The 42317-nt window shown below is 44.2% G+C and carries 28 protein-coding genes; 11 read left to right on the top strand and 17 right to left on the bottom strand.

Features of this window, described 5'->3' with window-relative positions; genetic code table 11:
* The coding region (locus RH86_RS16770) for a VCBS domain-containing protein (protein WP_050798550.1) at positions 1–2131 on the top strand (2131 nt) is incomplete at its 5' end.
* Positions 2132–2201: 70 nt separating this feature from the next.
* Here the strand turns inward: RH86_RS16770 and RH86_RS16765 are convergent.
* Complete coding sequence (locus RH86_RS16765; protein WP_139047665.1) at positions 2202–2909, bottom strand: hypothetical protein; 708 nt, start codon at positions 2907–2909, stop codon at positions 2202–2204.
* Positions 2910–3057: 148 nt separating this feature from the next.
* Positions 3058–4476 carry a regulator of chromosome condensation RCC1 gene (locus tag RH86_RS16760; RefSeq protein WP_009387452.1) on the bottom strand — a complete coding sequence of 473 codons (1419 nt, stop codon included), beginning with the start codon at positions 4474–4476 and terminating at the stop codon, positions 3058–3060.
* Positions 4477–4749: 273 nt separating this feature from the next.
* Between RH86_RS16760 and RH86_RS16755 the strand changes: the two genes are divergently transcribed.
* A complete protein-coding gene (locus tag RH86_RS16755) occupies positions 4750–6408 on the top strand; it encodes an FAD-dependent oxidoreductase (RefSeq protein WP_009387450.1) in 1659 nt (552 codons plus the stop codon).
* A 105-nt stretch (positions 6409–6513) separates the two neighbouring features.
* On the opposite strand, the gene RH86_RS16750 is transcribed toward RH86_RS16755, so the two are convergent.
* From RH86_RS16750 to RH86_RS16715, 8 genes are all read right to left on the bottom strand, one after another.
* Positions 6514–7473 (bottom strand): LPP20 family lipoprotein, encoded by a 960-nt coding sequence (locus tag RH86_RS16750; protein ID WP_009387447.1) that lies wholly within the window; start codon positions 7471–7473, stop codon positions 6514–6516.
* Positions 7457–8581: a transglycosylase SLT domain-containing protein gene (locus RH86_RS16745; RefSeq protein ID WP_009387445.1), complete on the bottom strand. Its 1125-nt coding sequence runs from the start codon at positions 8579–8581 to the stop codon at positions 7457–7459. Before RH86_RS16745 ends, RH86_RS16750 begins: the two co-directional genes overlap by 17 nt.
* A gap of 18 nt (positions 8582–8599) precedes the next feature.
* Complete coding sequence (locus RH86_RS16740) at positions 8600–9193, bottom strand: hypothetical protein (RefSeq protein WP_223296361.1); 594 nt, start codon at positions 9191–9193, stop codon at positions 8600–8602.
* 9 nt (positions 9194–9202) lie between these two features.
* Positions 9203–10861 carry a hypothetical protein gene (locus RH86_RS16735; protein ID WP_009387438.1) on the bottom strand — a complete coding sequence of 553 codons (1659 nt, stop codon included), beginning with the start codon at positions 10859–10861 and terminating at the stop codon, positions 9203–9205.
* 3 nt (positions 10862–10864) lie between these two features.
* Positions 10865–12052, bottom strand: a complete 1188-nt coding sequence (locus RH86_RS16730; protein WP_009387435.1) for a hypothetical protein — start codon at positions 12050–12052, stop codon at positions 10865–10867.
* Between the two features lie 6 nt (positions 12053–12058).
* Positions 12059–13579, bottom strand: coding sequence for a flagellar assembly protein T N-terminal domain-containing protein (locus RH86_RS16725; protein WP_009387434.1), 1521 nt, complete (start codon positions 13577–13579; stop codon positions 12059–12061).
* Entirely contained in the window at positions 13579–14613 is a 1035-nt protein-coding gene (locus RH86_RS16720; protein WP_009387433.1) for a hypothetical protein, read from the bottom strand. The genes RH86_RS16725 and RH86_RS16720 overlap by 1 nt, the downstream gene beginning before the upstream one ends.
* Positions 14614–14721: 108 nt before the next feature.
* Positions 14722–15345 carry a hypothetical protein gene (locus tag RH86_RS16715; protein WP_005594949.1) on the bottom strand — a complete coding sequence of 208 codons (624 nt, stop codon included), beginning with the start codon at positions 15343–15345 and terminating at the stop codon, positions 14722–14724.
* 389 nt (positions 15346–15734) lie between these two features.
* On the opposite strand from RH86_RS16715, the gene RH86_RS16710 reads away from it, so the two are divergent.
* Entirely contained in the window at positions 15735–16652 is a 918-nt protein-coding gene (locus tag RH86_RS16710; protein WP_009387431.1) for a GGDEF domain-containing protein, read from the top strand.
* Positions 16653–16836: 184 nt separating this feature from the next.
* Here the strand turns inward: RH86_RS16710 and RH86_RS16705 are convergent, their stop codons facing one another.
* Entirely contained in the window at positions 16837–17043 is a 207-nt protein-coding gene (locus tag RH86_RS16705; protein ID WP_009387429.1) for a hypothetical protein, read from the bottom strand.
* 1143 nt (positions 17044–18186) lie between these two features.
* Here RH86_RS16705 and RH86_RS16700 point away from each other — a divergent pair.
* Positions 18187–19518 (top strand): MFS transporter, encoded by a 1332-nt coding sequence (locus RH86_RS16700; RefSeq protein ID WP_009387427.1) that lies wholly within the window; start codon positions 18187–18189, stop codon positions 19516–19518.
* 392 nt (positions 19519–19910) lie between these two features.
* On the top strand, positions 19911–20597 hold the full coding sequence (locus tag RH86_RS16695; RefSeq protein WP_009387425.1) for a hypothetical protein: 687 nt from the start codon (positions 19911–19913) through the stop codon (positions 20595–20597).
* 179 nt (positions 20598–20776) lie between these two features.
* Here RH86_RS16695 and RH86_RS16690 read toward each other — a convergent pair whose 3' ends face one another.
* Positions 20777–21562, bottom strand: a complete 786-nt coding sequence (locus RH86_RS16690) for a class I SAM-dependent DNA methyltransferase (RefSeq protein ID WP_005594940.1) — start codon at positions 21560–21562, stop codon at positions 20777–20779.
* 778 nt (positions 21563–22340) lie between these two features.
* On the opposite strand from RH86_RS16690, the gene RH86_RS16685 reads away from it, so the two are divergent.
* A complete protein-coding gene (locus RH86_RS16685; RefSeq protein ID WP_009387423.1) occupies positions 22341–25721 on the top strand; it encodes an Ig-like domain-containing protein in 3381 nt (1126 codons plus the stop codon).
* A gap of 201 nt (positions 25722–25922) precedes the next feature.
* Here the strand turns inward: RH86_RS16685 and RH86_RS16680 are convergent, their stop codons facing one another.
* The 4 genes from RH86_RS16680 to RH86_RS16665 all read right to left on the bottom strand — a co-directional run bounded on the left by RH86_RS16680 (position 25923) and on the right by RH86_RS16665 (position 30393).
* Positions 25923–26939 carry a helix-turn-helix transcriptional regulator gene (locus RH86_RS16680; RefSeq protein ID WP_009387417.1) on the bottom strand — a complete coding sequence of 339 codons (1017 nt, stop codon included), beginning with the start codon at positions 26937–26939 and terminating at the stop codon, positions 25923–25925.
* A 270-nt stretch (positions 26940–27209) separates the two neighbouring features.
* Complete coding sequence (locus RH86_RS16675; protein WP_038219843.1) at positions 27210–28208, bottom strand: DUF2860 domain-containing protein; 999 nt, start codon at positions 28206–28208, stop codon at positions 27210–27212.
* Between the two features lie 56 nt (positions 28209–28264).
* On the bottom strand, positions 28265–29872 hold the full coding sequence (locus RH86_RS16670) for an amidase (RefSeq protein ID WP_009387413.1): 1608 nt from the start codon (positions 29870–29872) through the stop codon (positions 28265–28267).
* A gap of 176 nt (positions 29873–30048) precedes the next feature.
* Positions 30049–30393, bottom strand: coding sequence for a hypothetical protein (locus RH86_RS16665; protein ID WP_009387412.1), 345 nt, complete (start codon positions 30391–30393; stop codon positions 30049–30051).
* Positions 30394–30620: 227 nt separating this feature from the next.
* Between RH86_RS16665 and RH86_RS16660 the strand changes: the two genes are divergently transcribed.
* The 4 genes from RH86_RS16660 to RH86_RS16645 all read left to right on the top strand — a co-directional run bounded on the left by RH86_RS16660 (position 30621) and on the right by RH86_RS16645 (position 38781).
* Entirely contained in the window at positions 30621–31466 is an 846-nt protein-coding gene (locus tag RH86_RS16660) for a helix-turn-helix domain-containing protein (protein ID WP_009387410.1), read from the top strand.
* 94 nt (positions 31467–31560) lie between these two features.
* Entirely contained in the window at positions 31561–32169 is a 609-nt protein-coding gene (locus RH86_RS16655) for a GNAT family N-acetyltransferase (protein WP_009387408.1), read from the top strand.
* Positions 32170–32464: 295 nt separating this feature from the next.
* On the top strand, positions 32465–36796 hold the full coding sequence (fdhF, locus tag RH86_RS16650; RefSeq protein WP_009387406.1) for a formate dehydrogenase subunit alpha: 4332 nt from the start codon (positions 32465–32467) through the stop codon (positions 36794–36796).
* Positions 36797–37023: 227 nt separating this feature from the next.
* Entirely contained in the window at positions 37024–38781 is a 1758-nt protein-coding gene (locus RH86_RS16645; RefSeq protein ID WP_009387405.1) for a hypothetical protein, read from the top strand.
* A 63-nt stretch (positions 38782–38844) separates the two neighbouring features.
* Here the strand turns inward: RH86_RS16645 and RH86_RS16640 are convergent, their stop codons facing one another.
* Positions 38845–39597, bottom strand: a complete 753-nt coding sequence (locus tag RH86_RS16640) for a 5'-methylthioadenosine/adenosylhomocysteine nucleosidase (protein WP_009387403.1) — start codon at positions 39595–39597, stop codon at positions 38845–38847.
* Between the two features lie 353 nt (positions 39598–39950).
* On the opposite strand from RH86_RS16640, the gene RH86_RS16635 reads away from it, so the two are divergent.
* The gene (locus tag RH86_RS16635) at positions 39951–42260 is read left to right on the top strand and encodes a toxin-antitoxin system YwqK family antitoxin (protein WP_009387401.1); all 2310 of its coding nucleotides are present in this window, start codon (positions 39951–39953) and stop codon (positions 42258–42260) included.
* Positions 42261–42317: the final 57 nt, after the last annotated feature.

Below are 42317 nucleotides of genomic sequence, written 5' to 3'. Positions count from 1 at the left end.
CATTCTAACCCTGACCGATGCTGATACCGGTGAAGCCAAGTTCGATCCGACCAGCGTCGTCACGCCAGCTGGCGCATTAGGCGCGCTCACCATCGATGCGGATGGTAACTGGGATTACCAAGTCGATAATGCCGACGTGCAATATCTCAAAGCCGGAGAGACCAAACAAGAAGTCTTCTCCGTCGCCTCGATTGACGGAACAACTCACGATATTACTGTCACTATTAACGGCATCAATGAAATCCCTGATGCAATGAATGACTCAAAAGTGACTCAAGATCCTCGAATTAGACTCGATGAGGCTCCAGATTACGGAACGATGCAATACAACGTGGATAACCAAGGTTGGCAAGACATGGTGGTGGGTGAAGAATATGATGCCAATGCCCAAGTTCGCTTCGTACCTGATGAAGCAACCATTCAAACCATGACCCGTGATATAAAAGTGGGTAGCTTTGATGCAAATCCCAATACGCCCGAGTTCAACGGCCCGATTTCGACGAGCCACTGGGGTACTGTATCGGGGAAAACCGCAGTCTTTGAAGAAAATGGAACTACGATCACCACTAAAAGCTCAAGCGGCCCACTTACCGCCTACAACACGTATGGTCACTTAGGCTCTGGGATTGGGGATAATGATAATAGTGGTTTGAGCCAGGGTGAAAAACTATCTATTACTATTGATGGGGAAGATATTAACGAAGTTACCTTCCGTCTCAGTGGCTTAGGTAGTTATTTTGATGAAACCTCGCCAAACGCGACCAAAGTAAAAATTACCGCCTTTGATGAAAATGGCGATCTGATTGATACCCAATCCGGCTATCGCCAGTCTGGTTCTTACGAAGATTACTATTCCTTTACCACCGATCGCCCTGTAAAAACATTTGAGTTAACGACCTCAGGCAGTAACGGTACATATGTGGTGCAAAACATGATTATTTCGAAAACCTTAGCTGATGCCTTTGTACTCACCACCATACAAGCCGATAACTCGGAAACACCCAATCATGTTGCGCTTGATTTAAACTACGACGACGCAGACGTAACGCTTGATATGAGCGACAAAAAACTGATCGATAACGACATTACCAAAGGTGAGCTTTACGTTGAAGAGAGCGAGACCCTGATAATTGCAGCATCTGCATTACTTGAAAATGATAGCGATATAGATGGTGGAACACTCTCCATTACATCTGTACAAAATGCAATTGGTGGGACCGTCGTTATTAATGGCTCTGGAGATATCGAGTTTACTGCAAGCTCGGGTTATGTAGGCAAGGCGACCTTTGAGTACACAATTTCAGACGCGCAAGGTGGCAGTGATACCGCTACGGTCAATATCAATGTTGGTGCGACAGACAACACTTATTCGTGGTCGAGTGATACGGTGGGAACAGACGATGATCCTGGTAGTGCTGTCATCGATACGTTCGACAGTAGCCAAGACATCATAGATTTGCGTGGTTTTGTCGCTGCAAGCTCAGTTTGGAGCTCAACCGATGTCGCTCAGAATGTGCAATTCACCGAAGTGGATGGCAATACGCAAATATCCTTGCTAGACAATAACGATGAGTTGGTTCAATCCATCACTCTAGACGGCATTGCTATCAATGACTTTACAGGAACGAACACGGCGGGAATGTCCGATGCCGAAGTGCTCAGTCATCTTGTTTCGGAAGAGAAGCTCCTTATTTCTGATACCTACGGTCATGAAGGTGATGATGTTCTTAGTGGTACACCCGGTGACGATGTATTTAGAAGCGGCATGGGCAACGACACCTTCCGCATTCTTGACGAAAATGCAGGCAGTAGTGCTAACCCAACCACTGATACCATCATGAATTTCAATGTAAATAATGATGTGATTGATCTATCGGATTTACTTCCTGACTCGCCGACAACTCAAGACTTACTTGATCACATAGAAGTTGAGATTAATGACGATATTAATGACCTAACTGATACCCCCACCACCACGCTAGCAGTTACTGATGAAAATGGTGGTGTGAGTAAAGTTGTGATGAATAATGTTGGCTGGAATGAGCTCGGTATTAATGATGTCGCAGCCAGCCAAGAAACCATCATCGTTAAGCTGGTTGATCAACTCAATGTTGTCAACGTTGATGGATAACCTTAAAACACAATAGACAAGCGCTGCTTAATAATGCGTTAAAGCCTAGCTAGCGCTTGTCTTTCTTTACTCACTTTTCAGCATAGTGATTCCAATATACCGGCAACAAGTAACCATCGCAGCCGCTACATTGATACTGATTATCACCTATCGGAGTAAAAATAAGCTTAACAGCATTATCACCTTCAATCGTTGTCTCTGGCTGGCAATAGTCACCATTATCGAAAAACTCACTCACCGCGTTAAAGACAATTTGTTCGCCTTGAAAGCAAACATTATAGTTATGGGCGATACGACTTTTATTGTTACGCAGCCACGCACGATATTTATCCATACTAAGGTATGAACTGCCGATCGTATCTCGGTATATCTCAGGATACTTCGCTTTAAAATCAAGACTATTATCGGCATCTAATACTTGGTCACGACCGAAAGCGCCTTGGTACGGGTTCTCTTTGACAACATAATCAAACACCAAGAACTCATAATAAACGTAAACATAAAAGCCAGTACCAGCACATAACGAAATCAATATCGCCACGCCTTTTTTAGACCATGATGTGCGCCAAAAACCCCATAAAATGAAAGCCAACCCAAAGAAACAGCTTGTTATTACCACAGCAAAGTAGCTTGATACATCATAAGCATTGCGACCAAGATAGGCGACAAAACGACTTATATCGCCATCAAAATCAGCAAACAAACCCAAAACTAATAAGACGGTAAAAACAAGCAAAGCAAATAACGCGGATAACTTGAAGATCTGTGTGTTTTTCATAACCAAATCACCTAAATACATAAACCGTTCATGGCGTAAAACTGAGTCAATATGCTTGGGCGATAACAACCACCAAACACAGGGGCTAAAATGCGTGATAGGCCGCTATCGACCTATCATGACGACGTAGTACGCCCAAAAAGAATATCTATCGAATCACTCGCACGAACTGATCGACACCGACTTCGTCTTTAGCTAATTTCTTATTATTTTTTAAGTTTAGAGAGCGAACATTATTATTACGAACAACAAGAACCATAAGGTTTATATTTTTACTCACATCGATTTCAGACAGTCGATTATCATTTACAAACAATTTCTTTAGCACCCTTAATTTTGAAACATCAATCTCAGTTAAGAAATTATCTCCTAGATAAACCGTTTCTAGCGAGTGTAAATTCTTAATATCGACATGCTTAAACTTATTTCCCCACATCACCATGTACTCAATATTTTCAACACCGCTAAAATCAATTTCTTCTAGAAGGTTTCCGGCAAGTTGTAGGGTTTTCAACTCAGGGTTCCAACCAAATTTAACATCACGAATAGCATTTCTCGTCGCAGTAAAATCAATCAATTTATTCGCTCTGAGATCAGCTTCCTGAATGTAATTCGCATAAACATTTATCTTTTTAAGATTCTGTAAATATTCAATGCCTGCAATCGATTTGATTTTCTTTGAGGTACAGGCTAACTCAACCACTTTCGCTACTTTCTCATGTCCACTATCTAGAATACACTGCTTAAAGTTTTCATCCTCAAATGGCACGTCTTTTACCCATTCATAGCGTTTTAACTTGAGCTCGGTAGGATGTGAAAACGTCACATTTTTGAGTTTTACATTACTATTTTCTAAGTCAAGCGACGCGATATCGTTACCTGTCGTTTGCAGGTTAACTAAATTTTTGTTCGCGGAAATATCGATGCTATTGAGATTATTATTTTCGATATCAAGAAATTCCAAATCAACCAATTTAGATACATCTAAATGGTTCAATTGGTTCCCTGCCACTTCAATCCTTGTTACTGGCAGGCTGGACAAGCCTTTTATTTCTTCGAGTCTATTATCATTCAGTTTTATTTGCGTCAATGCAGGACTATTAGAAAAATCAATACTATTCAACTGGCTGTTGGAGATCTCTACAGAGTCTAAACGTTTAAGCTTTGATATATCAACATCACTTAATTCACTATTATTGATCTCTAATGAATATAGATAGTTGTCTTCAGCAAAAATCAACTTCGCTAATTTCGTATTGGTTGCACTAAATCCATTAATATATTGGTTTTGCGAAAGATCAGCAACGGCCAACTCACTATCGTGTAATACCAATGTAGATAACTCTGTTAGATGCTCAATACCGACAAGAGAAGTAATATTATAGTCACAAGTTAAATGTTCAATTTCTTCGATTTCATTACCAGCTTCTAGCACACAGGCCTGAAATTTAGGATCTTCGAATGCGATGCTCATCACCAGCGTGTGATATTTCCAGTAAGCAACACACAGCAAACCAACCGCGACTCCTGCAACGACAATTCCCGTCGATTTTTTCAATGAACTCATAGAACGATACCAAACATAAAGGTTAAATGAACAAAAAGAACTCAAACAGGCGCATATTATCGTAAACACCATACTGCCGCAAAGCTATCGCTATGAAATATAATAAAAAACCATCCTCGTTACTTAGTCTTCAAATCATGCTCTTCAAATCATGCTTCTCGATTCACGAATACCTACATTAACATTAGACAAAGCTAATATATAAACATATAGTGCTAAATAACACAGGAAAAAACTTCCTCGTAATTTGGCAATCGAGTATTGGAGAAGTAAATGACTAAGATTGTAATCGTTGGTGGTGTTGCAGGTGGCGCTTCAGCCGCAGCACGTGCACGACGTTTAAGTGAAGACGCTCAGATCATCATGTTTGAACGCGGCCCATTCGTCTCATTCGCTAACTGTGGCTTGCCTTATCATATCGGTGGTGACATTCAAGAGCGCAGTAAATTGCTTCTCCAAACACCAGAAAGTTTCCTGGCTCGCTTTAACGTTGATGTGCGAGTAATGAATGAGGTCGTCGCAATTGATCGCCAAGCCAAACACGTCACCGTTCGTAACCTACTGGATAGCACGCAATATCAAGAGCAATACGACTTCTTATTGCTAAGCCCGGGGGCCGGCGCTATCGTCCCGCCTATTGCAGGTATTGATAATCCCCTCACCCATTCGCTGCGAAACATTCCAGATATGGATCGCATCATCAACACGCTGAAAAGCAAACCGATTAAACACGCGACCGTAGTGGGTGGTGGCTTCATTGGGTTAGAAATGATGGAAGCATTCCATCAACTTGGTACTAAGACCACCTTGCTTGAAATGGCCGACCAAGTCATGACACCAATGGACAAAGAGATGGCTGGATTCGCTCATGCAGAGATCCGCGCTCATGATATCGACCTACGGCTTAACGCCGCATTAAGTGCCGTAGAATATATCGAAACCCAAGATGGTAGTGAATTAAATCTAACGCTTAGTAGCGGTGAACAGCTGATTACCGACATTCTGATCATGGCGATTGGTGTTCGACCAGAAACTAAATTGGCACAAGAAGCAGGCCTAGAGATTGGTGAGTTGGGTGGTATTTGGACGAATCCAAGTATGCAAACCAGCGACCCTTATATCTACGCTGTGGGCGATGCCATCGAAGAGCAAGACTTTGTTACTGGCAACCCAACACTTGTCCCACTTGCAGGCCCAGCAAATCGTCAAGGCCGTATGGCAGCTGACAACATGTTAGGTCGCAATGAGATCTACCAAGGTACACAGGGTACTGCGATTTGTAAGATCTTCGATTTAGCGGTGGCTTCTACCGGTAAGAACGAGAAGCAACTCAAGCGTGAAGGTATTGACTACGAGAAAGTATTCGTTCATACCGCAAGCCATGCCAGCTACTACCCAGGGGCAGAAACGGTTTCATTTAAGCTTTTGTTTGAGCCAACCACTGGCAAAATCTTAGGCGCGCAAGCCGCTGGCAAAGATGGCGTGGATAAACGCATTGATATTATGGCCGTGGCACAACGTGCCGGCATGACAGTAGAACAACTGCAACATTTAGAACTCACCTATGCACCGCCTTACGGCAGTGCCAAAGATGTAATAAACCAAGCGGCGTTTGTCGCCAATAATATCATCAAGGGCGATGCGACTCCGATTCATTTTGATCAAATTGACTCGCTCAGCGACGAGCAAATCCTACTTGATGTGCGTAATCCTGGCGAACGCGTCAACGGCAACCACATCGACGGTGATATCAATATCCCTGTTGATCAACTGCGCGGGCGTATGAATGAATTACCAAAGGATAAGGAGATCGTGATTTACTGCCAAGTTGGGTTACGTGGTAACGTCGCCTATCGCCAACTGGTGAACAACGGTTATAAAGCACGCAACCTCATCGGCGGTTTCCGCACCTATCAATTTGCTAAAGCTTAATAGCCAAAAGAAGTTTGATTCAGTGTGACAACAAGAAAAGCCAGTAAACGCTGGCTTTTCTATATCAAATTAACGCTGACGGTCCGCTCAGTAATAGCCCTACTCTTACGGCAAAAGACCACCTTGTTTCTCAAGCATCACTGATAAGTTATGAGCAGCAGAAATCAAACGAGCCTTATAAGATAATCCCTCACCAACGACCTGCATTTGATGGCTTTCATAATTGGCGATTTGGATCAGCAATGTGGTGCGAATCTGTTGTTCTGCGATATTGTCGTTACGAGCGATAACAGAAATAGCCTCACAACGGTCATCATCAGAGACCAACAAGCCAGCCCGATGTACCGCGCTTTCTAAAACCGGTAAAAAGTACTTATCAGTCACTTTATCGTGACTCTTTTTGACCGAAAAACAATGCTGCGTAACATAATCACGTTGCTTGTTATTTAGGGCCGCCATTGTTTGACGAGTGCGGTTAGAGCTAAATGAATAAGGCGCTAGCATACTTGTAAGAGCCTCAATCGACTCGATATCCAAAGCCAAACTATTACGATAATCAATCAACTTCCAATTCGGCTTGCTGACGATCTTTTCAACCTGTTCAAGATAGACCGACAGTCGATTCTGATTGACCGCGACCCACTCTGCCAATGTAATTTGTCCGCGAACATAGAAAATACCGTCAATCTGAGTCGTGTGTGTCCAAGTCATCATCGATAACATCATCGCTTTCGTCGACACATGAATATGACTTGAGGTGTTATTCTCTTCAAAACTGCTTTTATTAGGTACACCTCCAGAGGTGGAGATAGTGCTTTCCATCGTCGACGACACTTGGCTATGAAGTGATTTAGCCATATTTGAAAACGCATCCTGCTTGGCGAGTTCCAGTGTTTCGCCAACACCAACATCAGACAGAAATTTAGGGGCGTTCTCGACGCTAACAAACCAATTTGGCAGTGATGGGCTTGGCAACGCGCTCACTGTTAAGGGCAATACCAACAAAGCCGAGCACAGTAAATTTGGCCATGTTACTCGACTCACAATCTTAGAAATAAGGCGCATAGTACTGCCTTTTCGATTCGACTTTCTTTAGATAATCGCGCGTCTCTTTATAAGGAAAATCCTCCACCAGCGAATGATACACTTGCTGCGAAGACATTCGATTAACTGATTGGGCTAGCTTACTCAGAGATCCCGTACCACTAAAGTGTTTAGCCACCGCCCCCACTCCACCATTGTAAGCAGAAATTGCGACAAATGTACGCGTGCTTGGATCATCGATATCATTCAAATAACGCTGTTCGAGAATATTGAGATATGCGCTACCAACCTCAATGTTATACTCCGGCACAAACAACTCGTTAGCGGTCAGCACGCGTTCTTTGCCTTGATGGACTCTCGTCACATCTCTTCCAGCTGAATACGGCACGATTTGCATTAAACCATAAGCCGGTATATGAGATTGTGCTACCGGATTAAAGTGACTTTCAGTATGCATGATGGCAATCACTAAAGCAGGATCAATCTGCCACTTTTGCGCTTGCTGTTTTATCTGAGGAATATACTGCAAAGCACGTTGTGAAAGCTTATCTTGAGGAAAACGCATCGTTACTGCCGTAACCTTTTTGTTGCCCTGTGTTTGTTGATATTGAGTCTGCTGCTTAGTCGCAGTGATAGCCTGTATATCTAGTCCACTAAACAACTTATTAGATGACGGCGTCTTAGCCACAATTTGCTGTAATACTGGATCGTTTGTAATCGCACTCGATGATGTGGCCGCGAGTAAATACTCTGTCTGCTGTTGAACAATAGCGTCTATCTCGGCTTGCGTATTATCACCCAAAACCTCAATCGTATAAGCACCTGATTCAAAATCCAGCGAGCGCCTTACTTTGTCGTTTTCCGAGTACGCGACCCAAGTTGTCGCAGAGCTTAAGACAGGTGTATCCCATTGCTGGCTAAAGCGTTGCTGTGCATGCAAAAAACTCTCTCTATACGCCTGTTTGGCTTGCTCAAAGCGATCTGATTGTTGCAATTTTTGCTGATTAAATGAGTCACTTAACGACTGCTTCTGATTAGCAAACTTAGCTTGCAGATCCTCAACACCCGCAATCACGGTTTGGGCGTAAAGCCCAACCACTAAAGAGCAGAATAGAAATGACTTCAACATCGATTCTCCTTGCAGCATCTAGTTAGCCAATGCCGCGTTAATTTCTGCGGCCAGTTCTTGATTGCTGAGGGTTGACGAAGATCTTGTCTCGTTAGCATCACTTAACTGAGCATCTAACATATTCTCTACATTAGGCTCTACCGAATCAGAAGGTAGTCCCATCAACACATAAAAGAAACCATCAGGCCCTTTTTGCGCTCGCAAGGTTGTCGCGCCTTTTAAAGCAACTTGCGCCATCGCATTGGTTTCTTCAGACGTGGCAGCTGTGCCACCATTAATCCCCGCAACACCTAAGGTTCCAGCCTTAGTTTGCATCACTTGAATTACTTCAGTGGCGATTTCTTTCGCAATCTGTTGCTGTGCATCTAAAATAGCTAGATTTCGCTGATGCGCCACTCCTCCACTGGTATTTTCGCTTACACCCAATGCCATATAAGCAAATCGCGCGTCATCGATGCTGCCGGCGCAAATCCAATCCGGTGCGGCGACTTTCCCATCACCGAAAAAGGTACAACCGATACTCGTTAAAGGGTCCACTTGTGTCTGTTGCGGTGTCGATTGACAGCCAGAAACACCCGCCACTAACAAAAGTAAAAGTGCATTTTTCATCATTATTTATCCTTAAAAATCATCGTCGCTAAAATCGGGTGTGTTAAGTAACGTAGAACTGTTCGTTGCTGTTTTCTTCGTAACTGGAACAACCGATGATGTGGTTGCTTTTTTAGAGGAAGAATTGCTATCAGGTTTCACTGCGATCTCTGTTTTTGACGCTTGAAGATTGCTTTCCAAACCCGCTCGCTCCGCCGCTTTAAGGTTGTTTTCTCGGTTAGCGGTCGCACCAGCATCAAATGCCGAATATTCAATCGCTAGCGCTTCGCTTGCGGCTTTAGCCGAAATACCATAAGCAACAACGTAGATTTTTTGCTGTGAGATTGGATGAGTCACAGTGCGAGAAAACAACTTAGATAATCCATTAATATGGCGATTTTCAACAGATTGACGTGTTGCTTCAGAGAAACTGGTAGCCACTTCCGTATGATCCTTACTACCAATATCACCAGAGCGAGTTTGCATCGCAATCGCCGCTTGTTTTTGCGTTTCGATATCAGCATACAGCGCAACTGCGGCTTCTTTTTTTGCCATTGCATCGGCAATCCCGCGATTCTTGCGCACCAAAGAAGACGAGCCTTCTACTGGCATACCATAAGCCCCGATAAACCAACGCTCACCCGCTTTATCGACAAATTGGCGTGGGCCAACCATAGTGGCAACCTCTTGTTTCTTCAGCCAAGCATGAACTGAAAGTCCATTCTTTGGCTTAAGCGGCAGCATCTCACCAGTGATAATCGATTTGGCGGCCTTTTCTAACTTAGGACTCCATACCATTAAAGTGGCAACTTCATACACTTCGCTTTCCGCGTTCCATGACTCAGCTTGCACCAACACACTAGCCCCCAGAATTGGGGCCTGTGCTAGCGTCTCGACCATGCTGGTTGATTCCAGTTTAATCTCGCCTTTCAGCTTAGCCGCTTCTTGCTCCAGCCTTTCCAATTCACCACTGGCATCTGCATAACGCTGTTTTACTTTTTCATACTTGTTGCGCTTAGACTCTTCAATCATTCCCGCATCATAATCACTATCGATTCGCTTAATGACCGCATCCCAAGTTGCCTCTGCACGATCTTCTATCGTGATACCGGCTAACTTGTCAGCTTCAGCCTGATCCAATTCAGCAATGATCTTTACCAACTCACGCTTTTGTGCGCTGAGTTTCTTCTCTGCACGCGTATATTTTTCATTGAGTTCAGCATGAACATCCGTCCCCGGAGCAGTAAGCATATCCACCGCTGACATCGTGGTGCGCATATACTCCACCATTTCAGCTTTCGCACTCATCGTGGCGATCATGGCGTATTGCGAACGCTTGGTCACAAAACTATCGTCATAACTTGGGTCTTCTGAATCAAATTGCTGCATATTCACGACGAACAAACGCTTCTTATCGGCATCCCACCCTTGCTGCCAGTTCTTCTGATCCATGTAATCGAAAATTTGCTGTTCAGCAGAGATGTACTCAACGATTTCTTGTTGCTCAAAAGGTTGTTGAGCTGCCGCTTGTTGCGCGTCAACACCCGCTGCGGATACCGGAGTTCCAGCGCTAGGCACTTCCGTGGTCGTAGCAACTTGTGTATTGCTCGTTGGAATAAAATCTTCGGCAAATGCTTGCCCAGAAAGAACCAAAGAAATAGAGAGTGCCAATGGCGTAATGATATTTTTCATGACCTAACCTTTAATTTGTTTAATTTCCCATGCCGTCAACTCGGTACTTTGAGCGACATAGCGCATGAGGATTTGAATGGCTTGAGCTTGCGCCGGAGAGCTTGGTTCTAGTGCTTTAAATAGAGAGACCCACGCACTTAAACTTGCCTCGCTATGGATGAAATATTGCTTCGCCGCATATACTGCTTCATCTGGGTTTATTGCTCGGAATAGGCTCGACAATAACTTCCAACTTTGTGTATGTTGCGGATCAGCGTTAAGAGACAACGACAGCTTTTGTTCGATAAGCTCCGGGCTAACCCCTTGCTTAAACAGGCTATTCGCTTGTTGATAGAAGGTGTCTGCAGCCAATTTATTCGTCGATAACACATTGGCATAAAGTATTCCTTGATAAGACTTTACGGCCGCAAGAACCCCGTTGATATCGTAACTATCACGCATCTGTTCAATCTGGTTGGGCGCCTGCCAAGTACGAGAATCAGAGGCAGAAAGCAGCTCGAACAGTTGATACAGTACCGAAAACTCCGACGGCTCAGCAAAAACGGTCATCAATTGTGAGTATTGGTGCTGCTGCAACATAGCCACTAACAACTCTCCCGCTTTCTGCTCTACTTGCGCTGCAGAAAACAGGGTTGGTTGACTGACAAAGCTGTTGATTGCCACCGCTCGTACCTGTCGTTTGACGCAATTAGGTAAACGAACATCAGCCACCTTTTGATGGCGAATGTTGACAGAAGAAACCTCGGCACGAATCAACGCTTGCTCCGCTAGGCGAGCCAGTGTTGATGGCGCAACCGCATGAGGTGCTATACGCACCGTTCGCGTTTGTACTTCTTCAGCTAGTTGAGCGTAAAATGCAGCTTCAGCGATCTTTCCTTGCGCTGTTCCAGCATGCTTTGATTCATCCGAACACTGTGCTTGAGTAATAATGAATAGATAGCCATCTTGCTCATAGCGACCAACCGGTTTCTCGGCTAAGTGTTGCTGATAAATCGCTGGCAAATCCAAAGCCTGAGCAGGCAGTGCTATTCCACCTGTAAGTGATACTACCCATGAAAAATTGAGCAATACCCCTCTTAGCCAGTTCGCTGTTTGCCATGAATCTTTCGGTAAAATACAGCGCGGAGCCAAATGCAACGCGGCGCCACACCGCTGAACCAATAACAGCACCACCAATTTCAATCTCATCATCCTTGTCTACCTTATTTCAAAGTTCGCCAACTGATTATCGATTGACTTCAAGTGCGGGCGACGTCCTTTGCCTTCTAGCTTGAATGTTTGATACAGCTCATCTAAGCCCTGATCAAATGCCTGAGAAAGCGAGCCAGAGAAGCGATAGTTCAACATCATCGTTTTCTCGGTCTTATCCCATTGCCAATTCTCTACCGAGCCATTGGTTGAGTTTTCCAAGACATGTTTGAAAATGGCGACATCATTTCGATTCGCATTTTTGATATAGATGGGATACACCACTCCACGCTCTGCGTGGGCAGCCAAAGACTGAATCACTTCTAGGCCCAGTTTGGCTGAAATCTGCTTGTATGCCTGATGTTCAGATACTTGCTTTGCCCGTGATGCTGGTTCTACATAGATACGAGATTTGATGGGCTTATTCACCACGGTCAAAATGATCGCGCCACTGGCATTATCCACCAACTGGATGTTGACCACGGTTTCAAAGCCCTGACTGCCCTTATGATCTTCCACGGCTCGTTGAGATTGCTCCAACTTAAAAGTATGCGTAGCTGAGGATTGATCCTGGTTAAACGCAAATCCGAGTTTCTCTAATTCATCCGTCAGCCACTCTTTTTTATCCGGATTATTAGCTGAAACCGAAAACTGCGCATGGCCAAAAATATCTAAGTAGAAGTTGGCATCATTGAGCAGTTGTCCTTGATTGACATCGGCTACGACAATCACGTAGTACTGACCGCGCTCAATATCTTCGTCAAGTATCTCGTAGTGGCTGACATAGCCTTGAGTCTTCGTCGAAATCGCCATGGCAACCGCTTCATTAAACTGACCAGACTTACCACTGATCATCACACCTTGTGCCTGCTGCACGGCATTTTTGATCGCGTCTTGCACCGCCAATTCCCGGGCCACGGATTCGCCCTTTTTCATTGGTGCTAGACCTTTAGCTTCAACCGACGACGACGCATCACCACTAAATTCAGCCACCGTAACCGTACTTGTTTGACTCGCAAACGAATTAACCGCATCGGTGGTCGTTGGGCGCAGGGCAGATACTTTCGCAACGTCACGCTCTGTCACCACCAAAGCAACAAAGTGTTCACCATCATACTGACCGCTTTTTAGCATTTTAACGGCCGACAAATTGCCCTTAAACGCATGGCTGACGACATCAACAAATCGTTCTTTCGAGAACTCTTGCTCATTGACGCCATCGCTTACCGTCACATACTCCATAGAAACTTCTGTCGAGCCTGACGTTTCTACCCCGTTAATCATTTCATTAAGTTGACGCAATGCATCTAGCCGAGCTTGCTCTTTGCCTTTACTCTCACTTGAATGACTTGATGTGCCCATCGCCACTACATAATAGCCATCTAAAGCATTGACGCCCGAACGCGTGCCACCTTGACCAAGCATAGAGAAAACATCATCCATGGGATCGGCCGCTGCAATAGCGGCGTGAAAACCACTACATAAAATGACAACCGATAACGCTAGAGTACGTAAAAATCGCCAAACCATTACAGCGCCCAGTCCTCAGGTGTTCCAACAGAGACGGCATAGACCTTATTGCGTTTTAGGTACTCTTTACCCATCGCTTCAATCTGTTTTTTAACTTGTTGCGCATCAACGTCATCTTCTTTCCATGTAAACATGACACCAGAACCACTCTCTGATTTCGGCGTGACTTCACCCGAAGCAATTGGAATATCTAAACCATCATCACTAAGAAAAAGGACCACCGGTTGCTTGGTCGCAAATCCCTGATTAATCCCTGAGTTGATGGCAAAACGGCCATTACGGTAGTTAGTCACTCGGCCACCCACCGGATAGTAATCCATGGTGCGGTTGACCAATACTTGAATGCTCTTTTGTGCGGCTTCTTTATAGGCTTCTTGCAGCTCGTTGTGATCACGGAAGTCAAAGCCACCTAAAAACTTGTATTTACTATTAATATCGCCCATCGCAAAGAAACGCTTAGCAGGCATGTTGTGGCGAATAGGCTCAAATGAGTGAACGATTTGCCCGGTGGTCGGATTAACAACTTTGGTGGTCACTAAGCTGCGGAAAATAATTTCAAAATGATCGTCTTTCTGCTTAATCACTGAGCCTAGTGAAATTGAGGACTCCAGTACAAAATCCGGATTCAACTGCTCACCAATCGCGATTGAACCTTCTTCAACTGTGTTTTCCGCTTGGAATGCCACTTCGTAATTACACGCATCACAGTTACGAGTAAGCACCTCATAACGTTTGGTACGGGCGAGTTCGTTTTCTAGCAACTTGGCGATAATGCCCTGATCGATATTGGTTTTACGCGCATTCTTCTCAAACTGAACATTGTCAACGTAGGCAGCAATGGTCATCTTGCTGAACGCTTTCACATCATAGTTACTTGGCAGTTCAATATTGTCTGACTCATAAAGCGCTTCTTTATTAACCTTATTAATTTGAGAGTTAGCATCAACATCCGCCTCAGAGTTGATTTTAAGACTTGTTGACTGGCAACCGACGAGCAGAAGTGACGCAAAAAGCGCAGAGAATTTTAATTTCACGATAATAATTCCGAACAAATAGAGACAAGCAGGCACATCAGAATTGATGCAATAACACTTGGAGATTTAGATCAAAAAAGCCAGCCCTAAGGCTGGCTATTGAAGCGCTTATTGAGCGTTCGTAAGTGCAGAAAGCTGCTTAGCAGTTTGGTACGCCGAGATAACAGAATCATTCATAAACATAATTTGCTCGCCAGTCAGTTCGTAAAGAGATTGCTCTTGCATAATGTCTTTAAAACCAAGGCCGCTATTTGAATCCGTCACTAGACCTAATAGCTTTTCTTCATCAAATTTAGACGCAGCAGAAAGCGCAGCTTTAGATGCATCACCTAAACCGGCAAGAACACTATCAAAAGCAGAAGATTCGACATACTGTTTAACCTTTGCTTTGCTTTCATCATCAAGTTGATTAAATGCAGCTTCACGCTCTTCTTCGGACATGTTTTGCGTATAAGCTAAGAACTGCTTAACTTCTGGCTGGTTTTCCGCAGACTTGATGTAATCTTCGTACATAGGCTTCGCAATTAAGAATGCAGTATTCACAGTTGTACGAACAAGTTCACCTTCCTTGATTTTTGAAAACTGGTATTCGTCGGTCGCACGCACAGAAAGTTCGTTACCCACAACGAGCTGTTGATCGTAATCAACACTTGCGTTATCGCTAAACGCTGAACAACCAAACATCATTGATGAAGCCAATACTACTGCTACTACATTCTTCTTAAAATTCATTACTGTTACTCGTCGTTAGTTATTTCATTTTGTGATTTAACATACAGGCGAATGCCGTACTGTTTGTGGCAAACTATACAGTACGACATACCCATGTAAAGCCATAATCTTAACTTTGAGGTGAGAATGAATATAAACTATTGATTTAAGTAAAAATAAAATTACAATTTTTTTGAATTGATAGCACACAAAACAGCATCATTAGTGAGAATCTCTCACAACGTGATCTTACAAAAACGTTAACTAGCTATCACCTACACCAAATCCTCGAGTCTAAACTCTAACTTTGAGTGTATGATTTTTGTGCAATCGCACACTTAAAAGTTTAAAGCGTTCAAATTTTCAAATGAGTAAAGGCCGAAATGACGCAAGGTGAAAGGAAGGAAGTCATGCTTGATGATAAACATCGTTATGAGGAATATGCCGCGATCATATCTGCGCTGCCTGATTTGGTTTTTATTTTGACCGAATCCGGGCTATACGCAGATATTTTGGGAGGGGATAACTCCGAGATGTATCACGATGGTTTATCGCTGGTCGGTAAGAATTTACGTGATGTCTTATCCCCCGCCAACGCTAACTGGTTTCTGGAAAGAATTGATGAAACACTGACCAAAGACACACTGATGTGTTTTGAATATTCACTCGCTGGTAATGATGTGGATTGTTTAGATGTGAACTCCGGCCCCGCTGGTTCATTAAGGTTTGAAGGTCGTGTGAACCCAATAAAATCACTCTATCACGGTGAAAGAGCGGTTGTTTGGGTTGCTCGTAATATCACCGTTCGCCATGAACTGGCCCAACAGCTCACTTACTATGCTGAGATGGATCACCTGACCGGAGTCTATAACCGTAGGAAACTATACGAGTTTTTTTCCGATGCTTTAGCGCACTTTCACCAGTCACAACAACATTACTGTTTCTTGCTGGTCGATATCGATGAATTCAAGAAAATAAACGATATTTACGGTCATCAAACGGGTGATGACGCGATTCGTCAAACCACAAAGAAATGTCAGTCGATACTTAGTGAAGGAGATATTATCGCGCGTTTAGGTGGGGATGAATTAGGCATTATTCATCGATGCAGTGATGAGCTCTCTTGTGTTGATTTAGCACGCAAGCTTAACCAAGCCGTTGCCACTCTTTATATCAATAAGGATGTCCCTAACTACCCTCTTAGTCTAAGTATCGGCATCACCCATTTCGAAAAAGAAGATAACGATATCGAAGCTATCTACCACCGTGCCGATCTCGCCTTATACGAATCAAAAAACAATGGTAAGTGCCGATACTCGATAAAGTAAAACCTTTATCATTGGACACGACACTCGCTCACTTCATACCGCTCACTCATTCAAGCATTTACCTATATTGTTAATATCTGGTGCTTAAAATCATGTGTATACATACTGCTACGTTGTATTGTTCTAAAACGCAGATAAAACAAAGCCCGCAAATAAATGCAGGCTTTGTATTGCACACGTAATATTAATTCTTGACGGAATTTATGAAACGTTCGGCGCTAGCAAAAAGGGTGTCGCACTGTTTTTTTTGTTTGTTGTACTCGGCAGTGCCTACCGCTAACGATTCAAGGATTTCCTTAGCTTGATTATATTCACCAACCATATTGGTGAATCGCTCTTCAAAATCACTTTTACGCATCTTTTTGACGTTTTTTCTTACCGGTTTTTTCATAACTTCCTCTTACCATCAAAGATCCAAACGTTCTTTCTGCTCTCTTTCCAACAGAATATCTTCGATTCTTCGCCTTACTTGATGGATATTATTTGACTTGTCATCTTTAGCCTCACTCGTACCTTTGCTCGGCTTAGTCGTTGGAGTTTTCTTTTTCAAAGTTAGATATCCATTTCAGTTTCAATATAAAAAGCTCTCAACCTTAAGCCTCGTGAGTTCGACACCACTGGAGCGAGTTACTCAAATTGAATAACCAACTCAAATACTGACATTCACTCTGGATAAGAAATGACGCTTTAATACATCGCTCACAAGCGAATGTATTGCATTAGATAAAGTATACTTGCCGGTTCATCGTGGATGGTTTTAGTAATCAGCGGCTACAAACGTAAACACCTTGTCACACCAAAATTAAACCATCCCGCGACTATCGATTAAGCGAGAGTAACATTTGCAGCTGTGAGTCTTACCGCCCTAACTTCCAGCCAACGTTTAACACTGTCTGTAGCAATAGCATTGAAATAGATACCAATATCAGCGCAACTCATGATTGCTACGGCGCTAAATATTTCGTTTCGTCAACCATTTAACTAAGCCTATCGCCTGATATGACCGAGACCTAGGTAGCATGGCAATTTAATATTCGAAACAACTAAATCGGAAATGAAGAAAACCATCTCAGGGCAAAGATGACGGAGTGATTAGAGACAAAACAGCTAGTTTATCGAACTAAACATTTCATCAATCGCTAAGCTACGTAAGCTGAGGCCACTATACACCTGACATGCAGAATAGATAGCTATTTCGATTGGAATTTACAACACCATTTAAAACAAATACTTAAAGTGTCCATTTTTAGCTGACATAACCTGACGGATGAAATTTACACCATAAATGCAGTATTCAAAACGTAATCATCCTTTAAAGCGCAAAAGCCAATGCGTTCGGTTTGATGATAAATCATAGGAGCCGCAGTGCTCACTATGCAACCACTCTGAGCGCCACCACTGAGTAAATAACGTCGCTCATTCAGAAACTTATGGATTTTTGCAACAATCTCATGATATCTAAGTCAGAATCTTTACTATTTACCTCATAAAGATAGAACTCTAATCTTATGTCGCTAAAACTACAGAATATGTCATGACGCTCAAAGAAATCCTTCAAATTCGTAATGTACGCTACTTCTTAATGTTTCGAAGCAGCTACTTTGCGCGCTTTTACTACCCTATATTCACGCTACTCTATTTAGATTACGGCCTAACCCTTTCCCAATTTGCCATGCTCAACGTGGTTTGGGCTGCCACCATTGTGCTTGCAGAAGTCCCATCGGGCGCGTTTGCTGACACCTTAGGGCGTAAAAAGCTCGTTGTGTTGTCGTCGATTGTCATGTTTGTTGAAATCGCCATGATCGCCGTAGTACCGATTGGTAACCCAACGTTAGTGTTTAACGTATTTTTGATTAACCGAATATTAAGTGGCTTAGCGATGGCTTTGGCCAGCGGTGCCGATGAAGCCTTGGCTTACGACACCCTAAAAGATCAGGGCAAAGAAGAACTGTGGCCGCGCGTGTTACAGATTCAGCTTCGCATTGCCTCAAGTGTTGGGATTGTTGTCACGCTGTTGGGCGCTGCCATGTATGACCTTAACTTCATGAGCGGCGTTTACCAGTTTCTTGGGTTAGCGGAACCGCAAAGCACTCAAGACATCATGCGCATCCCTGTTTATGCTACCTTAATTGTTGCGATGATCGCCATTTATGCCGCGACAAACATGAGAGAAGCGAAAAAAACACTACCGGCGAATCACACCAAAATGGCCACTACCATCGCCAGCCTAAAACTCACCGGAATAACGGGCAAATGGGTGCTTTCGACACCTTACGTACTGTTCATATTGCTCTATTACAGCTTGTTCGAACACACATCGCGCATGTTTTTAACCATGAACAGTCAATACTATCGCGCCATTGATATCCCGATTATCTATTTCGGTTTAATCGGCGCAGGGATAAGTTTGCTCAAAATCCTCCTGGCAGGACAAAGTCGTCGATTGGCTGAAAGTATGGCACCCAAAAAATTCATTGTTATAATGGGTTTAGCGACAATGGCAACCTATTATTGGATCAGTCTTGGCTGGTCGATTTACGGAGTAATACCGGCGCTGATCCTGATCTTTATTATCATGACGATGAACATTTTCATCAGCTATCACCTCAATAAAAAGACTGAATCACATAATAGAGCAACCGTTTTAAGCTTTAAGGGTTTGATGTTTAACCTAGGTTATGGCTCTATCGGGATCTTATACGCCTACTACTATAAATTGATCTCAGAGAACTACACTGAGCAACAAATAGAGCGACATCTCGACTTCTTAGCCTCACTGTCGTCATTCTTTTACTATTTTACCGTGCTGTTCATTGCCATCAGCGCAATGTTCTATTTCCAAAATAAAAAGAAAGCGATTTTTTAAACTCCGCGCACCTGCGGCTTGGGCTTGTCGCGCACTCTTGACCATCGTTAAGAATGCTCGACAAGCACGAAAGACATGTCAGTAAGGCGATGATGGCCGATTAAGTAATGAGTAGCTGAATCGTAAGTGGACAATTGTGTATGACTATTTCAGGGAAATTTCGGACTCACGGATAAATTTGCTAGGGAAAAAGGAAAGACCTGACCTCAAACATTCTTCAGATGTGTTGATAACACTGTCATCTTGAACCTGATTAAGAATTACTTTTTATAAAAATGTCACTTATCAATGCATTAACTATATAATCATCGCTCATTTTAGCTCTGTGAAAGACGAAACAATAGCTTCACAATGCATCACTGTATACATTAAACCATGATAAGCAGGCATATATGGCAAAGCGTCGCGTTGCAAAATCAAAACGTAATACTAGACACGGTAAAGCACATAAAGAAAAAACCACACAAAAGCCGAAAGGCGTTTTTGCCATACTGAGCCAATATTGGAAACAAATTTCAATCACTATTGGGCTATGTTTCATCACCTATGCTGGCTTTTATTTCTTTAATTCGCCAATCAATAAAATTGAACGAATGACCTTTAGCGATATGAATAAAAGTTACATCAAATTTTATTTTGATAATTATCCGTACAAGCTAAATCCTGATATCAATCTAGGCCTTAAGTTAGATCTAGATAATGCAAACTATGACAAAAAATTTGGCATATCAAAAGATATGACATGGGCTAAAGCAATAAAAAACAGTCCATTAATCAAAGATTACAATGTTCGGATCTTTCGTGACAGAGAAGCCTATGTGGAGGATAAGATAATCTCAGTCACTAAAGTCGAATTCACATTTAGCGAAAAGGCTCGCGATGTATACTATATCCAATATTTCGAGCTATATAGCCCTCTTGATCTTCCTGTCGGCTATAAAATATTTGATGTTTATGGTTTCCTAACTTATCCGCAAACGGATAGTGATACACGAACAAAACTAGATATTCATCCCTTTGACGTTCTAACCCAGTTTTCTACTGGTCATCTTGATAAATATGACGATTTAGACAACTAGAAAGGTTGAGCCTACTCGCCCAAACAAAGCTGGATATCTACCTTGCAGTGGATAGCGGTGGGCTCTTTCTTTTCCCAGCAAACAACATCCATTTCACATTGCATTCAATTTTGTGCCGGTAAAAAACAAAAGCCAGCGGTTTAAGGCTGGCTTCTCAATATGGTATCAGTGCGCTTTTATTAGCGTTTTACACAGGCAAAGAATGCATTACCTGATTGACCATCCCACGGTAAGATCTTCTCGTAGTCGTGCTCAAAAATATGCACTTCAAAATACGGTTCAAGCAAAGCGCTTAACTCTTCGTAGTTGACGGCGACCATTGGGTGTTCGTCGTTCCACAATTGCTTTTCCAGATCGGTGTGTTTTTCAATGCTTAGCGTGAGGAACTGCTGTTCACCTTCACCGCTGTACTTCCAGCCTGAGCTAAAAATGAATTCACTTTCATCATGCATCGCACTATGACGCACAAATGAACGGTTATCGATCTTGTTGCGGTTAACCGAGTTAAAACAGAACATGCCACCTTCTGCTAATGCCGCATGCGCATGGGCAATACACTGCTTTAAGTTTTCGATGCCATCGCTATAGTGGATCGAGTATAAAAAGCAGGTAATCAGGTCCAGCGGTTGTTCTACCGTAAAATTACACATGTTGTGCAACATGAACTCTGCTTCAGGACAGCGAATTTTTGCCAAATCGAGCATTGGTTGGTTCAAATCCAAACCGCTACTTTGGTAGCCAAAATCAAGGAAATGTCGAATATGTGGGCCAGTGCCACATGCCAAATCGAGATGTTGTTTACCTTCGTTACCAAACAGTTGGTGCAGTCGACGTACATAGCGGCTTTGCGCTTGGTAATCGATGTCAGCACACATCAAATCGTAGTAACCAGAAAGGTCGGTATAAAGGGCGTTTGAAGGAATAGTACCCAATGTCAGATGCTCAAATAAAATTCGGTGGCGCATCCTATATCAAATCTTCCGTTTTACGAAGAAAAATCATCCATTTTGACATGTCGGCCGATCTACCGTAATACGAGCATCTGTTCAAACAAGCGGCTTATGCCAATCTCGTCAGCGATCTCACCATCAAGATCGACTCCTCTACTACGCCGATTTTTTATCGATTTCTATCAATGAAATACCGTTTTTTTATTGCACAAATAGACAACACTAATGGCGAGATCTTCCCCATTCAGCATTGTGTGATATTTATTCCAACCTAACAATAGTTGGAATTAACGTCATAAAACTTAATAAAGTTTTGCAGGGAAAAATAGGTTTATTTGCTAACATATAATTTCAATATGTGATGGAATATTTGTGGTTAAATAACTTAATTCATTTCACGTATAAACTACGGTGTTAATTATACATTTTTACTTATTCTTTAATATAACTGGTTTTTGATGGAACTGTTGTTTTCTTATACTTATTCAACAGCGGTCAGTTTCCCCTTTGTCATGCCTGAACACTGATGGCAACTGGGTTTGACCCAAAATGTTCAAGTATATTCAACAATATCAGAGCCTTCCCTTATTGGTAAGGTGCGACGCTACGTAGGAAAGACCTGACAAACGAAGGTGTGGATAAAAATCTAAACGTTCATTTATACTCAATTTTATAGGTTAACCACCCTTTAATAACGTCAAATTCCTGAATTAGCGGTTATTGAGACATCATTCACCTCTAATCATTAATACATTTATCTGCATGGATAAATAAATCAAAGAAGAACTAAACCGTGAGAAAAATAAACAAAATAACAGCTGCGCTTGCCAGTGTTATGTTCAGTGGCTATTTATACGCCGCTGACGCAAGTGTTACATCCGGCGTCATCAATTTTGTTCCTGGTGAAACCAAAGTACAAAATGGCGATATGGTTACTTATAATGGCGAGTGTTTCATTGCTAAAAATAACCCAGGTGTTTGGGAAACGCCGAACGCTAGCTCATGGTTTTGGGATGCCGCTGTCTGTTCTGGTGAGCCAGAGCCTGAACCGGATCCAGACCCAACACCAGATCCTGATCCGACTCCTGACCCGGACCCAACGCCAGACCCAGATTTAGGCGATGTTATTCCTTTTGTTCCGGGTAAGACTCAAGTTAGCAATGGCGATATTGTCTCTTTTGATGGTCAGTGCTTCATTGCTCAAAACAACCCTGGCATTTGGGAAACACCAAGTGCAAGTTCATGGTTTTGGCAGCTAACCGAATGTTCTGACGAGCCGGGAACTGGCGAACCTGAACCAACTGAGCTATCCGTTCTTTCTCCTGTTGCAGGCCAAGTGTTAAAAGCGGATCAACCTATTGCGATTAAAGCAAGTGTTGACGGCGAACTCGCAGCTAAAGTTGAGTTTTGGGTAAACAGCACCAAACTAGCTGAAAAAGCGATTGATCAAAGCCAAACGCTTTACTCGCACACTTGGACACCGAAAGACGCTGGCAATAGAACCGTTAAAGTTCTGGTATTAGACAGCAAAAACCAAACGCTAGAACAGCAATCAGTTAATGTCACTGTAGAAGCAGATGTTAATGAAGATTTCGTCGCGCCTGTCGTTTCATTCGTGACCCCTTCTAATGGCACAACGATTAAAGTAACAGACTCTGTTGCTATTTCAGTAAACGCAACCGATGCAGACAATGACCTATCTACGCTAGTTGTGAAAGCAAACAACAAGCAGATCTGTAGCTTTGATGCAGCAACAACGGATGCATTTGCGTGTAACTGGCAACCGACTCAAGCGGGTAACGTAACGCTGAAAGCGACCGCTACCGATGCACAAAACCTCTCTTCAAGCGTGAACGTAAAAATCACCGTTGAAGAAGAAGCCGTTGAGCCGCCACCCGTAACACCACCAGGTGGTTTGTGTGCTGATTTCAATGTTTACCCAGACTGGACGCAAGGTACACACGCGACTGGCGGTGACATCATGGTACACAACAATATCGCGTACTCTGCAATTTACTGGACACAGTCAATTCCAGGTAGCGATGCTTCATGGTCTCTACACCTAAACTGTGACGGTTCAGAACCAGGCACTGCACCACTGCTATCACTACCAAACCCGATGGACCCTGTTCGTCTGGAAGTTGCAGGTTGGCCAAATACTTTGGTTGTTGCAAGTCCAGCAACTATGACAGTACCTGCCAACGTGACCATCGAAGCAATCAACAGTGCTGATCTGGCGGATTTCGATGCGCTAACTAACAGCTTTGTGGCTGTAATTGAAGCGGCTTCTCAAGCGGGTTCAACTTCGATCATTATCAACAGCGACGTACTTGATAACGCGACTCAAGATAAAGGCCAATCTTTTGGTGCTATCTCGGTGAAAGAAGCGCTAATAAATGCGGTTGATATTACTGGTAGCCGTATTGATGTTGATGATATCAATGCACTAACCAACGATACAAAAGGTTGGGCACAAGCGCATAACCTAATCATCACCACGCTTGCACCTGAAGCCAGTTACGGTTGGACGCTAAGCATTGGCGATTTCGCTTTTGACACGCATTCAGGCCGTCAGTCGGTATGGGATGCAGCATCGAACTACTCTGCTGAAATGCTAGACAAGTTTGAACTGTACAAAGCAGATTCAGTGACTAAAGCGGACTTCATTGCCTTCACTAAATCTAACGCTACTGATGCGTTATCAAGCGAGCAATGGCACAACGCACTAGAGTACGTAAAACAAGTTTCTGACTACGTGAAGACCCCTGTCATGCTGGCAAACATGCCAACAGAGCAAACGGCTACTTACTTCATGGGTAACACCACAAGTGAGCAAAAACTTCGCAAAGCAGCATTTAGCAACGTATTCGCGGTTCTATTCGATAAGAATGATTCTGAGCTAACCGCTAAGATCGAACGTTACCAAGATGCAAAAGTGCCTCTTTACTACGTGGGTGCTGAACTGGAAAAAGGTTCACTAACTCGTATTGAAGCGCTTAACCAACAACTGGCCGATGCTGAAGACGTAATGAACAATCAAGCGTTCCTTTACGAGACTCCGCAATCACAGTGGGAACCTTCAACAGTATACAAATGGGCTGATTTCCTTGATGGCCTAAACGCAATGCACAACATTGGTGTAGCAGGTAACAAGTTCTGGCTACTCAGCGATGAAGCTGATGATCAAACTAACATGACTTATGCAAAAGTCGCGATTGCCGCGTTCCTAGCACAAAGTATGCAAGAGACTATCCGTTACAACGCGTGTGATGAGAACAACTGGTCAGAAGTGAAATACGGCGCTCCGACGGATTACCCAATGACCGCAAGCTGTGGCCAACTTGGTCAGAAGTATGCAGATTACGGTGTAAACCCAGTTTCAGGCCTAGACTACGCTTACTCTTGTCCTCGTGATAACAAGATGGAAGTGAGCGCACTAACTCATGCTAAATGGTACGGCGCACCAGCTCCTGTCTTTGCAGCACCTGATGCCGTACTTGAAGAACGTGGTCTATTGGTTAATGGTGCGGTGGGTCGTTGGACCAACAACGGTCACTGTAACGATGTACCAGAAAAAGTAGATACCTCTAAGCAAGTTTGGGAACGTGATACTTGTAAGACTTACGTTGGTCAAAAAGCGGGTAGCTTTATTTGGGACGGCAGCAGCCAAGAAAGTGTTGAAGGTTGTGGTTGGTGGGGCCGTGGTGTAATCCAAACGACGGGTCGCCAAAACTTCGGTACGCTTAACCATTACCTAGGTCGTTCACACGTTGATCCATCAACCATTGGTCAAACCATTGATGGTGTAACTGTTGAAGCGCCACCAGCGAACCCACTGTACGCTGAGCTTGATTTCTGTTCAAACCCAGGTCTCATTTGTAGCTCTGAAGAGAACCGTGAAATTAAGTGGATTGCAGGTCTGTTCTACTGGGTAACGTCAGTACAAGCGTACAATGATGAAGGCGGCCAATACGGTGATTGGAACTACCACAACGAACTGAAAAAGTACGTGGACAGTGGCCTACAAGGCTCTCAGTTCATTGATGACGTTTCTGGTATCGTTAACCGTGGTTGTCCAGATCTAACCTGTTCAACGGGTGATGTTCACAATGTGAAAGAGCGCCGTGAGAACTTTAAGCTAGTGCTTAAACAGCTAGGTCTTAACCCGCAATAATCTCTCAGGCACTCGCCACAGAGCGATTAGCGTCAGGCTATATGCATCATGCGATTTAGCTACAGTTCTGATTTCGCTTGTGACTCATAGCCATAAATAAAAACACCCGCTGGTGAAAACCAGCGGGTGTTTTTTTGTTTATTCGATGATGGAAAAGACCTGACTGATAAGTGCAGCAACCTTTAGAGAAAGCAATGCACGTTAACCTCGCTTTGTCGGTGGTTCACCGGTCCATCGTTTGAAGGCGCGTGTAAACGCACTGGAATCTGAGAAACCCAGCTCTAGAGCGACTTGGGTAATATTCACGTTAGCTTGATTAAGCAGATTTAAGCTTTGCTCTAAGCGATATTTGTCATAAAGGCGACGAAAGCTCACCCCCTCTTGTTGTAGCTTACGATTGAGCGTTCGGCCGCTCATGTGTAATTCTTGCGCAATACTATCAAGGGTAATGTCGACCACCTCCTTACGCTTAAACACATCGTTTACTTTGCAAATGATACTGTGCTCTCGGCTTTGTGTGCTTTGCTGCTCTGCTAACACCTTTAGGTGCTCATGCAATTCAGGATCGTAACGGCGGTGGGCTCTATCGACCAATTGAGGGTTAAACAAAAAGTAGCGAGCCGCGTAGCCTGATTTCACTTCGATATTAAACACCTGCTCGAGCAAAGGCGTAATATCACCGGCAATCGTAATGCGATTGATATGAATAGGTAAACGCAGACTCGGCGCTTTGAGATAACGACGGATTAGTTTCAAAATAACGCTCAAATAGAGACCTAAGCTCAAATGCGACATTAAGGTAATCTCATCAACGTATTCTTGAGTGATCGTCCACAGTTCAAGCTCGCCATGTTCGCTCTCACGGCAAATGATTTTTAACAGTGGGTGGATATGGAATGAGTAACGAGAAAATAAATCACAAAAAGCATGCAAAGTGGGCGCAGTAAGCATCGCAAGTACCGGAGCGCCCTGCTCAAGCTCATCGAAATAGTTAGCGGTTTGGCCAAACAATGCAATCAGCTCATCACCATAGCGCTGATAAAGCTCAGCCACGGCATATTCTAACTGATACGCAGAAACAGAGTCGCTACTACACAGCTGAAGATATTGCTGCTCTCCTCCCCAAATTTCAGCGCTTTCTTGCGTTCGTTCTTTTATCGCGGCATCAAGACAGTTGAACCAAAATATCGGTAGTTGAGTACTAAAATCGCTCACCATAATTACTCGCTAGATTACACTTCCGTTGTTATCTCCTTGCTAGTGCATGAAGAACCTGAAATTGTATCTAACCGTCAGCGAAAAGACATCGGCTTCTTCAGTAATTTGCGATAATCCCCCACATCAAATGAGCAGCGAATCAAGTAAGGCTTACTTATAAGCTTATTGTTTAGAATGAGGATGCAAACGGCGTATCGACAACCTCTTTGCTCTTATCGTTCTTATATAAAGAGTGCTCTACTCCTCAAGCAACAAGTCCACAACCTAATACTAGAACTTGTAATCTAAACCAACCGAGACAACGTACTGCTCTGAAGTGTAGTAATCAATATTCGACTGAGTGGTTTTTGCACCAACAAAAGAGACCAGCGCCCAATCTTGGTAGCCAAGAATATCGTTATATTCGTAAGCGAGGAATAAACCATAATCTTTGTCTTTACGCGTCTGACTAAAAACCGGATTTTGTGCATCGTAATCTCGTAAAGCGGCGCTCGCCGTCAACACAAAACCGTGCCTATCTATCTTACGCGCATAGCTCAGCTCACCACCATAGCTAACAAACGAAAGCGCTTCGCCTTTTGGGCGTGAACTGGTGACATGAAGTGATGGCTGCAGTATTGCTTGCTGTTCTGGTAAGAAGTAGCGGTAACCCGTTTTTAGATAAAAATAGTTTCGCTCTCGCGTTAAGTGTTTTTGCTCATCCGGCGTAAGGTTTAAACCTTTGGTTCCCGACCTTTCTTCATCCACATCGGATTCGCCTGCCGCCATATCGACACTAAAGTTTGAACCTGCAATTTGCGACAACTGCATACGGATAACATTACCGGTTAAATCGGTTTTATTGCGCGCTTCATCAACGGCGTACGGGTCATCCCACACCTCACCCGAAATCAAGGTGGGTAGCGCTGAGATATCAAACACCATGCCACTAGCAAACTGCTGACGATAACCTATTTCAAACGCTAGCGAGCCAGTCACGATATCGTCTCTCGATGTACCGATAAACAGTTGTTTATTGAGATCATCGCCAAAGGTGTATTGCAGTGATCCCAGCACGCCCGGTGTCACGCTTGCCTCACCACTGCCTTTTGAGCTTAAGTCGCCAACGCTTTGCGTTTTGTCTTGATCAACATGCAAATTACTGGTGTTTGATGTCATCGCAGTGAGTACAGTTACGTTGCCACTAAAACCCGGCTCTGGCGCTAAAGCGGCCAATGCTGGTGTAGCGGTGAATACAGAACAAAAAAGGACCGGATAAATGGTTTTCATCATCATTAACTCTTAATTCGTGGTAGTGAAACTTCTGCTGTAGCGAACGTCATTTATTAAACAAATATCGGGGCTCTTTTATTCGCCCATGGACGTGCGACTTCAAGCTGATATGCCAATTCAAATAACAAGCGGTCATTACCACGAGCCGCAGAAAAATGGCTGCCAACGGGCATGTTATCGGTCGTCCAATAGAGCGGAACCGACATCGCAGGATTACCGGCCACATTTTCTACCGGCGTATAAGACATCAACTTTTCTGAGCGTTTCCAAATCTCTTCTCCTGACAGTGCTTTCTGATCAAAATAGCTAATATCTTGGGGAATATGGTTTGAACACGGAGTTAACCAAACATCAATTTGATCGAAGAATTGATGGTTATGCTTAAGAGCAAAAGCATGGCATTGAGCCTGAGATTCTGTATACAGATTAGGGTTCACTTGTGTACGAGCTTGCATAGTGCGAGCTAGATAAGTGACATTATCACTGACCTTGTCAGGCATCGACTCTAGTGGTGCGCCCAAAGCATCAAACTGAGCGGCAAACTGTGCCATCTTATTACCAAACACACCCATGTAGCTCAGCATAAACTGTTCTCCATCGGCCACGGGCTGATCGACTTCAATCACAACATGGCCCAGTTGCTCGAGTAGCTTCACACTGGATTTGATCGCCGCTTGAGTCTGCTCATCAGGTAATCGTCCGTAAATATCACGCATCGTGACGCCAATACGGATCGAGCGATTTAACTGCGTATGAATCATACCTATTGGTGTTCTTGGGAATGCGGTATCAAAACCATCTTTACAATGATTCTCCGTGACCGAAATCGCTAAGGCAGTATCTCTCACCGTACGTGACATAAACGATTGATGCGTAAAATCTTCCATCGTTGAACCATTAGTCAGCCCGGTAATCAACTGCTCACGGCTGGGTTTATAACCAAAAATTCCCGTTGCGGAGGCTGGCATTCTTGATGAACCACCGCCATCGGTAGAGTGAATAATCGGCGTATAACCCGCGGCGACTGCAGCCGCCCCACCGCCCGTTGAAGAGTGAACGCCTTTACGTAAATCCCAAGGGTTACGCGTCGCGCCATAAAGCGGATTTTGCGTACAGCCTAATGTCATCATTTCTGGAATATTGGTCATGCCAATGGTATTAAGTCCAGCATTGTGCGCGGCTTGAATAAACCATGAGGTATGTTCTGGTTTGCGGCCTTTGTTCAAAATAGAGCCTAACGTACTCTCTAGTCCCTCAACATCGACGCAATCTTTGGCTAGAAAAGGCACGCCAGCAAACGGCGAGTTTGGGTTTATTGTCTCAGCACGTTGCAACGCAATGTCATAACATTCCGCGACGACTGCATTCACCTCGCCGTTGGTTTGTTTAATTTTGTAGATCGCTTCTTGAACCAACTCTTTTGGTGTGGCTTTTTTGTGCCTAACCAGCTCAGCCATCGCTGTCGCATCTAACGGCATATCCGGTGTTCTAAAATCAGCAGGAAGCCCCTGCTTAGAGGATGGAGTTGCAGCGGAAAGTGACGCAGGAATCGTCAGTGCAGCGGCTGATATTGCCCCCTTACCCATCACTTTAAAGAAATCACGACGTTTTAGATCATTGTTCATAGTTTTTCGCTCTAGATAAATCCAACCGATGAACATAGATTACGGAAAACTTTGTATTACAACTCGACATATAGCGACAGCTTATGAGCCAATTACGCCAACTTGACCAAATACGCCACCGTTTAGCGTGATACAAAAACAAAAAAGCCTCTAATGACAAGCATTAGAGGCTTAAGTGAGCCATGGCAATTACAAATACGAATAGTGCGGAATTAATGCTTAAACGTATTCACATCGTTGGCACTATTGGCGGTGATATCACCCGCAGGGTTAAGCAAGTGAGGCAGTATTTTCGGCAAATTTAGTTCAATGTCGTTATCGGTGACGGGATTAATCACTTCGTTATACCAACCAAGTAAGCCCAGTACCGCATAGCCAATTGCATCGTCGTCTTCACTGTGATCAAGGATGATTTGCAGAAAGCGCAGAATCGAACGGTCATTGGTTTGCGCTTGCACACGTGTGGTGTGAAAGATATTTGTCGCTTCTGCAACTAGCCCTTCAAACTCAGTTTCAATTGCGACTTTGAATGAGCCGCCATCAACAGAAATTCTCATAGTATTGTTCGCCAATTACTTATTTTATTTACCAAAAAGCATACCGCCTTTTTAGTACCCTGTCGTTAACTCGGCTCGACTAACTGTTGATCTAGATAAGGGTTCTAATTCAGCTGCTGCAATTATCGCCGTTTCTTTGTGGGTGATATCAGAGACATTATTTGACAAACAATAAAGTGAGTTACACTAACATGACTTAAAGTAATTTAGACAATGTAAGGTAACCAATGATCGCGTGGAAACAGTCACTAGCGGGATATGAATGGCTCATCCATCAAATCTGGTATTTAGAGGTCGAAACAGACGAAGTCATTAGCCCCAAACCTCACCTTATTCCTAATGCCCGCGCGCATCTGTTATTTACACCTGCTGAACAAAGCTATAGCTACGATAACGGTGAACAATGCTTGTTTGGGTGCGGTAGTCACCTATTAACCGCCAATGAAAGCTTATTGCTACTTGATGACAATGCACCGCTAAAACGCATCGGCATTACCTTTCGCCCTGAAAGCTTGTATGTGCTCAACTCAGGCTCAGTGTCCAATATCAATCAATGCGCGTGGTTTGATTGGTTAAACTTACTCTTTGATGAACAGTTTCAACAAGAGCTATGGCAGCACAGCACCAGCAAAATGAAATTGTTAGCCTATATTCACCAACACCTTGATAAGATCCAACTGCAACCAAGCAGCAATAATGCCTTTGTTATTGCACAACGTGCCACTGCGGCATTTGAAGCATCAATAAAGAATCCGAACGCTACGCCTGCGTTGATGGGAATCGAGAACCTCGCCAGTGCCGCGGCATGCTCACGTCGCACGTTAGAACGCAGTTTTAAACAAGTGCTAGGCTTGAGTGTTAAGCAATATCTGCAAATGATGCGCTTAGAGCAGATGATCCTCGCGTTGTATCAACAAGAACATGATGTTGATTGGAGCCAATTTTCCCTGCAATTCGGTTTTAGTGACCAATCACATTTAATTCGCACGCTCAAACAGCAACTCAAACAGACGCCATCGAAGTATCTGAAACAACGGGATCTCACCATCGACATCTACGGAGATTTTGAATAGATATTTCAAACATCCAAAAGATAAACTTGTCGCAAATATCCAATTCCTCTCGCTTAACGTGGGCTAAGATGCGCTACAGATAACGAGGAAAACCATGTCTAATTCAAAACAAAATCAATACTCAATACTTAAACAAGGTGGCGCAATTCCTTTTACCGACACCTTAACCATTGCACTAATCCAGGCAGCTGACTTAGCCGAGATCATCGAAATGCTTAACGATGACAAGGTCAACCAATACCTGTTCTTTGCCCCAGCAGACAACTGCTTATACGAAGGATTCTTTGGCCCAATCATTGAAAACACCGCCCAAGCGATCAAAGACGGTATTTGGCCGGAAACACCGACGTTCATTATTCGCGATCAGCACGGCCGATATATGGGTATGACCGCCGTAACACCTGTGATGTTCCTACAAGGTAACTATGAGGTTGGCTACCAATTACCGGCTCATGCTTGGGGACAAGGCATTGCCACTCGGGCTTGCCAAATGATGACTGAGATTGGCTTTACAGAATTAAAAGCGCACAAAATCAGCGCAGATTGTTACGCATCAAACACTGGTTCTTATAAAACAATGGAAAAATGCGGTTTTGTGCTCGAAGGTCGTCAGCTTGATTACTTTAAGACAGAGCAAGGCTTTGACGACAAAGTGTACTACGGCATGACCCTAAAACAGTTCTCTGCACGGCTAAACCACTAAACTGAACCACACTTGCGCAAAATTCTCAGCCGTTAATACTTTTGTATTGGCGGCTTTTTTCTTTGGCCCTCCCCCCTATTGCGTGTAGTCACTCGCAAACTTATTTAGGTAAATTATGAACTTAGCATCAACATTTAATACCTAACTTTAGAACATATCGCTTATTTTGCAGGTAAAAATTACTTATTAAAATGATTTTCTGCTAGGTCGGATTTGTTTTACCCCCAATTATCCTTATAGAATGTACGGATTACATAAGCCGTTTTGGCTTAGCTTGTACGACTCCGAGGGTTGCATGATAGAAATCGTTATTGATGGAAAATATCGAATTGTAGAAAAGGGCCGCACCCTATTAGAAGTGGCCAAAGTGTGTGGTGTTGATATCCCTTCATTATGCGGCATGAACAAAAGCAATGAAAAAGTGCCCTGTGACTTGTGTGTGGTGGAAATAACAAACAACAACGACCAACCATCATCTGAGCAAGCAAACAACCGCTTACAACCAACTGAGCTAAAGCGCGCGTGTGAACTTGAAGTTTATCATGGCCTCAATGTTGTCACCCAATCAGAGCAATTAAGTGCTCACCGCAAACAAGCGCTCAACCGCATCATGACCGATCACTATGCTGATTGTGAAGCGCCGTGTAAAACCGCCTGCCCTGCAGGCGTCGACATCCAATCTTACCTTTACCATATCGCGCAAAACGACCATCAAAAAGCGATCGAGGTGATTAAACGCACCTTACCGATGCCGCTCTCCATCGGTCGTGTTTGCCCTGCATTCTGTGAAAGCGAATGTCGTCGCGCTTTGGTCGATGAGCCGATTGCAATTCGTCAACTTAAGCGTCACGCCGCCGATGCAGATTTAGCCGCACACGAAGCCTACACGCCCGTAAAGAAAGAAGACAAACAACAAAATATCGCGATTGTGGGTGGCGGTCCGGGTGGATTAACCGCCGGCTATTACCTCTCGAACGAAGGCTATAAGGTCACCGTATTTGAATCGATGCCTAAAGCGGGTGGCTGGCTACGTTACGGTATTCCTGAATATCGCTTGCCAAAAGACATTCTCGACAAAGAGATCGAGTTGATGTGTCGTAACGGTATGCAAATTGAGACTAATCAGAAACTTGGTCAAGATTTTACCCTGTCGCAATTAAGTCAAGACTACGACGCCGTCTGTTTGGCGGTCGGCGCTTCGCAAGCGGTTGAAATGAATTACACTGGCAGTGATTTCGATGGCTGCTATTTAGGTGTCGACTACCTCAAAGATTATGTTACTGATCAGCACTACGTCACTGGACAAAAAGTTGCGGTGATTGGCGGCGGCAATACCGCGATTGACTGTGCACGAACTGCACGACGTGCTGGTGCAGATACCACCTTGATTTATCGTCGTACTCGCGATGAGATGCCCGCGGAAGATTACGAAATCGTTGAAGCGGAACACGAAGGTGTAAAATTCCATTTCTTAACTAATCCAGCCGAAAACATTGCTGATGACAATGGTCGCGTTAGTGCGATTCGCCTTGAACGCATGGCGCTGGGCGAAGCCGATGCCTCTGGTCGTCGCAGCCCAAAAGCCACTGGTGAATTTTTTACCGAAGCGTTTGATACTGTCATTGCCGCGGTTTCGCAAAAGCCCGATTTGAGCTTTTTAGACAATGACTCGCTAACCATCCCACTGACTCGCTGGAATACGGCTGACGCCGATGATCTGACCATGCATACTGGCACGGGCAACATTTTTAGTATTGGTGATTTCCGTCGTGGCCCTGCCACCGCCGTTGAAGCGGTCGGCGATGGCCGAGTAGCAGCCAAAGCCATCGACCTATTTCTCAATGGCGATATGGCTGACATGCCAACACCAGCATTTAATTCGCGCAAAGAAAAGAAACTGGCTCAAGTCGATCCACTGCATTTTGAAAATATCTTAAAGGTTTCACGCTCAATCATGCCAGAGCTGACGCCAGCACAGCGTGAACAAAGCTTTGCCGAAGTGGAATTGGGCTTTGATAACGAAGAAGCAATGCGTGAAGCCGCACGCTGCTTAGAGTGTGGCTGCCAAGCAAACACCGATTGCGCGCTGCGAGACTATTCTACCGAGTACCATGCTGAGCAAAACTTTGACCATTCACTTGCCGGATCTTCTATTGCACTCAAAGCGACGAGTGTCATGGATCACCAAGATTGGCTCGACCTACGATCCAAAGATCCTCGCCACAAATACAGCGTGGACCGTAGCTCTGAATTCATTGAGTTTGATGCTAACCGATGCATTAGCTGCGGCCAGTGTATTCAAGCTTGTCGTGAAACAGCGGTACATGGCGTATTAAGCTTTATGTGCGACAAAAACGGTCGTCCAGCCTTGAGGCCAGATGATCGCCCACGTTTTGCCATCAACAACAAAGATGCGCAGGGCGTTAACCATGGCTCGCCAGCCAATACGAGCTGCGACAGTTTAACCCTGATGGGAGATTCAAACTGCGTGCAATGCGGCGCATGTGTGCAGGCATGTCCAACCGGCGCAATGGTTGATGGCCGCGATCGCTCACAAGGTCGTGATGAGCACCTAAAAGCAATAGATACTATCTGTACCTACTGTGGTGTGGGTTGCAAACTGACCATGATGGTCGATGAAGCCAGTAACCGCATTCGCTACGTCAAAGGGGGAGACTCCCCGGTTAACCAAGGCATGCTGTGCGTGAAAGGTCGTTTCGGTTTTGACTTTATTAGCAGCGAAGAGCGCTTAACCACCCCATTAATTCGTAAAGATGGTTGGCTCCAACCCGCCAGCTGGGAAGAAGCGATTCAATTGGTCGCCAACAAGTTAAGCGGTATTAAACAAGACTTTGGTAGCAATGCACTTGCGGGCTTCTCTTCGGCAAAAACCACCAACGAAGATAACTACGCATTCCAGAAGTTTCTTCGTCGTGAGCTCGGCACTAACAACGTCGATCACTGCGCACGTTTATGCCACGCATCAAGTGTGACAGGCTTAGAAGCCTCACTCGGCAGCGGAGCAATGACCAATGACATCCCAAGTATCCAACACTCGGATGTGATCTTTATTATTGGCTCTGACACCACATCAGCCCACCCAATCATCGCTTCACACATTAAACAGGCGATTCGTCATCACGGTGCACGTTTAGTGGTCGCCGACCCAAAACGGGTTGATATGGCCGATCACGCTGAGCTCTATTTAGCACATCGCCCTGGTACGGATGTGATGCTCCTTAACGGCGTGATGCAACAAATCATCAAAAATGGTTGGTACGATCAAGAATACATCGAAGAGCGCGTCGATGGCTTTGATACCTTACTGCAAGAAGTCATGTCACCGGCCTATAACTTGGATAAAGTCGAACTGGTTACCGGTGTTAAAGCTCAAGACATCTTTGCCATGGCGCGTATGATTGGTACAGCAGAACGAACTGCGGTCTACTACTCCATGGGCATTACTCAGCACACCACTGGGCACGACAACGTACGCTCAATCGCCAACCTGCAATTGCTGTGTGGCAACATTGGTATTGAAGGTGGTGGTATTAACCCACTACGCGGCCAATCGAACGTGCAAGGCGCGTGTGACATGGGCGCATTGCCAAACTGCTACCCTGGCTATCAAAAGGTGTATAACCCAATGGTACGTCAGAAGTTTGCCATTGAATGGAATGCACCAAACTTGCCTGATGAACACGGCTTGACGTTAACTGAAATTATCGACGCTGCTTGCCATCGTGATGTGCGTGGTTTGTACATCATGGGTGAAAACCCCGTACTGAGCGATCCTAACCAAGCGCACGTTATTGAGGGCTTGGAGGCATTGGATTTCTTAGTGGTGCAAGATATCTTCCTCACTGAAACCGCTCAATATGCTGATGTAGTGCTACCATCTTGCTCATTTGCCGAGAAGTCTGGTCACTTCACCAATACCGAACGTCGTGTTCAGCGCGTTAACAAAGCGGTTAATGCGCCGGGTGAAGCAAAAGAAGATTGGTGGATCATTCAACAAATTGCCAATGCCATGGGTAGCGACTGGCACTATCAAAATGTCGCCAACATCACCAGTGAGATCGCTCGAGTGACGCCGCAATACGTCGGTTTGCAATGGGAAAACATCCCACCAAACGGCGTACAATGGCCAAGTAACAAGAACAATCCACATGGCACGCGCATTATGCACCAAACCCAATTTACCCGTGGTAAAGGGCAAATGGTGGGGATTCCGTTCCGCTATGCGGCAGAGCTTCCTGATAATGAGTACCCATTAGTGCTCACCACCGGGCGCGTATTGGAGCAGTTCCACACGGGAACCATGACCCGCAAAACCAAGGGGTTAGACAATCTTGCCGGGCCAAAAGCGATGATCAGCGTGGAAGATGCCGAAGCACTGGGCATTAGTAATGGCCAGCGCCTCAAAGTCTCGACACGACGTGGCAGCATTGAAATTGACGCCTTTGTTACCAAGCGAATCCAAAAAGGATTGGTGTTTATCCCGTTCCACTTTGTTGAATCGCCGGTCAACCGCTTAACCTCTACCGCGACCGATCCGCATGCGAAAATACCGGAGTTCAAAGTGGCCGCGGTGCGCGTAGAAACGTTACAGACTGAGATGGTTTAACAGGCCCCAAAATATCCAATACCTTTAGTCACCAACAAAGGGCGAGAATATTAACGTAATTCTCGCCCTTTTCTTTATAAAACATCGCCTTGGACAATCCAATTAGTCCTTCTGGTTGATATAATCCATTCATAACAACAAAAACCCAACCACCACTGCATTCAATGAAATACTCATGTCTATTTCAGTGGTTAAAATTATTTGCTACCGATAGCATGGAATGATTGATGACAACGCCTTATATACTGAATATCTCAAGTGAACCACATCGCCTTGAACTACAACTGCTTTCTCCTTTGTCAAACGGACGTAATGAGTTGCATTGGCAACGTGATCTGGGTGAATTACAGCGTGAAAGCAATATCAGCCTAGCCGAATTTTATAACGATGATGAGTTTGTCGTCGCAACGACAACTGGACGGATTCATAAAGGTTCTATTCAGGGTGATTTGACTCTAGTGACCACTTTACCTGTAATGGGTATTCACGGCGGCAAAGGCTGGCTAGATAAAACGAAACAAGAGTTCTGGTATGCCGCTACAGCAAAAATAGACGATGAGCAGGGCGACCGATTGTATGGTTGGAACCTAAAAAATTGGCAACTTATTGCGCAAGTTCAATTGCCAGAATATCTTGATATACAGCAACTGCATCGCCGTCGTGATGGCAGCTTTTTGTTCTATCAAAAATGCTGCGGCAAACTACACAAAAGAACCCAAGGATTTTGGGTTATTAACCCTGTCACTGGCGAGGCTAACCATCACCTCCTCGACTCCCTCCCTGCGGCGGGAATGTATCAAACTCGCAATATGCTTGCGCTCTGTCCTAAGCGCGATATTGCCCTGCTTCCTTTCTTCGACACACTGCCATACCAAGAAAATAAAGGGGATCTCCAACTGGGTTTTCAGTTGCAACTGGTCGATTTAAACAGTTTTAATACACTGTGGATTAAAACTGTTCGTTGGTTTGGCAATGACACTGAGCAGATACTGGATGATGAAGTACGTCAAACTCTCCAAGATTATTATGCTGACGAGGAGCTCGATGATGATGACGTAGAGGATGCTCTTGAAGAATGGGTGGAAACGCTGAAAGGTATTCGCTTTAGTGATCAAGAGGATGCGTGCTGGTTGTGCTGGGCTGATGGCACTTTACGTAAGCTTTATTTTAGTCATCGCCAACAAGATTATCAGTTGACCGCTATGTCTCCCCTAGTCATGCCGACGCAAGAAAGTGAGGAATCTGGACAACCAAACCCTCTCAATCAAGTGGCGTTTAACCAATATGATTATCACTTACAGGTGTTAAACCATCATCAATTGGCAGTCATCAACTGTGATATCAAGATTGTTGATATTGCTGAAGTTAAACCTAGCGATAACGAGCTGGCACAACAAACTGTCACCTATCAAAAAGCGAAACAAGCTGAAGTAGAGATGAATGATGCATTCAGAATGTCCTATACCCGTGATGGTATTAACGTCATTGAAATTGACTATCTCGCCTTGCCCGAGTGCGTGTTAGAGGGCCTCCAAGAAATGCGACAACGAACCGCTTGCTTAGAAGATCACGTCAAAGGTATTCGTCTTGAGTGGCTGATTGAAGATCAAGATGGTAGCCAGCGCTCAGAAGCTGATTTTTGCGCTATGGCGATAAAACTCTCAGGTGCGGCTAACATGATGGAGCAAATAATTGAGAATTTCTGCGCTTATCCGTACGCATCCAAATTAATCAGTGGTGAAAATAAAGCCGCACTATCTGATATGGTTTTGAGTTTAGCGGCGCATAACATCCGCTATTTACCATTAGTGAACCGATATTTAAACATCATTGATGTTGCTCAGTTTGGCCGCTTCCATACCCAACACACACTACCGTTGATTGAACAGTTATATGGACAGAGCCTAAGACACAAGTTCAAATATCATAATTTTATCAAAAACTTACCTACAGACTTGCCTATCATCCAACCGATAAACAAGTAATCTGTAGGCCTAACGAACGCGACAAATGAATGCACTCAATCAGTGCATTCATTTGAAGTTCAATTACATGCGTTTGAGCATATTCAATGTAATCTTGGCTGAGTTATCGGCCGTCGCTTTTTTCAAATCGCTGTAAACCACTTCGGCTGAGCCATCCGCTTTATCGGAGATAGTACGAATAACCACGTAAGGAACGTTAAACGCATCCGCTACCTGCCCCAACGCAGCACCTTCCATCTCTACTGCCATGGCATTAAATTCTTTGTAAATCCCTGTCACAATCTCTTTGTTAGCAATGAACTGGTCACCCGAAGCAATAATACCTTGATAGACACTCTCTTTACCTAACTCGTCTACCGCTGCATCAAACGCATATTTTTGTAGGTTTTTATCCGCGTAGAACAGACGGTCTTCATAATCTGGCAACTCACCTTTAGGCTTGCCAAACATGGTTAAGTCGACATCGTGCTGTACAAGGCTGGTTGAGATCACGACATCAAGCGGATCAAGTTTTGGCTCGCTTGCACCCGCAATGCCGGTAAAAATCAGTTGCTCGACACCAAACGATTGAATGAGCAAGGTGGTGGTCATCGCCGCATTGACTTTGCCAACCCCAGATTTAGTCACAATGACCTCTTTACCTTCGATTTCTCCGGTATAAAAAGTATGGCTACCAATCTGTTTTACTTGTTGATTTTCAATTTTTGGTAGTAGCGCTTCTACTTCAACATCCATAGCGCCAACAATACCAATGGTTGATGCCGCCGAAGGCAATGCGCAAACAGCAAGCATTGCGGCCAATGATTTCTTAAACATACTGATCCTGAACATATAATACGCATCACCAAACTGTGATGTGGCGCGGAGTATACCTTGGTAAACGGCAAAGGCAATCGTTTGCGCAAATAACCAATCTCACTGAGTAAGAATCAGTGACATATCGCTCGCCACGTTTAATGACGGTCATCAATTCAGGATTATGGACGGATAGATGATCAAAGTCTCAAACCCTACAAGCAATACTGGAAAGCAATGTCGATATCCGCTAAATAAGCCTTCAAATAAGTTACACCTACAAAATAGATGGCTATTAACGAATCGTTAATGAACAATCACTTGCGAGAGCTCATCGCCACCAGTTATTGCCTACATCGCATCCAAGGATCTGCATGCATTTTTATCAAGCAGTCATAACGACTGCCGCGCTGACCAGCGCCTCTTTAACCAGCGTTAGCGCACAGGCCTCACAAAATATCTCATCTTTGATGATAGAAATCCGTCAACAAGATGGAATTAGCTTCTACTACAGTATCGCCAATGGAATGACATTAAACGGCGACGTCACGATTGTCCGAGATAACCAAGGCTACACCGTAGGCCAATTTTCCCAAGGTGTTCCCAATGGTCGCTGGCAGGTATTTCTACCTAATAACCAAAAACTGCTGGATGGGCAATATGTGCAAGGTTATCAAGATGGTCAATGGCAGTTGTTTGATAGCAGTGGCAACCTAAGTGAAAAGCAGCACTACCGTCAAGGGGTGCCCGATGGCGTTTGGGAGCAATACAATCTTCAAGGTAATGTCGATCAAACAACCCTCTATAAAGAGGGGCAAAAAGTACAAGTAGAACGTTTTTTTGCCAGTGGAAAACGACAAGCACTAGAAACCTATTTGGATAATCTTCGCCACGGCGTGTGGGAAACCTACCATGAAAACGGGACGGTCGCCTTACGTCAAGAGTACGCCAATAACCATCTTTCAGGCCGTTACCTTGAGCAAAATAGCGCCGGGAAAATTATCGTTGAAGGCGAATACAATACCCAAGGCGAACGACAAGGGGCTTGGCGAAGCTTCTATGATGACGGCACTCCGAATAGTGAAATTCATTTTGAAGCTGGCATACACAACGGCAAAGCCCTCTCCTACTTTCCTAGTGGACAACTTGCTCAGCAGGCAACCTATAAGAACAACCACCTGGATGGCGAATCCCTGCGCTATCACGAAAACGGTCACCTCTATGAAAAAGAGCACTACCAAGATGGACAGCTTGATGGTCTACAAGTTATCTATAATGCGGATCAGGTGGTTATCGCTGAGAGCAATTTCAAACTGGGCACACTGGCCGGGGAACAAAAGAGCTATTTTGACGACGGTAAGCTAAAACAACTGACCAATTACCACACCACCATACTGGCCGATAACGGTCAATATCCACTCCACGGCATTCAAGAGCAGTATGACTCTGAAGGCCGATTGGTGGAAAAAGGCAATTTCAAGCAAGGTGTTAAAGATGGTTTATTCACTCGCTATCGCCAAGGAGAAATGGAGAGTGAGGAAAACTGGCTCGCAGGTGAACGCCACGGTAAGCAAACTCGCTACTATGCGACCGATAAACTGCGCAGCATTGATCATTACGAACACGGTAAACAGACTGGTCGCTCTGAAAGCTATTTTGCCGACGGTACGCTGAAAGAGCGCGGTACGCGTCTCAATAGTGTTTGGATAGGTAAATATGAATCTTTCTATGAAACAGGCTTGCCACGTGAAGTGATTCACTATGCTTCAACGGTCGATGAGAACACCTATCGAGCGAAATTTCATGGTCATTATGCTCGCTGGTTTGGCAACGGAGACCCGAGTGAAACTGGTGAATACATTGAAGGCAAAAAAACTGGCGAATGGCTGGCGTACAATCAAGGGCTAGTAACTCGTAAACAAACCTACCTAGACGGCAAGTTAAATGGGGAATACGCCGAGTATTATAACGGCCGCCGCCGCGTGACCGGTCTCTATCAGGACAATATGAAAACCGGCGTCTGGACAGGCTATCGCTACCAAGAAAGCGATCCTACCTTTGGCACTATCGCGGAAGGCAATATTCTCCGTACCAGTGAATATGCCAACAATAAGCTACACGGAAAACGTGAGTATTTTGACTTTAAACAGATCCGTTATCGCAGTGAAAGTTACGTAAAAGGCGTTCAAACCGGACCTTACGCGGAATACTATGTCACCAATGGCCAATTAAAGCGCCAAGGTGAAATGATTAAAAATGTACAAACTGGCCTGTGGCAAGGTTGGTTTGAAGACGGCATGCAATCATTTAGTAGTGAATTATTAGCCGGCCAGCAACATGGTGAACATCGTGAGTATTACGCTAATGGTCAACTCAAACAGCACGCTCAATTTGAGAAAGGCAAACTAAACGGCCTGCTCACTCAGTATTACCAAACGGGTAAACAAGAATACCAAGAGCAATGGTTAAAAGGACAAAAAGAAGGCGAAGCGAGCTACTTTCATACCAACGGAAAACTGGCAGAAAAAGGCAGTTATCTACGTGAACGTAAAGAAGGACTTTGGCTCAACTATTGGCCGAATGGTGAAAAACGCAGTGAAGGCAGCTACATCAGTAACCTGCAATCTGGAGATTGGGTTTATTACGATCAATTCGGCAAGCTAATCAAAACCGAGCACCACTAAACGATTTTTGTGGTGGTTGCGCCGGTAATCAACGAATAAAAAAGAGCTCTCATCGAG

The organism is Vibrio sp. N418, assembly GCF_000222565.1.
In the GTDB taxonomy this organism is placed as follows: Bacteria; Pseudomonadota; Gammaproteobacteria; order Enterobacterales; family Vibrionaceae; genus Vibrio; species Vibrio scophthalmi.
This window is presented reverse-complemented; position numbering and strand designations above follow the sequence as displayed.

Bases quoted from the DNA above. Each gene is read 5' to 3' on its own strand.
- RH86_RS16765 (WP_139047665.1), bottom strand. From the start codon at position 2,909: ATGAAAAACACACAGATCTTCAAGTTATCCGCGTTATTTGCTTTGCTT.
- RH86_RS16760 (WP_009387452.1), bottom strand. From the start codon at position 4,476: ATGAGTTCATTGAAAAAATCGACGGGAATTGTCGTTGCAGGAGTCGCG.
- RH86_RS16755 (WP_009387450.1), top strand. From the start codon at position 4,750: ATGACTAAGATTGTAATCGTTGGTGGTGTTGCAGGTGGCGCTTCAGCC.
- RH86_RS16750 (WP_009387447.1), bottom strand. From the start codon at position 7,473: ATGCGCCTTATTTCTAAGATTGTGAGTCGAGTAACATGGCCAAATTTA.
- RH86_RS16745 (WP_009387445.1), bottom strand. From the start codon at position 8,581: ATGTTGAAGTCATTTCTATTCTGCTCTTTAGTGGTTGGGCTTTACGCC.
- RH86_RS16740 (WP_223296361.1), bottom strand. From the start codon at position 9,193: ATGATGAAAAATGCACTTTTACTTTTGTTAGTGGCGGGTGTTTCTGGC.
- RH86_RS16735 (WP_009387438.1), bottom strand. From the start codon at position 10,861: ATGAAAAATATCATTACGCCATTGGCACTCTCTATTTCTTTGGTTCTT.
- RH86_RS16730 (WP_009387435.1), bottom strand. From the start codon at position 12,052: ATGATGAGATTGAAATTGGTGGTGCTGTTATTGGTTCAGCGGTGTGGC.
- RH86_RS16725 (WP_009387434.1), bottom strand. From the start codon at position 13,579: ATGGTTTGGCGATTTTTACGTACTCTAGCGTTATCGGTTGTCATTTTA.
- RH86_RS16715 (WP_005594949.1), bottom strand. From the start codon at position 15,345: ATGAATTTTAAGAAGAATGTAGTAGCAGTAGTATTGGCTTCATCAATG.
- RH86_RS16710 (WP_009387431.1), top strand. From the start codon at position 15,735: ATGCTTGATGATAAACATCGTTATGAGGAATATGCCGCGATCATATCT.
- RH86_RS16705 (WP_009387429.1), bottom strand. From the start codon at position 17,043: ATGAAAAAACCGGTAAGAAAAAACGTCAAAAAGATGCGTAAAAGTGAT.
- RH86_RS16700 (WP_009387427.1), top strand. From the start codon at position 18,187: ATGACGCTCAAAGAAATCCTTCAAATTCGTAATGTACGCTACTTCTTA.
- RH86_RS16695 (WP_009387425.1), top strand. From the start codon at position 19,911: ATGGCAAAGCGTCGCGTTGCAAAATCAAAACGTAATACTAGACACGGT.
- RH86_RS16690 (WP_005594940.1), bottom strand. From the start codon at position 21,562: ATGCGCCACCGAATTTTATTTGAGCATCTGACATTGGGTACTATTCCT.
- RH86_RS16680 (WP_009387417.1), bottom strand. From the start codon at position 26,939: ATGGTGAGCGATTTTAGTACTCAACTACCGATATTTTGGTTCAACTGT.
- RH86_RS16675 (WP_038219843.1), bottom strand. From the start codon at position 28,208: ATGAAAACCATTTATCCGGTCCTTTTTTGTTCTGTATTCACCGCTACA.
- RH86_RS16670 (WP_009387413.1), bottom strand. From the start codon at position 29,872: ATGTTCATCGGTTGGATTTATCTAGAGCGAAAAACTATGAACAATGAT.
- RH86_RS16665 (WP_009387412.1), bottom strand. From the start codon at position 30,393: ATGAGAATTTCTGTTGATGGCGGCTCATTCAAAGTCGCAATTGAAACT.
- RH86_RS16660 (WP_009387410.1), top strand. From the start codon at position 30,621: ATGATCGCGTGGAAACAGTCACTAGCGGGATATGAATGGCTCATCCAT.
- RH86_RS16655 (WP_009387408.1), top strand. From the start codon at position 31,561: ATGTCTAATTCAAAACAAAATCAATACTCAATACTTAAACAAGGTGGC.
- fdhF (WP_009387406.1), top strand. From the start codon at position 32,465: ATGATAGAAATCGTTATTGATGGAAAATATCGAATTGTAGAAAAGGGC.
- RH86_RS16645 (WP_009387405.1), top strand. From the start codon at position 37,024: ATGACAACGCCTTATATACTGAATATCTCAAGTGAACCACATCGCCTT.
- RH86_RS16640 (WP_009387403.1), bottom strand. From the start codon at position 39,597: ATGTTTAAGAAATCATTGGCCGCAATGCTTGCTGTTTGCGCATTGCCT.
- RH86_RS16635 (WP_009387401.1), top strand. From the start codon at position 39,951: ATGCATTTTTATCAAGCAGTCATAACGACTGCCGCGCTGACCAGCGCC.